Below are 57,671 nucleotides of genomic sequence, written 5' to 3' on the forward strand. Positions count from 1 at the left end.
CTCGCAGTGGGCGAGGAGTTGGTCGAGCGCGTCGCGGTCGCCGGCGATGACGGTGCTGGTGGGGCCGTTGTGGGCGGCGATGGTGAGTCGACCGTTCCAGGGGATGAGGAGTTCGGCCGTGTCGTCGGAGGGCAGCGGGATGGAGGCCATTCCGCCCTGGCCGGCGATGGCGAGGATGGCTTGGCTGCGGAGGGCGGCGATGCGGGCGCCGTCTTGGAGGGTGAGGGCTCCGGCGACGGTGGCGGCGGCGATCTCGCCCTGGGAGTGGCCGATGACGGCGGCGGGCTGGACGCCCAGAGACTGCCACACCTCAGCCAGCGAGACCATGACGGCGAACAGCGTGGGCTGGACGACGTCGACCCGTCCGAGGTCGGCGTTGCCGCGCAGGGCGTCGGTCAGTGACCAGTCGACATAGGGGGCGAGTGCGGCTTGGCAGTTGGCGATGGAGGTGGCGAAGACCTCGGAGGTGTCGAGGAGTTCGGCGCCCATGCCGATCCACTGCGAGCCCTGGCCGGGGAAGACGAAGACGGGGCGGTCGAGAGTTCCGGTGCCGGTGGGGGCGGTGCCGTCGGCGATGGCAGTGAGGGCGTTATGCAGTTCCTCGTGGTTGCTTCCCAGGGCGACGGCCCGGTGGTCCAGTCGGGCTCGTCCGGTGAGCAGGGTGTGGCCGACAGCCCGCAGGTCCGTGTCGGGGTGGTCCTGGACGAAGGCGGCCAACTGTCCCGCCCGCGCGCGCAGCGCCTCGTCGTCCCGGGCGGAGAGCACCCACGGCACCACCGGGAAAGGCGAGTCGGCCGCGGAACCCTCCGGCGCAGCGGCCGGCGCCGCCTCCAGGATGACGTGCGCGTTCGTCCCGCTCGCTCCGAACGCCGACACGCCCGCGCGGCGCGGACGCCCGTCCGCCTCCGGCCACTCCCGCCGCTCGGTGAGCAGCGACACCGCGCCCGAGGCCCAATCGACGTGCGGGGTGGGCTCGTCGACGTGCAGGGTGCGCGGCAGCACGCCGTGCCGCATCGCCATCACCATCTTGATGACCCCCGCCACGCCCGCCGCGGCCTGGGTGTGGCCGATGTTGGACTTCACCGAGCCCAGCCACAGGGGCCGTTCGGCCGGCCGGTCCCGTCCGTAGGTGGCGATCAGGGCCTGGGCCTCGATCGGGTCGCCGAGCGTGGTGCCGGTGCCGTGGGCCTCGACCGCGTCCACGTCGGTCGCGGTGAGCCGGGCGTTGTCGAGGGCCTGCCGGATGACCCGCTGCTGGGAGGGGCCGTTGGGCGCCGTGAGGCCGTTGGAGGCGCCGTCCTGGTTGACGGCCGAGCCGCGCACCACGGCGAGGACGGGGTGCCCGTGGCGCTGGGCGTCGGAGAGCCGCTCCAGCAGCAGGACGCCGACGCCCTCGCCCCAACCGGTGCCGTCGGCGGAGGCGGAGAAGGCCTTGCAACGGCCGTCGGGGGCGAGCCCGCGTTGACGGCTGAACTCGACGAACATGCCGGGTGCGGCCATGACCGCCGCGCCACCGGCGAGCGCGGTCGAGCATTCGCCCCGGCGCAGCGACTGGCAGGCCAGGTGCAGCGCGACCAGCGAGGAGGAGCACGCCGTGTCCACCGTGATCGCCGGACCCTCCAGGCCGAACACGTAGGACAGCCGACCGGACAGGACGCTCGCCGCGCCACCCGTGAGCAGGTACCCCTCCAGACTCTCCGTGGCCCGCTGGGCGAGTCCCGCGTAGTCGACCTGCCCCGCGCCCATGAAGACGCCGGTCCGGCTGCCGCGCAGGGACTCCGGGGCGATGCCGGCCCGCTCGAACGCCTCCCAGGAGGTCTCCAGCAGCAGCCGCTGCTGCGGGTCCATCGCCAGCGCCTCGCGCGGACCGATGCCGAAGAACCCGGCGTCGAACCCGCCCGCACCGTCCACGAAACCGCCCTCGCGGGCGTACGTGTGGCCGGCCCGGTCGGGGTCCGGGTCGTACAGTGACTCCACGTCCCAGCCGCGGTCGGCGGGGAACGGGGAGACGGCGTCCCGGCCGTCCGCGACCAGCTGCCACAGCCCTTCGGCGGAGTCGGCGCCGCCGGGGAAGCGGCAGGCCATGCCGACGACGGCGATCGGCTCGGCCGCGACGGATTCCGTCTCCTGGAGCCGTCGGCGCGTCTCCTGGAGATCGGCGGTCACCCGCTTGAGGAAGTAACGGAGCTTGTCCTCGGTCTCGCTGGCCACAGTGGCGCAACCCCTTCGGATGGAACAGGAACAGGACGGCTGGTCGGCGGTGGCGCCGGCGGGAGGAGTCAGGAGATGCCGAGCTCGTTGGTGATGAAGTCGAAGACCTCGTCGTCGTCGGCGGATTCCAACTCCAGTTCGGCGCCGGTGGATTGGCCGTCCTCCGGCCCGGGCCGCAGGCTCCACCGGTCGGCCACGGCCCGGAGCCGGTCGGCGATCCGCGCCCGCTCGGGGTGGTCGGCGCCGACCCCGGCGAGCACGGCCTCCAGGCGGTCCAGCTCGGCCAGGGCCGGCGCGGCCGACGGCGCGTCCGCACGCGGGAGTTCGGCGTCCAGGTAGCGGGCGAGCTCCGCCGCCGTCGGGTAGTCGAAGACGAGCGTGGCCGGCAGGCGCAGCCCGGAGGCGCTGGTCAGGCGGTTGCGCAGTTCGACCGCTGTCAGGGAGTCGAAGCCGAGGTCGCCGAACGCCCGGTCCGCGCCGATCGCCGTCGGGGCCGAGTGGCCCAGCACCACGGCCACCTGGGCGCGTACCAGGTCCAGCAGGGCGCGTTCGCGCTCCTCGTCGGAGAGCCCGGCGAGCCGCTGCTTCAGACCGTCCGCCGCGGCGGCGTCCGGTCGCTCGGCGGGGCCGGCGGACGGGCCGGCCAGCCCGCGCAGCAGCGGCGGGAGGTCCGGTCCGGCCTGGCGCAGAGCGGCGAGGTTCAACCGGACCGGCAGCGAGGTCGGGTCGGCGCCGGCGAGCGCCGCGTCGAAAAGGGCCAGGCCGTCCTGCGGGCCGAGCGGGAGGAGGCCCGAGCGCCGCATCCGGCCGAGCGTGGCCTCGTCGAGCGCTCCCGCCATGCCCCGGTCCTGCTGCCACAGGCCCCAGGCCAGCGACCGGGAGGGCAGGCCCCGCGCGGCGCGGTGCTGGGCGAGGGCGTCGAGGAAGGCGTTCGCCGCCGTGTAGGCCCCCTGGCCGGCACCGCCGAGGGTGGCCGTCGCGGAGGAGAACAGCACGAACGCGGCGAGGTCGGCGCCCCGGGTGAGCTCGTGCAGGTGCCAGGCGGCGTCCGCCTTCGGGCGGAGCGCGGCCTCGAACCGTTCGTCGGTGAGCGAGGCCAGGGCGCCGTCCGCGACCACGCCGGCCGTGTGGACGACGGCGGTCAGCGGGTGTTCGGCGGGTACGGCGGCGAGGGCGCGGGCGAGGTCCTCGCGGTCGGCGGTGTCGCAGGCGGTGACCGTCACCCGGGCGCCGAGGGCGGTGAGTTCGGCGGTGAGTTCGGCGGCGCCCGGGGCCGCCGGGCCGCGGCGGCCGAGCAGCAGCAGGTGCCGCGCGCCGTACGCGGTGACCAGGTGCCGGGCGAGCAGCGAGCCGAGCGCGCCGGTGCCGCCGGTGATCAGCACGGTGCCGTGGGGGTCGAGCGCGGGGGTCGCGCCGTCCGCGCCGGCCGCGCCGTCCGTCACCGGGCGGCTCGGTACCGGGCTCGGCACCAGGCGCGGTGCCAGGACGGTGCCGGCGCGGAGGGCGAGCTGCGGTTCGCCGCTGGCGGCTGCCTGGTCCAGTGCGGGGGTGATGTCCGTGGTGATGTCCGCGATGGTGTCCGCGTCGCCGGGCAGGTCCAGGTCGAGGAGGACGAAGCGGTCGGGCTGCTCGGCCTGGGCGGCCCGGACGAGGCCCCAGAGCGGGGCGTGGGCCAGGTTCGGGACGTCCGTGGCGGGGGCGGGGCCGCTCACGTCCGCCCGGCCGACCGCCACCGCGCCGCGCGTCACCAGGACCAGCCGGGAGGCCGTGAAACGGTCGTCCGCCGCCCAGGCGGTCAGCACGGACCACGTCCGGCGCAGCGCCGCGCGCACCGCCGCGGGGAGCTCCCCCGTGGTGTCCGGCAGCGGGAGGACGACCGCCTCGGGCACCGGCAGTCCCGCGGTGACGGCCTCGCCGAGCGCCGCGAGGTCGGGGTGGCGGTCGAGACCGGGGAACCCGGGACCGTCCCCGAGCACCGCCCATCGGCCGCGGTCCCGTTCGACCGCCGGGACGGGCGCCCACTCGACGCGGAACAGCGCGTCGCCCAGCCCGGCCCGTGCCGCCGCGCGCAGCTGGTCGACCGAGACCGGACGCGCCCGCAGCGCACCGACCGAGGCGACCGGCAGGCCGGTCTCGTCGGCCACGTCCAGGGACATCGCGTCCGGCCCGGCCGGGGCCAGCCGCAGGCGCAGCGCGACCGCGCCGGGGCGGTGCAGACGGACGTTGTTCCAGGCGAAGGGCAGCAGGACCTGCTCGCCGGTGTTCCCGACCAGGCCCGCGTGCAGCGCGGCGTCGAGCAGGGCGGGGTGGACGCCGTACCCGCCCGCCCGGTCCCGCTCCGGCTCCGGCAGGGCGACCTCGCCGTACACGTCCTCGCCCGCGCGCCACATGGCCCGCAGGCCGCGGAACGACGGGCCGTAATCGAAGCCGTCCCGGGCGACGGAGGCGTAGAAGCCGTCGAGGTCCACCGGCTCGGCGCCCTCGGGCGGCCAGACGCCGGTCGGCTGCCAGCCCGCTCCGCCGTCCCCGCCGTCCCCGGCGTCCCCGGCGGAGAGCGTGCCGCCCGCGTGCCGGGTCCAGTCCGCGGTGTCGTCCGGCCGCGCGTACACGCCGATCGACCGTCGGCCCGACTCGTCGGCCGTACCGACCGCCACCTGCACCTGGGCCGTCCCGCTCTCGGCGAGGATCAGCGGCGCCTCCTGGTCCAACTCCTCGACCGTCGTGCAGCCGGTCAGCCGTGCCGCGTGCAGCGCCAGCTCCAGGTACGCGGTGCCGGGCACCACCGTGCTGCCCAGCACCACGTGGTCGGCGAGCCAGTGGTGCGTGCGGGGCGAGAGCCGCCCGGTGAGGATCAGCCCGCCGCCCTCGGCCGGGGTGACGGCGGCGCCGAGCAGCGGATGCCCGGCGCTCGCCACGCCCAGCTCGGACGCCTCGGCGGGCGCGCCGTCGGAGGGGGCCAGCCAGTACCGCTCGCTCTGGAACGCGTACGTCGGCAGGTCGAGGCGGCGGCCGGCCGGGCCGACCCGTTCGGTGAGGAGGGCCGGCCAGTCCACCCGGGTACCGCGCACGTGCGCCTGGGCGACCGCGGCGAGCACCGTGTCCGGCTCCGGACGGCCCCGCCGCAGCAGCGGCACCGCGGCGACGTCCCCGGCCTCGTCCTCGGCACTCTGCCGGGCCATCGCGGACAGCACACCGTCGGGGCCGAGCTCCAGGAGGGTCGTCACCCCCTGGTCGAGCAGGTGCCGGACGCCGTCGTGGAAGCGCACGGCCTCGCGCACGTGCCGGACCCAGTACTCCGACGTGCGGATCAGGTCGGCGGCGACCGGGCGGCCGGTGAGGTTGGAGACGACCGGGATCGTCGGCTCCTGCAGCACGAGGCCGTCGAGCACCTCGCGGAACGGGGCGAGCATGCCGTCCATGCGTGCGGAGTGGAAGGCGTGGCTGACGGTCAGCCGCTTCGTCCGGCGGCCCTGCGCGCTCAGCCGCTCGGCGACCCACGCGACCGCGTCCTCCTCGCCGGAGACCACGACGGAGCGCGGTCCGTTGACGGCGGCGATGCCGGCCTCGCCGACGATGCCGGCCTCGGCGGCGAGGTCGGTCAGCAGGGCGGCCACCTCCTGCTCCGTCGCCTCCACCGCCACCATCGCGCCGCCGGCGGGGAGTTGCTGCATCAGGCGGCCGCGGGTGGCCACCGCCGTGACCGCGTCCTCCAGGGAGAACACCCCGGCGACGTGGGCCGCCGCGAGTTCCCCGATCGAGTGCCCGAGCACGAAGTCCGGCCGCAGCCCCCAGGATTCGACCAGCCGGAACAGCGCCACCTCCAAGGCGAACAGGGCGGCCTGGGTGAAGGCCGTCTCGTTCAGCCGGTCCGCCCCCGGTGCCCCTTCCTCGGCGAGCAGCACCTCGCGGACCGGCAGGCCGCTCCGCTCCGTCAGCAGCTCGCACACCCGGTCCAGCTCGGCCGCGAACACCGGGAAGCGCCCGTACAGTTCGCGGCCGGCGCCGGCGCGCTGGGCGCCCTGGCCGGTGAACAGGAACGCCAGCCGGCCGGTGCGCGCGGCCGAGCCCCGGAGGAGGTTGGGCGCGTCGTCGCCCCGGCGCAGCGCGTCGAGGCCGGCGAGCAGCTCCTCGCGGTCGGTCCCGAGCACCACCGCGCGCTGGTCGAGGCCGGCGCGGGCGGTGGCCAGCGTCCACGCGACGTCCGCGGCCGCCCACTCCGGGGCGGTGGCCGTGGCGTCGGCCAGCCGGCCGGCCTGGGCGCGCAGGGCCTCCGGGCTCCGGGCCGACACCAGCCACGGGGTCGCGGTGGGCTGCTTCTCGACCGGTTGCTCGTCAGCCGGCTGCTCCCCTGCCGGCTGCTCCTCGACGTGCTGTTCGAGGATCACGTGGGCGTTGGTGCCGCTGATGCCGAAGGAGGAGACGGCGGCCCGCCGGGGGCGGTCGACGGCCGGCCAGTCGCGCCGCTCGGTCAGCAACTCCACCGCGCCGCGGGACCAGTCGACCTGCGGGGTCGGTTCGTCGACGTGCAGGGTGGCCGGCAGGACGCCGTGGTGCATCGCCATCACCGTCTTGATGACGCCGGCGACGCCCGCGGCGAGCTGGGTGTGGCCGATGTTGGACTTCACCGAGCCCAGCCAGAGCGGCTGTTCGGCCGGCCGGTCCTGGCCGTAGGTGGCGAGCAGCGCCTGGGCCTCGATCGGGTCGCCGAGCCGGGTGCCGGTGCCGTGGGCCTCCACCGCGTCCACGTCCGCGGTGGTGAGCCGGGCGTCCTCCAGCGCGGCCCGGATCACCCGCTGCTGGGCCGGTCCGCTCGGCGCGGTCAGGCCGTTGGAGGCGCCGTCCTGGTTGACGGCCGAGCCGCGGACCACGGCGAGGACGGGGTGGCCGTTGCGCCGGGCGTCGGAGAGCCGCTCGACCAGGAGGACGCCGACCCCCTCGCCCCAGGCGGTGCCGTCGGCCGCGCCGGCGAAGGCCTTGCAGCGCCCGTCGGGGGCGAGGCCGCGCTGGCGGCTGAACTCGATGAACATGTGCGGTGCGGCCATCACCGCGGCGCCGCCGACCAGCGCCATCGAGCACTCGCCGTCGCGCAGCGCCCGGGCGGCCAGGTGCAGTGCCACGAGGGAGGAGGAGCACGCGGTGTCCACCGTCACCGCCGGGCCCTCCAGGCCGAAGGTGTAGGAGAGCCGGCCGGAGGCGACGCTGACGGTGGTCCCGGTCAGCAGGTAGCCCTCGGAGCCCTCCGCGCCGCGAGGATCGGCGGCGTAGCCGAGCGGGGAGGCGCCGACGAACACACCGGTCCGGCTGCCGCGCACGGACTCCGGGTCGATGCCGGCGCGTTCGAAGACCTCCCAGGACGTCTCCAGCAGGAGCCGCTGCTGCGGGTCCATGGCGAGCGCCTCGCGCGGGCTGATCCCGAAGAAGGCGGCGTCGAAGCGTTCCGCGCCCTGGACGAAGCAGCCCGTCCGGACGTAGCTGCGGCCCGCCCGGTCCGGGTCCGGGTCGTACAACTCCTCGACGTCCCAGCCGCGTTCCGCCGGGAACCCGGACAGGGCGTCACGGCCTTCGGAGACCAGGCGCCACAGCGCCTCGGGGCTGTCGACGTCACCGGGGTAGCGGCAGGCCATGCCGACGATCGCGATCGGCTCGTGCCGGGCCTCGGTGAGCCGGTGGTTCCGCTGCTGGAGCCGCTTGTTCTCCTTGAGGGAGAGCCGGAGCGCTTCCAGCACCCGTGCTTCCTGTGATCCAGCCTGTGATGCAGCCATCGTTGGGTTCTCCGCAGTCCGAGCGCGATCAGAGGTCAGTGGTGCCGAAGGCCAGGCCGATCAGGTCGTCGGCGTCCATGGCGTCGATGTCTTCGAGGTCGTCGAGGTCCCCGTCCGGGTCTTCGAGGCCACCGTCCGGCTCGGCCGGTGGCTCCTCCGGCCCGGCACCGGCCAGCGCCAGCAGGGCGTCGAGCAGACCGGCGGCGCGCAGCCGGGCCGGCGGGACGGTCGCCAGGAGACGGCTGACCTCGGCGTCCGAGACCCCTCGGCCGGCGGGTTCGACCGGGGCCAGCTCGGCCTGGAGGAAGGCGGCCAGCGCGTCCGGCGTCGGGTGGTCGAAGACCATGGTCGCCGGCAGCCTCAGCCCGGTGGCGATGTTGAGCCGGTTGCGCAGCTCGACGGCGGTGAGCGAGTCGAAACCGAGCTGCTTGAACGCCCGGTCCGGCTGGATCGCCCCGCCCGTGGCGTGGCCGAGGACCACCGCCGCGTTGACGCACACCAGCTCCAGCAGCGCGCGGGCGCGTTCGGCCTCGGGCAGGGCGGCCAGCCGCAGGGCCGGGGCCGGCCCGTCGTCCGTCCCGGTGGCCGCCACCGCGCGCCTGGCGCCCGTACCGACCAGCCGGCGCAGCAGCGGCGGCACCGCGCCGGACTGGAAGGCCGTCCGGGCGGTCGCGACGTCGAGCTTCATCGCCACCAGCTGGTCCCGGTCGGAGGGCAGGGCCGCGCCGAACATCGCCAGACCGTCGGTGTCGGACAGCGGGCTCACCCCCGAGCGCCGCAACCTGGCCAGGTCGGTGGCGTCGAGGTGGCCGGTCATGCCGCTGGCCCGCTCCCACAGGCCCCAGGCGATCGACAGGCCCGGCAGCCCCTCGGCGCGGCGACGCCGGGCGAGCGCGTCGAGGAAGGCGTTGGCCGCGGCGTAGTTGCCCTGGCCGGGGCCGCCCAGGACGGCCGCCGAGGAGGAGAACAGCACGAAGGCGCCGAGGTCCGCGTCGCGGGTCAGCTCGTGCAGGTGCCAGGCGGCGGCGACCTTGGGGCGCATCACGGTCGAGACCTGCGCCGGGGTCAGCGAGGCGATCACCGCGTCGTCCAGCACGCCCGCGGCGTGGACGACGGCGGTCAGCGGGTGTTCGGCGGGTACGGCGGCGAGGGCCCGGGCGAGGTCCTCGCGGTCGGCGGTGTCGCAGGCGGTGACCGTCACCCGGGCGCCGAGGGCGGTGAGTTCGGTGGTGAGTTCGGCGGCGCCCGGGGCCGCCGGGCCGCGGCGGCCGAGCAGCAGCAGGTGCCGTACGCCGTGCTCGGTGACCAGCCGGCGGGCCACCAGGGCGCCCAGCACGCCCGTGCCGCCGGTGACCAGCACGGTGCCGTTCGGGTCGAGCGCCGTCGGCATGGTGAGCACCACCTTGCCGACGTGCCGGGCCTGGCCCATGAAACGGAACGCGTCCAGGCCCCGCCGGACGTCCCAGGTGCGGGCGGGGATCGGACGGAGCACCCCGCGCTCGAACAGTGGCACCAGTTCGGCCATCATCCGGCCGATCCGGTCGTAGCCGGCCTCGATCAGGTCGAACCAGAGGTAGGAGGTGCCGGGGTGGGCGGCGGTGACCTCGGCCGCGTCGCGGATGTCGGTCTTGCCCATCTCCACGAACCGCCCGCCGTCCGCGAGCAGCCGCAGCGAGGCGTCGACGAACTCGTTGGCGAGGGAGTTGAGCACCACGTCCACGCCCCGGCCCCCGACGGCGGCGCGGACGCGCTGCTCGAAGTCGAGGCTGCGCGAGGAGGCGATCCGCTCCTCCGGGATGCCGAGCGCGCGCAGGGTGTCCCACTTGGCCGGGCTGGCCGTGGTGAAGACCTCGGCGCCCAGGTGGCGGGCCAGCTGGATCGCCGCCATGCCGACACCGCCGGTCGCCGAGTGGATCAGCACCGACTCGCCGGCGCCCAGCCCGGCGAGGTCGACCAGTCCGTAGTAGGCGGTCAGGAAGGCGATCGGCACCGAGGCGCCCTCGGTGAACGTCCACCGCGCGGGCAGCGGGACGAGCAGTCGCTGGTCGACCACGGCGACCGGCCCGAACGAGCCGGGCACCATGCCCATCACGCGGTCGCCCGGGGCGAACGCGGTGACCTCGGGGCCGGTCTCCAGCACGACGCCGGCGGCCTCTCCGCCCATGACGTCCTGGTCGACCATGCCCAGGCCGAGCAGCACGTCGCGGAAGTTCATGCCGGCGGCCCGGACGGCCAGTCGGACCTGGCCGGGGGCGAGCGGCGCGGAGGCCGCCGGGTGGGGGATCAGGCCGAGGTTCTCCAGCGTGCCCTTGGCGGTGGTGTCCAGCCGCCAGTCGGGCGTGTCCGCTGGCGGCTCCAGCAGTCGGCCGGTGGTCGCGCGGACCAGCCGCGGGGCGAGCAGGACGCCCTGCCGGAGGGCGAGTTGGGGCTCCCCGGTGGCGAGCGCGGCGGCCAGGGTGGGCCGCAGCCCGTCCGGGTGGCCGCTCGTGTGTCCGCTCGTGTGACCGTCCAGATCGAGCAGTGTGAAGCGGTCCGGATGCTCGGTCTGGGCGGAGCGCAGCAGGCCCCAGACGGCGGCGTGGGCGAGGTCGGAGACGCTCTCGCCGTCTGCGGCGGCCACCGCACCCCTGGTCAGCACGACGAGCCGGGAGGTGGCGAACTGGTCGCTCGTGAGCCATTCCTGAAGAACCGTCAGCGTTTGGGTGACGGCTTCGCGTGCGGCGGCGGGGGCGTCCGGCGACTCCGGGCCGTCCGCCGACTCCGAGCCGGCGCAGGTGACCAGGACGGCGTCCGGCACCGTCGCACCGGCCTCCACGGTCCCGGTGAGGGCGGTGAGGTCGGGATGCGTGCCGAGCCGGAGGCCGTCGGACAGCCCGAGGTGGTCGGTGCCGAGCAGGACCCAGCGTCCGGCGGGTGCCCCGGGGGAGGACGGCAGTTCGGTCCAGTCCACACCCAGCAACGGGTCCGCGTCCTCGGCTGCCGTTCGCAGCTGCTCGCGGTCCACCGGGCGGCTCGCCAGCGACGCCACCCGGGCGACCGGCGCGCCGCTCCCGTCGGCCACCGCGAGGGCGACCGCGTCGGCCCCGGCCGGTGACAGGCACACCCGGAGGGTCGTCGCGCCGGTGGCGTACAGGGAGACACCGCTCCAGGAGAACGGCAGTCGCACCTCGCCCGGGGCCGCGGCCGCGACCGCGTGCAGGGCCGCGTCCAGCAGGGCGGGGTGCAGGCCGTACTGTGCGGCCGCGTCGTGCTGCTCACGCGGCAGCCGCACCTCGGCGAACAACTCCTCGCCCTGGCGCCAGAGCGCGTGCAGGCCCTGGAACGCCGGACCGTAGCCGAGGCCGTCGGCGGCCAGGCGGGGGTAGAGGTCCGTGAGGTCCACCGGCACCGCGCCGGCCGGGGGCCAGGCGGCGAGGTCCCAGGTCGGGCGCTCGGCGTCGGCGGCCAGGACACCGGTCGCGTGCCGGGTCCAGGGGGCGTCGGGGCGGTCCTGGCGGTCGGGGCGGGAGTGGACGGAGACGGTGCGCCGCCCGTTGTCGGCCGCGGGACCGATCCGGAGCTGGAGCTGGACGAGGCCGTCCTCCGGGAGCAACAGCGGTGCCTGGAGGGTGAGTTCTTCGAGGACGTCGCAGCCGGTGTGGTCGCCGGCGTGGAGGGCGAGTTCGACGAGGGCGGTGCCGGGGAGGAGCGTGGTGCCGAGGACGGCGTGGTCGGTGAGCCAGGGGTGGGTGGTGAGGGAGATGTGGCCGGTGAGGATGAGTTCGTCGTTGTCGGCGAGGGGGAGGAGGGCGGTGAGGAGGGGGTGTTCGGTGGCGGTGAGGCCGGCGGCGCGGACGTTTGCGGTGGCTGCGGGTGCGTCGAGCCAGAAGCGTTCGCGCTGGAAGGGGTAGGTGGGGAGTTCGATCCGGTGGGACGGGCCGGTGGGGAGCAGGGCCGTCCAGTCGACGGGGGCGCCGTGGGTGTGGACCTCGGCGAGGGAGGTGAGGAGGCGGGGGAGGCCGCCTTCGTTTCGGCGGAGGGTGCCGGTGGTGACGGCGGGGTGGTCGGTGGTTTCGGCGGTGTCCTGGACGGCTGTGGTGAGGACGGGGTGGGGGCTGGCTTCGATGAAGGCGTGGTGGCCGTCGGTGAGGGCGGTGCGGATGGCGTCGGTGAACCGGACGGGCTGGCGCAGGTTGGTGTACCAGTAGTCCGTGGTGAGGGTGGTGGTGTCGATGGAGGCGCCGGTGACGGTGGAGTAGAGGGGGACGCTGGCTTCCCTTGGTGTGATGCCGGCGAGTTGCTGGGCGAGGTGCTCGCGGATGGCTTCGACGTGGTGGGTGTGGGAGGCGTAGTCGACGTCGATGCGGCGGGCGCGGATCTCCGACTCTTCGCAGTGGGTGAGGAGTTGGTCGAGGACGTCGCGGTCGCCGGCGATGACGGTGCTGGTGGGGCCGTTGTGGGCGGCGATGGCCAGGTGCTCGCGCCAGGGGGCGAGGAGCTGGGTGACGTCCTCGTGGCTGAGCGGGATGGAGGCCATTCCGCCCTTGCCGGCGATGGCGAGGATGGCTTGGCTGCGGAGGGCGGCGATGCGGGCGCCGTCTTGGAGGGTGAGGGCTCCGGCGACGGTGGCGGCGGCGATCTCGCCCTGGGAGTGGCCGATGACGGCGGCGGGCTGAACACCCAGGGACTGCCAGACCTCGGCGAGCGAGACCATGACGGCGAACAGCGTGGGCTGGACGACGTCGACGCGCCCGAGGTCGACGGTGCCGCGCAGGGCGTCGGTCAGCGACCAGTCGACGTACGGGGCAAGTGCGGCCTGGCAGCGGGCAATCGATGCGGCGAAGACCTCGGAGGTGTCGAGGAGTTCGGCGCCCATGCCGATCCACTGCGAGCCCTGGCCGGGGAAGACGAACACCGGACGCTCGGCCGTGCCGCTGCCCGTCACGACCCCGGGCGCGTCGCCGCCCTCGGCGAGGGCGGCGAGACCGTTCAGCAGCTCCGCGCGACTCTCCCCGATCACCACCGCCCGCTGCTCGAACACGGACCGGCCCGACACCAGCGACGCGGCCACCTCGGCCGGTTCCCACTCCGGGTGGGCCTCGACCGCCGCGCGCAGCTGCTCGGCCTGCGCGCGCAACGCGGCCGGAGTCCGTGCGGAGAGGGCCCACGGCACCACGGGGAAAGACGAGTCGGCCGCAGAACCCTCCGGCGAAGCAGCGGGGGCCTCCTCCAGGATGACGTGCGCGTTGGTCCCGCTGACCCCGAACGAGGACACGGCCGACCGCCGGGGCCGCCCCGTCTGCGGCCACTCCCGTGCCTCGGTGAGCAGTTCGACCGCGCCGGAGGACCAGTCGACATGCGGGGTGGGCTCGTCGACGTGCAGGGTGGGCGGCAGCACGCCGTGCCGCATCGCCATCACCATCTTGATCACGCCGCCGACCCCGGCCGCGGCCTGGGTGTGACCGATGTTGGACTTCAACGAGCCCAGCAGCAGCGGCCGTTCGGCCGGACGGTCCTGCCCGTAGGTGGCCAGCAGTGCCTGGGCCTCGATCGGGTCGCCGAGCTTGGTGCCGGTGCCGTGCGCCTCCACCGCGTCGATCAGGTCCGGTGACAGCGCGGCCTCGGCGAGGGCCTGCCGGATCACCCGCTGCTGCGACGGGCCGTTGGGCGCGGAGAGGCTGCTGCTGGCGCCGTCCTGGTTCACCGAGGAGCCGCGGAGCACCGCGAGCACCCGGTGCCCGTTGCGCTGCGCGTCGGAGAGCCGCTCGACCAGCAGCATGCCCGCGCCCTCGCCCCAGGCCGTGCCGTCGGCGGCGGCCGCGAAGGACTTGCAGCGCCCGTCCCGGGCGAGGCCGCCCTGCCGGCTGAACTCCACGAAGGTGTCGGGCGTGGCCATCACCGTGACGCCGCCGGCCAGCGCCATCGTGCAGTCGCCGCGCCGGACGGCCTGGGCGGCGAGGTGGAGGGCCACCAGGGAGGAGGAGCAGGCCGTGTCCACGGTCACCGCCGGCCCCTCCAGGCCGAGCGCGTAGGCGATCCGCCCGGAGGCGACGCTGCCCGCGGTGCCGGCGCCCAGGAAGCCCGCGACCGACTCGTCCACCGAGCCCAGCCTGGTGCCGTAGTCGTGGTACATCAGGCCGGTGAACACCCCGACCCGGGTGCCGCGCACCGTCGCGGGGGGAATGTCCGCGCGTTCGAACGCCTCCCAGGCGGTCTCCAGCAGCAGCCGCTGCTGCGGGTCCATGGCCAGCGCCTCGCGCGGGCTGATGTCGAAGAACCCGGGGTCGAACCGGTCGGCCTGGTCGAGGAAGCCGCCCTCGCAGACGTAGGAGGTGCCGGGCCGCAGGCCGTCGGGGTCGTAGAAGTCCTCGATGCGCCAGCCGCGTTCGGCGGGCGGCGCACCGACGGCGTCGCGCCCGGTGGCCGCCAGCTCCCACAGCTCCTCCGGGGTCCGGACCCCGCCCGGGTAGCGGCAGCTCATTCCGACGATCGCGATCGGCTCGCGGTCGGCGGCCTCCAGTTCGGCCATCCGGCGGCGTGCCTCGCCGAGTTCGGCGGCAGCCCACCGGAGGTGCTCGCGAAGCTTGTCTTCATGTGCCACTTGAGCCTGCTCCTAAAGCCGGTGCGGGGGTTCGACCTGTGCGGGGTTCGGCGGGCCTCAGTGGGCGCGCAACTGGTCGAGTACGTCGAAGAGTTCGTCGTCGGTGGCCGAGGCGAGGTCGGGTCGGTCGGCCTCGCCCCGGCCGTCGTCGTCGCCCCACCGGGAGAGGAGGTCCCGCAACCGGTGGGTGATCGCCGTCCGGGCCCGGTCGTCGTCCGTGAAGGGCGTCAGGAACGCCTCCAGCCGGTCGAGTTCGGCGAGTGCCGGGCCCACCTCCGTGGCCTGCTCGGCACCGAACCGTTCGCAGAGGTGGTCGGCCAGGGCCGTCGCGGTGGGGTGGTCGAAGACCAGGGTGCTGGGCAGTTGGAGGCCGGTGGCCGCCTCGAGCCGGTCCTGGAGTTCGAGGTTGGCGAGCGAGTCGAAGCCCAGGTCGACGAAGCCCTGGCCCGGGTCGATGGACTCGGGGGTGGACTCGGCCAGCACGATCGCCGCGTGGGTGCGGACGAGGTCGAGCAGGGCGCGCCGGCGTTCGGGCTCCGGCATCGCCCGCAGGCGCTGCGCGAAGTCGGTGGCCGGGTCCGCCGCCGGCGCGGCTGCCGGGTCCGCCGCCGGAACGGCTGCCGCCGCCGCGACGGTGGCCGGTTCCCGCAGCAGCGACGGGACCTGTCCCCGTTCGGCACGGCCCCGCACCGTTGCGAGGTCCAGCCGGACCGGGACGATCATCGACTCGTTGATCATCATACGGGCGGCGTCGAAGAGATCAAGTGCCTCCTCCGTGGAGAGTGCGCCGAACCCGCTCCGCTCCAACTTCGCAGCCTGCTGGCTGTTCAGACGCCCGGTCAGGCCACTGCGCTCGGCCCACATCCCCCACGCGAGGGAGAGGCCCGGCAGGCCCCGCGCGGCGCGGTGCTGGGCGAGGGCGTCGAGGAAGGCGTTCGCCGCGGCGTAGTTGGCCTGGCCGGCCGTGCCGAAGACGCCCGAGGCGGAGGAGAACAGGACGAAGGCGTCCAGTCCGAGGTCCCGGGTCAGCTCGTGCAGGTGCCAGGCCGCGTCCACCTTCGGCCGCAGGACGGCGGCGAGCCGCTCGGGGGTGAGCGCGGTCAGCAGGCCGTCGTCGGTCACGCCGGCCGCGTGCACCACGGCCGTCAGCGGGTGCTCTCCGGGTATCGAACGCAGCAGGCCGGCCAGGGCCGCACGGTCGGACGTGTCGCAGGCGGCGACGGTGACCTCGGCGCCCAGCGCGGTCAGCTCGGCGATCAGCTCGGCCGCGCCCGGCGTACCCTCCCCCCGCCGCCCGACCAGCAGCAGGTGCCGGGCACCGCGGGCGACCAGGTGCCGGGCGAGCAGCGAGCCGAGTGTGCCCGTGCCACCGGTGACCAGGACGGTCCCGTTCGGGTCGAGGGCGGGATCGAGGGCGGGGTCGAGGGCTGGGTCGATGGCGGGGCCGTCGCCGACGGGCCGTGCCACCTCCACCAGCCGCGGCGCCAGGACCTCGGACCGGCGCAGCGCCAGCTGCGGTTCCTCCGGGACGAGAAGCAGCGCGCGCGACAGCTCGGCCTCGGCGGGCTCCGCCTCGTCGAGGTCCAGGAGCCCGAAACGCCCGGGGTGCTCGGACAGGGCCGACCGCAGCAGCCCCCAGACCGCCGCCGGGGCCAGGTCGGGTGACGCGGTGTCGGCACCCACGGTCTGGGCGCCCCGGGTGACCACGACCAGCCGCGCGGCGGCGAACCGCGGCTCGGCGAGCCAGGAGCGCACCAGCTCCAGCGCGTCGGCGGTGGCCGCGTGGACGGCGGACGGCACGTCGCCGCCGGCCGGCAGGACGGGTGCGAGCACCACGTCCGGCACCGGCGTCCCGGCGGCGGCCAGGGCCGCGAGGTCCGGGTACTGGAGCGCGGAGGCGGCCGGCAGCCCGGCGCCCACCACCGCCGTCCGCAAGCCGGCGGACTCCGTGGCGGACTCCGTGGCGGACGACGGGGGCGGCGGCACCGGAGCCCACCGGACCCGCCACAGCAGGGGAGCGCCGGCCGCGTCAGCGGGCAGCGTCCGGGAGCGCAGGCTCGCGACCGACGCCACCGGGACACCCGCCGGGTCGGCCGCGTCGAGGGTCATCGCGTCCGGTCCGGCGGGCGCGAGCCGCACCCGCAGCGCGGTCGGGCCCGCTCCCCGGACGGAGACGCCGTGCCAGGCGAACGGGACCGCGACCGACCCGGCGGTCCGCGGCGCGGCGGCGGCGCCGGCCTGCAGCGCGGCGTCCAGCAGCGCCGGGTGGAGACCGTACCGTGCGGCGTCGGCCCGCTCCGCCTCGTCCAGCGCCACCTCGGCGAACACCTCCTCGCCGCGCCGCCAGAGCGCGCGCAGCCCGCGGAAGGCGGGACCGTAGTCGACGCCGAGGCCGGCGAAGCGGGCGTAGCACCCGTCGAGGTCGATCGGCTCGGCGCCGGGCGGCGGCCAGGAGACCAGGTCCGACGAGGACCGGGCCGGCTCCTCGGCGGACACCGTACCGGCGGCGTGGCGGATCCAGGGGGCGTCCTCGGGCGCGGCCGGGCGGGAGGAGAGCTCCACCGGGCGGCGGCCGGATCCGTCCGGCACGCCGACGGCCAGCCTGATCCGGACGCCGCCCTCCGGGGCGGTCTCCCGGCCGGGGAGTTCCAGCGGGGCGTGCAGGGTCAGCTCGTCCACGTGCGCACAGCCCGTCCGGGCGCCCGCCCAGCGGACCAGCTCGACGACCGCGGTGCCGGGCAGCAGCACCCGCCCGTGCACGGCGTGGTCGGCGAGCCAGGGCAGCTCGCCGGGCGACAGCCGTCCGGTGAACAGCAGACCTCCGTCGGCGGGGAGTTCCACCAGGGCCCGGAGCAGCGGATGGTCCGCCGGGACGAGGCCGGCCGCGGCCACGTCGAGGTCGGCCGGTCCGTCCTCCAGCCAGTAGCGGCGGCGCTGGAACGGGTAGGTCGGCAGGTCGACCGGGGGCGACCCGGCGGCCGGGAACGCCGCCGACCAGTCGGCCGGACCGCCGTGGACGTGCAGCTCGGCCAGCGCGGCGAGCAACTCGTCGGGGGCGCCGAGGGGCCCGGACGGGCCACCGAGGGGCGCGGCCGGGCCGCCGACCACCTGGACGTCGTTCCGGTCCGCGTCGGGCGTGACCAGGGCGGCCGGCTCGGGACCGAGGACGACGAACCGGGTGTGGCCGCGCTCCAGCAGCCCGCGCACCGCGTCGTCCGGATCGCCCGTCAGCAGCGGGACCTCGGCACCGGACGGGTCGAACGGCTCGCCGGACACCGCCGCACGCGCTCCCTCCACCAGGGAGAGCGCCCGCGCCACGCAGGCACCCGCGAGCGCGCCGCCGCCCGGCGCGACCACGGCGGCCGGTTCCACCCCGTGCCCCCGCCACCACTCGGCGAGGGCGACCAGCACGGCCCACCCCACCGCGCGGCCGACCTCCGGACGGGCCGGGTCGGGCGCGCCCGCGGCCCCGCGCAGGACCTCCGTGGCGGACCAGCCGGCGACCTCGACGAGCGCCGCGTCGCAGGCGGCCAGCCGCTCCGCGAACAGCGGCGAGGCGTCCAGCAGGCGCAGCACGCGGTCGGCCCGCTCCGCCGGCCGCTCCGGCAGCACGAACACCACCCGGGCGTCCCCCCGGGCGACGCCCCGGACCAGCCCCGGCCGCGGTTCGCCCGCCGCCAGCGCGGCCAGGCCCGCCCGGAACCCGGCCGGGTCCGCCCCCAGCAGGACGGCCCGGTGCTCGAAGGTCCCGCGGGTGCGCGCCAGCGCCGCGCCCACCTCGGTGGCGGACCAGTCGGAGTGCGCGTCCAGGTGCTCCAGCAGCCGCGCGGCCTGCGCGCGCAGCGCGGCCTCGGTCCGGCCGGAGAGCACCCACGGCACGGTCCCGGCCCGCGCGGGCTCCGGTGCCGAACCGGTCTGCTCCGGCTCGGCCTCCTCCTCGGCCTCCTCCAGGACGAGGTGCGCGTTGGTACCGCTCACCCCGAAGGACGACACCCCGGCCCGGCGCGGCTGCCCGGTCGCCGGCCACGGCCGGGCGGCGGTCAGCGGTGACACCGCGCCCGCCTCCCAGTCGACGTGCGGATTGGCCCCGTCGAGGTGCAGGGTGCGCGGCAGCACGCCGTGCCGCATCGCCATCACCATCTTGATCACGCCGGCCACACCCGCCGCCGCCTGGGGGTGACCGATGTTGGACTTCACCGAACCGAGCCAGAGCGGCTCCGCCCCGGACCGCGCCTGGCCGTACGTGGCGAGCAGCGCCTGGGCCTCGATCGGGTCGCCGAGCGTGGTCCCGGTGCCGTGCGCCTCCACCGCGTCCACGTCCCGCGCCGACAGCCCGGCGTTCTCCAGCGCCTGCCGGATCACCCGCTGCTGGGCGGGCCCGCTCGGCGCCGTCAGACCGCTGCTCGCGCCGTCCTGGTTGACCGCACTGCCCCGGATCACCCCGAGGACGCGCCGGCCGTGCCGCCGGGCGTCGGAGAGCCGCTCCAGCAGCAGCATCCCGACGCCCTCGCCCAGGGCGGTCCCGTCGGCCCGGGCCGAGAACGCCTTGCACCGCGCGTCGGGCGCGAGCCCCCGCTGACGGCTGAACTCGACCAGCGCCATCGGCGAGGCCATCACCGTCACACCGCCGGCGAGCGCCAGCGAGCACTCGCCGCCGCGCAGCGCCTGCGCGGCCTGGTGCAGCGCCACCAGGGACGAGGAGCAGGCCGTGTCGAGGGTGACGGCCGGGCCCTCCAGGCCGAAGGTGTACGCGACCCGGCCGGAGGCGACGCTGCCGGTGCTGCCGTTGCCGACGTAGCCCTCGAACTCGCCCGGCACCCGGCGCAGCCGCGAGGCGTAGTCCTGGTAGATCACCCCGGCGAAGACGCCGGTCCGGCTGCCGCGCAGGGACTCCGGGGCGATGCCCGCCCGCTCGAACGCCTCCCAGGAGGTTTCCAGCAGGAGCCGCTGCTGCGGGTCGGTGGCCAGCGCCTCGCGGGAGCTCATGCCGAAGAACGCCGGGTCGAACTCGGCCGCGTCGTGCAGGAACCCGCCCTCGCGGACGTACACCGAGCCGTGCCGGGCCGGGTCGGGGTCGTGCAGGCCGTCGGCCCAGCCGCGGTCGGACGGGAACGGCGAGATCGCGTCCCGCTCCTCGGCCACCACGCGCCACAGGTCCTCCGGGGAGGCGACCCCGCCGGGGTAGCGGCAGGCCATCCCGATGATCGCGATCGGCTCGCGGGCCCCCTCCTCGACCTCCTGAAGCCGTCGACGGGTCCTGCGCAGGTCGACGGTCAGCCGCTTGAGCGCGTCGACGACCTTCTCGCTACTCGTCATTCCGCTGTGCGCCTCTCTGGTTCAACGACGGGGCCGGCGGGGCCGGGCGGGCAGGGCTGGGGTGGGCGTGGTCAGGGGTTCCGCAGTTCGCTGTCGACGATGTCGAGGATCTCGTCGAGCGAGATGTCCGCGAACTCCTCGTCATCGGCGGGGAGTTCGGGTGCGGAGTCCGCCTGCGGCGCGTGCAGCTGCGCCGCCAGCCCGCGCAGCCGCGCGGCGAGCCGCTCCCGCTCGGCCGGGTCGGCGGGGGCCAGCTCGCGCAGGCCCGCCTCCAGGCCGTCGAGGTCGAGCGGGGCCGGTGAACCGGCCGCCCCGTCCCGCTGCCCGAGCAACGCGCCGAGGTGCTCGGCGACGGCGACCGGTGTCGGGTGGTCGAAGACCAGCGTCGCGGGCAGGCGCAGGCCGGTGGCCGTGGCCAGGCGGTTGCGCAGCTCCAGTCCGCGCAGCGAGTCGAACCCGGACACCATGAAGCCCCGCTCGATGCCGACCGCCTCCGGCGAGGCGTGGCCGAGCACCGCGGCCACCTGGGCCCGCACCAACTCCACCAGCGTGTGCGACCGTTCGGCGGCGGACAGGCCGTCGAGCGACAGGCCGGCCTCGGTGCCGGTGGACGCCTCGGGGCGGGCCGCGCGCCGCGGCGGCGCGCCGAGCAGGGTCCGCAGCAGCGGCAGGTCCCGCGTCGAGCCGCCCTCGCGGAGCGCGGGCAGGTCCAGCCGGACCGGGAGCACCAGCGGCTGCTCCTGGGCGAGCGCGGCGTCGAACAGCGCCAGACCGGCGGCCGTGGACATCGGCAGCACACCCGAGCGACGCATCCGTGCCCGGTCCGCCTCACTCAGGCCGCCGGTCATCGCGCTGGCCGCCGACCAGAGCCCCCACGCCATCGACACCCCGGGCAGGCCCAGCTCGCGGCGGTGGGCGGCCAGGCCGTCCAGGTAGGCGTTGGCGGCGGCGTAGTTGGCCTGTCCGGCGTTGCCGAGCAGCCCGCCCGCGGCCGAGAACAGCACGAACATCCTCGGCTTGGCGTTCAGGGTCAGCTCGTGCAGGTTCCAGGCGGCGTCCGCCTTCGGGCGCAGGACGGCCCTGGTCCGCTCCGGAGTGAGCGAGGCGAGCGTGCCGTCGTCCAGCACCCCGGCCGCGTGCACCACCCCGGTCAGCGGGTGGCGCGCCGGGACGGCCGCGAGCACCGCGGCCAGCGCCTCGCGGTCGGCCACGTCGCACGCGGCGATGGTCACCTCGGCGCCCGACTCGGCCAGGGAGTGGGCGAGTTCGGCGGCTCCGGGTGCCTGTCGGCCCTGTCGGCCGACCAGCAGCAGGTGCCGGACGCCGTACGTGTCGACCAGGTGCCGGGCGACGAGCGCGCCCAGCGTGCCGGTCCCGCCGGTGATCAGCACCGTGCCCTCCGGGTCGAGGGCGGTGGCGGCGAAACCGTCGGCCGGGTGCAGCCGCGCCAGCCGGGGCACCAGCACCCGCCCGGCCCGGACGGCGTACTGCGGCTCGGCGCCGTCCAACAGGGCTGAGACCACGGCCGGGAGCGCGTCCCGGTCGTCGCCCGCGGGGCCGTCGAGGTCCACCAGGACGAACCGGCCCGGGTGCTCGGCCTGCGCCGACCGCACCGCGCCCCAGACCGCGGCCGCCGCCAGGTCGGTCGGGGCGGTCCGGCCCGCGGCGTCGACGGCGCCGGCGGTCACCAGCACCAGCCTGGCCGTGCCGAAGCGCTCGTCGGCCACCCAGGCCTGGAGCAGGGACAGCGCCCGCTGCACCGCCCTCCCGGCCGCGTCCGCGGACAGCGTGTCCGCGCCGGGCTCCGCCGTCCAGGGGAGCACGACGGCCTCGGGCACCGGCGTGCCGGCGCCGATCGCGTCGGCGAGGGCGGCGAGGTCCGGATAGACGTCCCCGCCGAACGCGTCGGAGCCGAGCACCGCGTGGCGGACCGCGCCACCCGCCGTACGGGCGGCCGGCTCCTGCCACGCCAGCTGGAACAGCGAGTCGGCGCCGGAGCGGCCGGCGGCGGAGCCGAGCTGCGCCCGGGAGACCGGCCGGACGGCGAGGGAGTCGACCGTGGCGACCGGCAGACCGGTCTGGTCGGCCACCGCCAGCGACAGCTCGTCCGGGCCGGTGGGAGTCAGCCGCACCCGCAGCGCGGTCGCGCCGGCGGCGTGCAGGGTGACACCGGTCCACGCGAACGGCAGCCGCACCTGCTCCGCGCCGTCGATCAGCGTGGTGTGCAGGGCCGCGTCCAGCAGGGCGGGGTGCAGACCGAACTGCGCGGCCGCGTCGTGCTGCTCGCGCGGCAGCCGCACCTCGGCGTACACCTCCCCGCCGAGCCGCCAGGCGGCGCGCAGCCCCTGGAACGCCGGCCCGTACCCGAGCCCGTCCTCGGCGAGCCGCTGGTAGAGGCCGTCGAGTTCGACCGGCTCGGCCCCGACCGGCGGCCAGACCGGGCCGGACGCCCAACCCGCGGTCGGCTCGGCCGGCGAGGCGGTGCCGGTCGCGTGCAGCGTCCAGGCGTCGCCGGCCTCCGGGCTGTCGGCGGCGGAGTGGACGGTGAGGGTGCGACGCCCGGTGGCGTCCGCCGCGCCGATGCGGACCTGGACGCGGACGGCGTGCTGGTCGGGGAGGACGAGCGGCGCCTGGAGGGTGAGCTCCTCGACGTGCTGGCAGCCGAGCCGGCGGCCGGCGTGCAGGGCGAGCTCGACGAGGGCGGTGCCGGGGGCGAGCACGGTGTCCCAGACGGCGTGGTCGGCGAGCCAGGGGTGCGTGGCGGCGGAGAGCCGACCGGTGAGGAGCATGCCCTCGTCGTCCGGCAGCGGGACGGCCGCCGCGAGCAGCGGGTGCTCCGCGGAGTCGAGTCCGGCGGTGCGGGGGTTCGCCGTCGTGGGCGCGGTCAGCCAGAAGCGTTCGCGCTGGAAGGGGTAGGTGGGGAGGTCGGGGTGGGTGCCGGGGGTGAGGAAGGGGGTCCAGTCGACGGGGTGGCCGTGGGCGTGGAGGTGGGCGAGGGAGGTGAGGAGGCGGGTCCAGTTTCCTTCGCCTCGGCGGAGGGTGCCGGTGACGAGGGCTTGGGTGTCGAGGGTTTCCTCGATGGCGGGGGTGAGGACGGGGTGGGGGCTGATCTCGATGTAGGTGGTGTGGCCGCTGTGGTGGGCGGTCTGGAGGGCTTGGGTGAGGAGGACGGGTTGGCGCAGGTTGGTGTACCAGTAGTCCGTGGTGAGGGTGGTGGTGTCGTGTCGGTTGCCGGTGACGGTGGAGTAGAGGGGGATGCTGGCTTCGGTTGGGGTGATGTCGGCGAGTTGTTGGGCGAGGTGGTCGCGGATGGCTTCGACGTGGTGGGTGTGGGAGGCGTAGTCGACGTCGATGCGGCGGGCGCGGATCTCCGACTCTTCGCAGTGGGTGAGTAGCTCTTGGATGGCGGTGGCGTCGCCGGCGATGACGGTGCTGGTGGGGCCGTTGTGGGCGGCGATGGTGAGTCGGCCGTCCCAGCGGCTCAGTAGTTCGGCGGTCTCGTCGGAGGACAGGGGGATGGAGGCCATTCCGCCCTTGCCGGCGATGGCGAGGATGGCCTGGCTGCGGAGGGCGGCGATGCGGGCGCCGTCTTGGAGGGTGAGGGCTCCGGCGACGGTGGCGGCGGCGATCTCGCCCTGGGAGTGGCCGATGACGGCGGCGGGCTGGACGCCCAGGGACTGCCAGACCTCGGCCAGGGAGACCATGACGGCGAACAACGTGGGCTGGACGACGTCGACACGCCCGAGGTCGACGGTGCCGCGCAGGGCGTCGGTCAGCGACCAGTCGACGTACGGGGCGAGTGCGGCCTGGCAGCGGGCGATGGAGGCCGTGAACACGGGTGAGGTGTCGAGGAGTTCGGCGCCCATGCCGATCCACTGCGACCCCTGGCCGGGGAACACGAACACCGGACGCTCGGCCGTGCCGCTGCCGGTGGGGGCGGTGCCGTCGGCGATGGCGGTCAGGGAGTTCAGCAGTTCCTCGCGGCTCTGCCCCAGGGCGACGGCCCGGTGGTCCAGTCGGGCTCGTCCGGTGAGCAGGGTGTGGCCGACAGCCCGCAGGTCCGTGTCGGGGTGGTCCTGGAGGAAGGCGGCCAACTGTCCCGCCCGCGCGCGCAGCGCCTGCTCGTCCCGGGCGGAGAGCACCCAAGGCACCACGGGGAAAGACGAGTCGGCCGCGGAGCCCTCCGGCGAAGCGGCGGGGGCCTCCTCCAGGATGACGTGCGCGTTCGTCCCGCTGATCCCGAAGGCGGAGACACCCGCCCGTCGCGGGTGCCCGTCCTCCCGGGGCCACTCCCGTGCCTCGGTGAGCACTTCGACCGCGCCGGAGGACCAGTCCACGTGGGAGGTGGGTTCGCTGACGTGCAGGGTGCGCGGCAGCACGCCGTGCCGCATCGCCAGCACCATCTTGATGACCCCCGCTACGCCCGCCGCGGCCTGGGTGTGGCCGATGTTGGACTTCAACGAGCCCAGCAGCAGCGGACGTTCGGCGGGCCGCTGCTGTCCGTAGGTGGCGATCAGGGCCTGGGCCTCGATCGGGTCGCCGAGCCGGGTGCCGGTGCCGTGGGCCTCCACCGCGTCCACATCGGCGGCGGTGAGCCGGGCGTCCGCGAGCGCGGCCCGGATCACCCGCTGCTGCGACGGGCCGTTCGGCGCGGCCAGCCCGTTGGAGGCGCCGTCCTGGTTGAGCGCGGAGCCGCGGACCACGGCGAGCACCGGGTGGCCGAGCCGCCGGGCGTCGGAGAGCCGCTCGACCAGCACCACGCCGACCCCCTCGGAGAGGCCGAACCCGTCGGCATCCTCGGAGAACGCCTTGCACCGGCCGGTCTCGGACAGCGCGCCCATGCGGCTGAAACCGATGAACGAGTCGGGGGTCGGCATCACCACCGCACCACCCGCGATCGCCATCGAGCACTCGCCGGCCCGCAGGGCCCGGGTGGCCAGGTGCAGCGCGACCAGGGAGGACGAGCACGCGGTGTCGACGGTGATGGCCGGCCCCTCCAGGCCGAACGCGTAGGCCAGCCGGCCCGAGATGACGCTGGTGACGCTGCCGGTGATGACGTAGTCCTCGATGGCGGCCGACGCATCGGCCGAACGGACGCCGTATCCGTGCTGCATGGCACCGACGAAGGCGCCGGTCCGGCTGCCGCGCAGGGCCGTCAGGTCGATGCCGGCCCGCTCGAACGCCTCCCAGGAGGCCTCCAGCAGCAGCCGCTGCTGCGGGTCCATCGCCAGCGCCTCGCGCGGGCTGATCCCGAAGAACCCGGCGTCGAAGCCGTCCACGTCCCGGACGAAGCCGCCCTGCTGGCCGGCCACCGCGTCGAGGTCCCAACCGCGGTCGGTGGGCAGGTCGGAGACGACGTCGACGTCCGTGCTGAGCAGCTGCCAGAGCTCCTCCGGTGTCGTCACACCACCGGGGAAGCGGCACGCCATGCCGACGATCGCGATCGCCTCGTCGTCGTCCGCCGCGGCGGTCGGTCCGGCCGGGGCGGCGACCTCCGCCGCCCCCAACTCCAGGACATCGCGGCGTAGTTGGGCGGCGAGCGCGGTCGGCGTCGGGTAGTCGAAGGCCAGCGTCGCCGGGAGGCGCAGGCCGGTGGCGGACGCCAGCCGGTTGCGCAGCTCGACCGAGGTCAGTGACTCGAACCCCAGTTCCTTGAAGGCCCGGTCGGGCCGGATGCCGTCCGCGCTGCTGTGTCCCAGCACCGCGACGGCGTGCGTGGTGACGAGCTCGGTGAGCAGGCGGAGCTGCTCCGGCTCGGAGAGCTCCGCCAGCGACTGCCGGAGCTCGGAGCCGGAGCCGGCCGACCCGGCCGCCGTCTCGGCGGAGGACGCCAACAGGGTGCGCACCTCGGGGAGTTCGGCGAGCAGCGGACTCGGCCGTATCGCGGTGAACAGCGGGACGAAGCGCTGCCAGTCGATCTCGGCCACCGCGACGAAGGTGTCGTCGTGGTCCAGCGCCTGCTGCAGGGCGGCGACCGCCAGCTCGGGGGCCATCAGCGGCAGGCCCTGTCCGAGCACGCGTCGACGGGTGCGTTCGACGTCCAGGTCGCCGAGGTTCTTCCAGGTGTTGACGGCGTCCTCCCAGACGCCCCAGGCGACCGAAAGCATCGGCAGGCCGCCCGCGCGGCCCTGCTCGGCCAGCGCGTCGAGTGCCGCGTTGGCGGCCGCGTAGGCGGCGTGGTCACCGCTGCCCCAGAAGCCGGCGATCGAGGAGAACAGCACGAAGGCGTCGAGCTGGTCCGGATCGAGCAGCTCGGCCAGGTGCCGGGCACCGTCCACCTTGGCGGCCAGCACCTGGTCGAAGCTCTCCAGGGTGGTGTCGGCGACGGACGTCAGGTCGATGAACGCGGCCGTGTGCAGGACGGCCCGCACCGTGTGGCCGTCCGCCCGGAGCCGGTCGAGCAGCCCGGCCACCGCCGCGCGGTCGGCCACGTCGCACGCGGCCAGGGTGACGGCCACGCCCCGTGCGTCCAACTCGGCGGCCAGGTCCGCGGCACCCGGGGCGTCCGGGCCCGAACGGCTGGCCAGCACGAGGTGCTCGGCGCCGTGGTCGGCCAGCCAGCGGGCGAGCCGGGGGCCGAGGCTCCCGGTGCCGCCGGTGACCAGCACCGTGCCCCTCGGACGCCAGCCCCGGGCGGGCTTGGCGTCGCCGAGCGGCGCATGGACCATCCGCCGCGCGAACAGTCCGGCCGGACGGACGGCCACCTGGTCCTCGTCGGAGGATCCCGAGAGCACCCGGGCCAGCTGACCGAGCGCCCGCTCGTCGGGCTCCTCGGGCAGGTCGACCAGTCCGCCCCAGAGCTGCGACTGCTCCAGTGCGAAGACCCGGCCGATTCCCCACAGTTGGGCCTGCACCGGATCCGCCGGGGCGTCGGACGGTCCGGCGGACACGCCGCCGCGGGTGGCGCACCACAGCGGCGCCCGGAGGCCGAGGTCGGCCAGCGCCTGGACCAGCGCCAGGGTCAGGGCGAGGCCGCTCGTCACGGTGCTCTTCCCGGGGTGGCGACGGGCGTCAAGGCCGAGGAAGGACAACAGGCCGGCCGGGCCGGACTCGTCGTCGCCGAGCGCCTCGCGCACCTTGGCGGCCAGGACGTCGCGGTCCGCATCGGCCTCACCCGCCTCCAGGAGTACGGGCCGGGCGCCGCGCAGGCCGAGGAGGCGGACGGCCTCGGTGACCCAGGCGTCCTCGGCGTGGCCCGTGGGGACGACGACCAGCCAGGTACCGGAGAGGGCGGACGCGGCGGCCCCGGGCACGGGCTTCCAGGCGATCCGGTACCGCCAGTCGTCCACCGCCGAGCGGTCGCGGCTCTGCCGGTGCCACGAGGAGAGCGCGGGCAACAGGACGCTCAGCGACCGTCGTTGCTCGTCGTCCTCCACCTGCAGCGTCGCGGCCACGGCTGCGACGTCCTGCTCCTCGACGGCCTCCCAGAAGCCCGCGTCCAGCGTGCTGTACCCCGCCGGGGAGGCGGAGGCGGCGGCGGTGTCCTCGATCCAGAGGTGCTGGTGCTGGAAGGGGTAGGTGGGGAGGTCGGGGTGGGTGCCGGGGGTGAGGAACGGGGTCCAGTCGACGGGGTGGCCGTGGGCGTGGAGGTGGGCGAGGGAGGTGAGGAGGCGGGTCCAGTTTCCTTCGCCTCGGCGGAGGGTGCCGGTGGTGAGGGCGGGGTGGTCGGTGGTGTCGGCGGTGTCCTGGACGGCTGTGGTGAGGACGGGGTGGGGGCTTGCTTCGATGAAGGCGTGGTGGCCGTCGGTGAGGGCGGCGTGGATGGCGTCGGTGAACCGGACGGGCTGGCGGAGGTTGGTGTACCAGTAGTCCGTGGTGAGGGTGGTGGTGTCGAGTCGGTTGCCGGTGACGCTGGAGTAGAGGGGGACGGTGGCTTCCGTCGGGGTGATGCCGGCGAGTTGTTGGGCGAGGTGGTCGCGGATGGCTTCGATGTGGTGGGTGTGGGAGGCGTAGTCGACGTCGATGCGGCGGGCGCGGATCTGCGACTCTTCGCAGTGGGTGAGGAGTTGGTCGAGGGCGTCGCGGTCGCCGGCGATGACGGTGGAGGTGGGGCCGTTGTGGGCGGCGATGGCGAGTCGGCCGTCCCAGCGGCTCAGGAGTTCGGCCGTGTCGTCGGAGGGCAGCGGGATCGAGGCCATTCCACCCTGGCCGGCGATGGCGAGGATGGCCTGGCTGCGGAGGGCGGCGATGCGGGCGCCGTCGTCGAGGGTGAGGGCTCCGGCGACGGTGGCGGCGGCGATCTCGCCCTGCGAGTGGCCGATGACGGCGGCGGGCTGGACACCGAGGGACTGCCAGACCTCGGCCAGGGAGACCATGACCGCGAAGAGGGTGGGCTGGACGACGTCGACGCGCCCGAGGTCGACGGCGCCGCGCAGGGCATCGGTCAGCGACCAGTCGACGTACGGGGCGAGCGCGCTCTGGCAGCGGGCAATCGATGCGGCGAAGACCTCAGAGGTGTCAAGGAGTTCGGCGCCCATGCCGATCCACTGCGAGCCCTGCCCGGGGAACACGAACACCGGACGCTCGATCGTGCCGGTGCCGGGTGCGGTGGTCCCGTCGGCGATGGCGGTCAGGGAGTTCAGCAACTCCCCGTGGTTCTGCCCCAGGGCGACGGCCCGGTGCGCCAGCGGGGCTCGTCCGGTGAGCAGGGTGTGGCCGATGGCCCGCAGGTCCGTGTCGGGGTGGTCCTGGAGGAAGGCGGCCAGCTGTCCCGCCTGCGCGCGCAGGGCGTTGTCGTCCCGGGCGGAGAGCACCCAAGGCACCACCGGGAAAGGCGAGTCGGCCGCAGGAGCCTCCTCGGCCGCGGAACCCTCCGGCGAAGCGGCGGGGGCCTCCTCCAGGATGACGTGCGCGTTCGTCCCACTGATCCCGAACGAGGACACGGCGGCCCGCCGGGCCCGCTCGCCGGCCGGCCACGGGCGCTCCTCGGTGAGCAGCTCGACCGCACCGGAGGACCAGTCCACATGCGGGGTGGGCTCGTCGACGTGCAGGGTGCGCGGCAGCACACCGTGCCGCATCGCCATCACCATCTTGATCACGCCGCCGACCCCGGCCGCCGCCTGCGCGTGGCCGATGTTGGACTTCAACGAGCCCAGCAGCAGCGGCCGTTCGGCCGGCCGCTCCTTGCCGTAGGTGGCGAGCAGCGCCTGGGCCTCGATCGGGTCACCGAGCCGGGTGCCGGTGCCGTGCGCCTCCACCGCGTCCACGTCGGCGGCGGTGAGCCGGGCGTTCTTCAACGCGTCCCGGATCGCCCGCTGCTGGGCGGGCCCGTTGGGGGCGGAGAACCCGCTGCTGCTTCCGTCCTGGTTGACGGCCGAGCCGCGCACCACCGCGAGGACCTGGTGACCGTTGCGCCGGGCGTCGGAGAGCCGCTCCAGCAGCAGGACGCCGACGCCCTCCGCCCAGCCGGTGCCGTCCGCGCCGGCCGCGAAGGCCCGGCAGCGCCCGTCGGGGGACAGGGCCCGCTGACGGCTGAACTCGACGAAGCCGCCGGGCCCGGTCATCACGGTGACGCCGCCGACGAGGGCCATCGTGCACTCCCCGTTGCGCAGCGCCTGCCCGGCGAGGTGCAGGGCGACCAGCGAGGAGGAGCACGCCGTGTCCACCGTGATCGCCGGCCCCTCCAGGCCCAGCGTGTAGGCCACCCGCCCGGACACCACGCTGCCCAGGCTGCCCGTCATCAGGTAGCCCTCAAGGTCGTCGGGGGTCTCGCGCAGCCGCGCGGCGTAGTCCTGGTGCATCACGCCGGCGAACACGCCGGTCCGGCTGCCACGGACGGAGACGGGGTCGATGCCGGCCCGCTCGAAGGCCTCCCAGGAGGTCTCCAGCAGCAGCCGCTGCTGCGGGTGCATGGCGAGCGCCTCGCGCGGGCTGATCCCGAAGAAGTCCGGGTCGAAGAGCGCGGCCTCGTGCAGGAAGCCGCCGGCCCGGGCGTACGTCTTGCCGACCGCCTCGGGGTCGGCGTCGTAGAGCGCGTCCAGGTCCCAGCCGCGGTCCTCCGGGAAGGCGGAGACGGCGTCGCCGCCGCTCGCGACCAGCTGCCAGAGGCCCTCGGGTGACGTGACACCCCCCGGGTAGCGGCAGGCCATGCCGACGATGGCGATCGGGTCGGAGACCGCGGCGGTCAGCTTCCGGTTCTGCTGCCGCAGCAGCTCGGCCTCCTTGAGGGAGGCTCGCAGCGCCTTGACGACTTCTTCACTGGATGCGGTCATCGCGAACTCCGAAACTCCGTGGCGTAGAGGGGTGGTGCGTCGTGATCAGTTGTCACCGAGGGCGACCCGGATGAGGCTGTCCAGATCCATCGTGTCGAGCGCGCTGCCGTGGTCCTGCTCGCCGGTGTCCGCCGGTTCGCCCGTCGGGTCCGCTAGTTGGAGGAGGGTGCGGATCAGCCCGGCCTCCTGGAAGCGGCCCAGCGGGATCGTCGCCAGGGCCCGCCGGAACTCGGCCTCGTCGACCTCGTCGGGGTCCGGTTCCTCCGTCGCCCGGTCGGCGGGGAACACCTCGCCCTCCAGGTAGCGGGCGACGGCGGCCGGCGTCGGGTGGTCGAAGATCAGGGTGGCGGGCAGCCGGCTGCCACTCTCCCGGCCGAGCCGGTTGCGCAGTTCGAGCGCGGTGAGGGAGTCGAAGCCGAGGTCGAGGAGTCCGCGATCGGGCTCGACCCGGTCCGGTGAGGCGTACCCCAGGACGGCCGCCACCTGGCCCCGGACCACGTCGAGCATGGCGCGACCGCGCTCGGCCGCCTCCAGCCCGGCGAAACGCTGCTGGAACGTCAGGGTCTGCGGGGCGGAGGCCTCCCGGAGCCTCGGGGCGCGGACCAGGCCACGGAGCACCGGCGGCACCTCGGGCTGCGCCCGCAGGGCCGCCGTGTCCAGCCGGGCGGGTACCAGCACCGCGCGATCCGTCCGCAGCGCCGTGTCGAAGAGCGCGAGTCCCTCGTCGGAGGGCAGGGCGGCGAGGCCCGTACGGCTCAGGCGGCGGAGGTCGGTCTCGGCGAGGTGGCCGGTCATGCCGCTGGACTCCGCCCACAGCCCCCAGGCCAGGGCGTGTGCGGGCAGGCCCTCCGCGCGGCGCCGCTGCGCCAGGGCGTCGAGGAAGGCGTTGGCCGCCGAGTAGCTCGACTGGCCGGCCTGCCCCAGGACACCCGCGGCCGAGGAGAAGAGGACGAACGCGCGCAGGTCGCTCCCGCGGGTCAGTTCGTGGAGGTGCCACGCCGCGTCGACCTTGGGCCGCAGGACGGTCGACACCCGGTCGGGGGTCAGGGCTGTCAGCACGCCGTCGTCCAGGACGCCCGCCGTGTGGACCACGCCGACCAGCGGCTGCTCGGCGGGCACCCGGGCCAGGGCTGCGGCGAGTGCCTCCCGGTCGGCTGTGTCGCACGCCGCGACCGTCACCGTGGCGCCCGCCGCCGTCAGTTCGTCCCGCAGGTCGGTCGCACCGGCGGCGGCGAGCCCCTGCCGGCTCAGGAGCAGCAGGTGCCGCACCCCGTGCCGGGTCACCAGGTGGCGGGCGAAGAGACCGCCGAGCAGGCCGGTGCCCCCGGTCACCAGCACGGTGCCGGTGGGGCCGAACGAGGCCGGCGCCTCCGCCGCACCGGGTGCGGCGGTCGGCACGGTGGCCAGCCTGGCGGCCGACACGCGGCCCGCGCGTACCGCCAGTTGGGGCTCCGCCGAGGAGAGCGCCCGGACCAGGGCCGGGTAGGAGTCGGGGTGGTCGTCGAGGTCGGCCAGCACGAGGCGGCCCGGGTTCTCCGACTGGGCGGATCGGACCAGGCCCCACAGCGGGGCGTGGACGAGGTCCGTGACGTCGTCGGTCGGCTCCACGGCCACGGCGCCGCGGGTGAGCAGGACGAGCCGGCTGTCGGCGAAGCGCTCCTCGGCGAGCCAGGCCTGGACGAGGGCCAGCGCGTGCCCGGTCGCCGCGTGGACGTGCTCGGCGGTCGCTCCGACGCCGGACGGGAAGGCCGCCACGACCGTGGCCGGGAGCGGAGCGCGGAGCGCGAGCAGATCGGCGGGCCGGGCGTATCCGAGGTCCTCGGTGTCGAGGAGCAGCGGCGCCTCGTCGGGGGCGTCGGCACCGGGCGGCAGCGGCACCCAGTCCACCTGGTACAGCGAGGTGGGGTGGCCGTGGGTGGCGGCGCTGAACTGCTCCGGCGTCACCGGCCGCAGCGTCAGCGATCCGACCGAGACGACCGGGGTGCCGGCCTCGTCGGTCGCGGTGAGGGCGACGGTGTCCGGCCCGGTCGGGGTGAGCCGGACGCGCAGCGAGGTGGCCGCGGTGGGGTGGAAGACGACATCGGACCAGGCGAACGGCAGGCGGACGCCGTCGGACCCCTCCAGGAGGCAGGCGTGCAGGGCCGCGTCCAGGAGGGCCGGGTGCAGGCCGAACCGGTCGTCCTGGCGCTCGTGGGGGAGCACGACCTCGGCACGGATCTCGTCGCCGTGCCGACCGACGGCCCGCAGCCCCTGGAACGCCGGCCCGTAGTCGAAACCGACGCCGGCCAGCCGGTCGTAGAGCGCGTCGGCCGGATCGAGCGCCGTCGTCCACGGCTGCGAGCGGTCCGCGGGCGATGCGTGGCTCGGGCTCTCCGCCGTCAGGATCCCGCTCGCGTGCCTGGTCCAGCCGGTGCCGGTGTGGTGGAGGGAGTGGACGGTGACGGTGCGTCGGTCGGCTTCGTCGGGTGCGCCGACGCGGACCTGGAGCCGGACGGGCTGCTGCTCGGGGAGGACGAGCGGGGCTTCCAGCGTCAGCTCTTCGAGGACGTCGCAGCCGGTGTGGTCGCCGGCGTGGAGGGCGAGTTCGACGAGGGCGGTGCCGGGGAGGAGGGGGGTGCCGAAGACGGCGTGGTCGGCGAGCCAGGGGTGGGTGGTGAGGGAGATGTGGCCGGTGAGGATGAGTTCGTCGTTGTCGGCGAGGGGCAGGAGGGCGGTGAGCAGGGGGTGTTCGGTGGCGGTGAGGCCGGTGGCGCGGACGTCTGCGGTGGCTGCGGTGGTGTCGAGCCAGAAGCGTTCGCGTTGGAAGGGGTAGGTGGGGAGTTCGATCCGGTGGGAGCGGCCGGTGGGGAGTATGGCCGTCCAGTCGACGGGGTGGCCGTGGACGTGGACCTCGGCGAGGGAGGTGAGGAGGCGGGGGAGGCCGCCTTCGTTTCGGCGGAGGGTACCGGTGACGAGGGTGGGGGTGTCGAGGGTTTCCTCGATGGCGGGGGTGAGGACGGGGTGGGGGCTGATTTCGATGTAGGTGGTGTGGCCGTGGGTGGCGAGGTTGCGGATGGTGGGTTCGAGGAGGACGGGTTGGCGGAGGTTGGTGTACCAGTAGTCGGCGGTGAGGGTGGTGGTGTCGATGGGGGTGCCGGTGACGGTGGAGTGGAAGGGGACGGTGGCTTCCGTCGGCGTGATACCGGCGAGTTGTTCGGCGAGGTGGTCGCGGATGGCTTCGACGTGGGGGGAGTGGGAGGCGTAGTCGACGTCGATGCGGCGGGCGCGGATCTGCGCGTCCTCGCAGTGGGCGAGGAGTTGGTCGAGCGCGTCGCGGTCGCCGGCGATGACGGTGGAGGTGGGGCCGTTGTGGGCGGCGATGGTGAGTCGGCCGTCCCAGCGGGTGAGGAGTTCGGCTGTCTCGTCGGAGGACAGGGGGATGGAGGCCATTCCGCCCTGGCCGGCGATGGCGAGGATGGCCTGGCTGCGGAGGGCGGCGATGCGGGCGCCGTCTTGGAGGGTGAGGGCTCCGGCGACGGTGGCGGCGGCGATCTCGCCCTGGGAGTGGCCGATGACGGCGGCGGGCTGGACGCCCAGAGACTGCCACACCTCAGCCAGCGAGACCATGACGGCGAACAGCGTGGGCTGGACGACGTCGACCCGTCCGAGGTCGGCGTTGCCGCGCAGGGCGTCGGTCAGTGACCAGTCGACATAGGGGGCGAGTGCGGCTTGGCAGTTGGCGATGGAGGTGGCGAAGACCTCGGAGGTGTCGAGGAGTTCGGCGCCCATGCCGATCCACTGCGAGCCCTGGCCGGGGAAGACGAACACCGGACGTTCGGCCGTGCCGCTGCCCGTCACGACCCCGGGTGCGGCGCCGCCCTCGGCGAGGGCGGCGAGGCCGTTCAGCAGTTCCGCGCGACTCTCCCCGATCACCACCGCCCGCCGGTCGAACACGGACCGGCCCGAGACCAGCGACGCGGCCACCTCGGCCGGTTCCCACTCAGGGTGGGCCTCGACCGCCGCCCGCAGCTGCTCGGCCTGCGCGCGCAACGCGGCCGGAGTCCGGGCGGAGAGGGCCCACGGCACCACGAGGGAAGGCGAGTCGGCCGCGGAATCCTCCAGCGAGGCGGCCGGCGCCTCCTCCAGGATGACGTGCGCGTTCGTCCCGCTGACCCCGAACGAGGACACGGCGGCTCGTCGAGTCCGCTCACCGGCCGGCCACTCCCGTGCCTCGGTGAGCAGTTCGACCGCGCCCGAGGACCAGTCCACATGCGGAGTCGGCTCGTCGACATGCAGGGTGGGCGGCAGCACGCCGTGCCGCATCGCCATCACCATCTTGATCACGCCGCCGACCCCGGCCGCCGCCTGGGTGTGACCGATGTTGGACTTCAACGAGCCCAGCAGCAGCGGCCGTTCGGCCGGACGGTCCTGCCCGTAGGTGGCCAGCAGTGCCTGGGCCTCGATCGGGTCGCCGAGCTTGGTGCCGGTGCCGTGCGCCTCCACCGCGTCGACGTCGGACGCGGTGAGCCGTGCGTCCGCGAGCGAGGCCCGGATGACCCGCTGCTGGGACGGTCCGTTGGGCGCGGAGAGCCCGTTGGAGGCGCCGTCCTGGTTGACGGCCGAGCCGCGCACCACGGCGAGGACGGGGTGGCCGTTGCGCTGGGCGTCGGAGAGCCGTTCCAGCAGGAGGACGCCGACGCCTTCGCCCCAGCCGGTGCCGTCGGCGGTGGCGGAGAAGGCCTTGCAGCGTCCGTCGGGGGCGAGGCCGCGCTGGCGGCTGAACTCGACGAACATGCCGGGTGCGGCCATGACGGCCGCGCCACCGGCGAGCGCGGTCGAGCATTCGCCCCGGCGCAGCGACTGGCAGGCCAGGTGCAGGGCGACCAGCGAGGAGGAGCACGCCGTGTCCACCGTGATCGCCGGACCCTCCAGGCCGAACACGTAGGACAGCCGACCGGACAGGACGCTCACGGTGGTCCCGGTCAGGACGTGCCCTTCGACGAGGTCGCTCGCCTCGTGCATCCGGGCGCCGTAGTCCTGTGTCATCGCGCCGATGTACACGCCGGTCCGGGTGCCGCGCAGGGACGCGGGGTCGATGTCGGCCCGCTCGAACGCCTCCCAGGAGCTCTCCAGCAGCAGCCGCTGCTGCGGGTCCATCGCCAGCGCCTCGCGCGGGCTGATCCCGAAGAACGCGGCGTCGAACCGGTCCGCGTCGTGCAGGAAGCCGCCCTCGCGGGTGTAGCTGCGGCCGCTGCGGGACGGGTCGGGGTCGTACAGCGAGTCCACTTCCCAGCCCCGGTTCTCGGGGAACGGGGAGACGGCGTCGCGGCCGTCCGCCACGAGCCGCCAGAGCTGTTCGGGGCTGCGGACCTCGCCGGGGAACCGGCAGGCCATCGCGACGATCGCGATCGGTTCCTGCTCGTCGGCGGAGATGGCGGTCGCCGCTGCCGCCGGGCCGTCCTCCCCGGCGAGCCGGGCGAGCAGGTGACGCCCCAGGGCCTCCGCCGTCGGATGGTCGAAGAGCAGGGTGAGGGGCAGCGCCAGACCGGTCGCCGCCACGAGCCGGTTGCGCAGCTCGACCGCCATGGCCGAGTCGAACCCGAGGTCTCGCAGCGGCCGGTCCTCGGTGGCCGCCGCCGCGGGGCCGCACAGTGCGGCGATCTCGGTACGCACCAGCTCACGGACCCAGCGCCGCCGTGCGGCGGGGGACCGGACGCCGGCCGCCTCGGGGGTGCCCGCGCGAGCGGCGTCCGAGCGTGCGGCGCCGAACGGGTACGTCGGCAGCGGGACCCGTCGCGCGCCGGACCGGCCGAGGGCGGCCGCCCAGTCCGGCACGGCCCCCTGGACGTGCAGTTCGGCCATCGAGGTGAGGAACCGGTCCGCCCCGCCCTGGTCGCGGCGCAGCGTGCCGACGACGGCGGTGTCGCCCGTCAGGCCCTCGTCGTCCAGGGTCTCCTGAAGGCCTCCGAGGAGACCGGGGTGCGGGCTCACCTCCAGGAAGAGCCGGTGGCCGTCGGCCAGCAGCGCGCGGGTGGCGTCCTCGAAACGGATCTCGCTGGTGATGTTCCGCAGCCAGTAGGCGGCGTCCAGGGTCGCGGTGTCCAGCGGTCCGCCGGTCAGCGAGGAGTAGAACGGTACGGCGGAGCCGCGCGGGCGGATGCCGGTGAGGCCGTCGAGGATGCCGTCGCGGTCGAGGCCCAGCCCGGGGGAGTGCGCGGCGAGTCCGTTGCTCAGCCGCTTCGCTCGCACTCCCTCGGCCGCCAGCTCGGTCAACAGCTCGTCCACGGCCTCCCGGTCGCCGGAGAACAGCACGGATCCCGGGCCGTTGGTCCCGGCGACGACGAGCCGTCCCTGCCAGCGGGCGAGCCGCGGCGCCAGCTGTTCCCGGGGCAGCAGGGCGGAGGCCAGGTCGCCCCGGCCGGCGGCGGCGGCCTGCGCGCGGCTCCACAGCGCCACCACCTTGGCGGCTTCCTCCAGGGTGAGCGCACCGGCCGCGTGGGCGGCCGCGATCTCACCCAGACTGGCGCCCACCACGGCCGCGGGTGCCACGCCGCAGGCGCGCCACAGCGCCGCGAGCGAGACCATCACGGCGAAGAGAACGGGCTGGACGACCTCCACCGCCACCGGCGCGGGTGCGCCGGGGTCCCCGCGGAGCACACCGGTCAGCGACCACGGGACGTACGGTTCGAGCGCGTCCTCACAGGCCTGGATGTGCTCCCGGAACAGCTCGGAGGAGTCCAGCAGGTCGAGGGCCATTCCCCGCCACTGCGTCCCCTGGCCGGGGAAGACGAAGACGACTCCGCGCGCGGTGTCCGCCGTGCCGTGCACGAGTGACGGTGCGAATCCGCCCTCGGCGAGGGCCCGCAGCCCGTCCAGGGCGTCGGCGCGGCTCTCGGCGAGCAGGACGGCGCGCTGCTCGAAGGTCGTCCTGGTCGTGGACAGGGAGAGGCCGACGTCGGCGAGCCGGAGACCGGGGTCGGCCTCCCACTGGTCCCGGAGAGCCCGCGCCTGGGCCCGCAGGGCGGCGTCACTGCGGGCGGAGAGGACCAGCGGGGTGAGGTCCGCGGCGAGGAGCGGCCGGGCGGCGGGCTCTGCCTCGGAGGCTGCCGGGGCGTCGGCCGGTACGGCTCCGAGCAGTCCGAGTCCGTCCGGACCGGACGCGGAGCGGCCGGAGGCGATCGTCCCCCGGATCCGGTCGCCGTCGCGTCGTGCGTCGGGCAGCCGCCGGAGCACGGCGAGGACGGTGCCGCCGTCGCCGGCGAGGGCGAGGTCGCACTCGCCTCGGTGCAGGGCCTCCGCGGCCAGTGCGACGGCCGCTCGCGCGGGGGAGTCGGGGGCGGCGGGGGAGTCGGGGGAGGCAGGGGAGTCCGACGGGTCGGCGGTCGCCCGCGGGCCGTGCAGGTCCAGTACGGCGGCGAGGCGTTCCGGCGATTCGTCCCGCGAGGACGCCGCGAGGAAGACGCCGGTGCGGCTGCCGCGCAGCGAGGCGGGAACGATCCCGGCGTCCTCCAGCGCGCTCCAGGCGAGCTCCGACAGGCTCCAGTCCGCAGGGCCGAAGTCGGCGGCGAGGGAGGCCGTGACCCCGACGGCCGTGACCCCGACGGCCGTACCCCCGAAGAACGTGGGGCCGCCGTCAGGGCCGTCGCAGCCCTGTCGGTCGCCTTCGACTTCGAGCGTCGGGCAGGACAGCCCGACCACGGCGACCGGGTCGTGCTCACAACTCGTCGGCGGCACTGCGTACTCGGCTTTCTGCTGGTCTCGATCCATCTCGGTCCACCCGCTCTCGGTGGCTGAAAGCCTGCCAGGATGATCTTGGCGGCAACTTGGAGCCGACTTGGAGCCGACTTGGAGGCGCCTTGGAGGGGCCTTGGAGCGCGTCCGCGACCCCCGCCGTGAGCGCGATCTCCCCGTATACGTCATGCTCATGACATCTACCCGACACAGAGCGAGCCCGGTGGCGACGGCCGTGCTGCCGTCGCCGCCGGGCTGTTGGCCGGAAGGCCTATCCCCGTGGTGTGCTCATGCGCAGTCCGCGACGGGGTCGCCGCGCAGGATCGAGCCGAACAGCTCCTGCAACTCGGCGCCCGGGTCCACGCCGTACTCCTCCGCCAAGGCCCGTCGGGTCCGGTGGTACGCGTCGATCGCGTCGGCCCGCCGGCCGGACCGGTACAGGGCCTTCATCAGCAGCCAGCTGAACCGCTCCCGGGTGGGGAACCGCAGGGTGAGCGCGGGCAGTTCGGCGGCGACCACCGAGAAGTCACGCGCCTCGGACAGCTTGGCCTCCCACAGGCTCTCCAGCGCCAGGAGCCGCAGCTCCTCGAAACGTGCGGCCGCCTGCGCGCCGAGCGCGTAGTCGCTCACCTCGGGGTAGGCCGTCCCCCGGCACAGCGCCAACGCGCTCCCCAGCGTCCGTTCGGCTCTCTGGTGCAGCCCCGCCTGAAGCAGGTGCCGGCCGTCGTGCAGAAGGCGCTCGAAGAGAGTCGCGTCGATGCAGTCGCTGTTCACCGCCAGGACGTAGCCGTTCGGCTCACGTCTCAGGACGGTGTCGCGGCTGCGGGGCGGCCGGTTCGGCTCCAGGAGCCGCCGGAGATTCGACACGTAGCTGTGCAGGTTCGCCATGACGTCGTTCGGAGGATTCCTCGGCCAGACGGCCTCGGAGAGCTGCTCCGACGTCACCGGCTGGCCCGGGGTCAGAAGAAGGGCGGACAATACCGCCCGCTGACGCGCCGACCCCGGATTCACCGCTATTCCGTCGGCCTGGACCGCTAACGGACCCAGAACACTGAAAATCATTGCGTGACCCTCCGCCATAAGTCACCCCCAGTCAGGTAAAGACTTTTCGACCGCTCGACGGAAACAACCTTGGTCCCAGGTCCGGTCCCGTCCCCCGGGCTCGCGCGGTCGACGTCAGAATACTTGCAAATCTCCTGGAAAGAAGGTCTGGATCGGTGCTGCGCCTCTTGGTATGGCGCGCTGACATACCATCGCCTCGACCGGCCGGAGTGAGCGGCCACCGCCCCTGCCCGGGACGCATGAGCACTGGTCAACCGGCCCGGCGACGCCCCTCCCGGGCCGTCAGGGGCCCCGCGTGATCTCGCTCACGCGGGGCGCGCGACTTGAATGTTGCACGATCTCGTTCATCCCGTCCGCCACCTCCGTGTCCCGACATCCGGACGGTGCGGCAGTCAGGCACAAATGCACCGTGCCGTAACAGGATTGAGCTATTGATCGGGTTCTTTCGGCCATCCACCGGCCCCGGTCGGCGGACTCGGGTAGGGTTCCGCCCGCAGCGCTTGTGGCCGCTCACCCGCCCACATCAACGAGTCGATTCAGAGGGGCAGTTGGAGAAGCCCATGGCTCAAGGGGCCGGTTGGACCGTTCGGCGGCCTGCGGCACTGCCGTGATCTTGACGGCGGGGATCAGCGGTCCCGGAGGTCCGAAGTGGCGGAATTCCTACCGCATTTGTCGGTCGGTCCGGAGTTGCCGTGGGCGGCTGGTGCGATGAGGCCGGTCGCACCGGAATCGGTCAGGGGGTGGAGAGGTCGAAGCTGTTGACGACGACCGTGCCGCCGAGTGCCTGGGTGGCGTAGTTGAAGACCGCGAACCGGTAGCCGGGGAAGAACTGCCAGGCGTTGCCCATCGTGAAGCCGGGGCCGAGTCGGGTGAAGGTCACGCCGTCGGTGCTGTAGGAGAACAGCGCCTGGCGGCCCGTGCCCGGGCGGACGTCGGCGTTGACGCGCAGCCAGATCCGGCTGCCGGTCACCGGTGCGCTCGCCGCCTCACCGCCGGTGTTCGTGGTGTTCCACGAACCGTCCATGGCGAGGCCGTTGGTCATCACCAGGCGGGTGGTGCCGTTGTCCCGTTTGAGTCCGATCCAGGCCGACGAGTCGCGCAGCATCGCCAGGCCGGCCCGGTCGCCGTCGCGCATGCCCGAGACGTCGAGCTGGACGGTGGCGGTGGACGACGGTCCGAGGATGCGGTGGGTCAGCGTGTTGCGGGCGGCGTAGAGGTCACCGGTGACGGTCGCCGTCTGCAGCCGGAGGCCGTTGCCCGTGGACCACCTGGTGTTGTCCGGGTTGTGGTTCCACTCCCACTCCGGGCCCAGCGTGGTCGACGTGAAGGTCTCGGTGCCGGTGGGGCCCTTGACAGGGGGATGCGAGGAGGCCGGGATGTTCGGACGGGGGTAGGACGCGCCCCACGCCCCGTTGACGGTCTGCAGGACCGGCCACCCGTCCGCCGTCCAGGTGATCGGGGCCAGCACCGGCACCCGTCCGCCGGGGTAGGCGTCGACGAAGGCCGTGTAGTACCAGTCGCCGTTCTGCGTCTGCACCAGCCCGCCCTGGTGCGGGACTCCGCCTCCGGCGATCGGGCCGGGAAGGTTCAGCAGGACCTGGTGCATCTCGTACGGCCCGAACGGGCTGCTCGACTTGAGGACGTACTGCCCGTTGGCCGGGTGTGTGACGAAGATGTAGTAGCTGCCGTTGCGCTTGTAGAAGCGCGAGCCCTCGATGGTGCCGACGTTCGACGGCGAGGTGAACACCGGTTGGGCCTTCACCTGGCTCAGGCCGTCCGCGGACAGCTGGGCGACGCTGATCGTCGTGTTGCCGTACGCGACGTACATCGTGTCATCGTCGTCGACGAGCAGACCGGCGTCGTAGTAGCAGTTGTTGATCTGCGACCGCTTCTGCCAACTGCCGTCGACCGCCGTCGCCGTGTACACGTAGGTCCGGTTGTACTCGACGCAGCCGATCCAGTAGAAGTTCCGGTTGCTCGGGCGGTAGTTGAGGGCCGAGGCGAAGACGCCCTTCACGTAGGCCTGCCCGCCGCTCAGGTCGTACTTGGCGGAGCCGAAGTCGAGACTGGGCACCGAGTGGCCGGCGAACTCCCAGTTCACCAGGTCGTAGGAGCGGAGGATCGGCGCTCCGGGCGAGTAGTGCATGTTCGAGGCCGAGTAGTAGTAGGTGTCGCCCACCCGGATGATGTCGGCGTCCGCCAGGTCCTCCCAGAGGACCGGGTTCGAGAACGATCCCTGGGAGGTGTCGGTGACCGGAACGAGCTGCCACTGCTGGTTGGCGCCGCCCCAGTCGGTGTACTGCACCACCTTGCCGCCGTCCGCCGTGGAGGCCCCCTGGACCTCGACCGCCTTCCCGCTGTGCCGGTTGAGCAGTCGGACGTACCCGTCCGCCGAATCCGCGAGCCGGAACTGCTGGTTGACGCCGTTCTGGTCCGTCCACTGGACGATCGGCGTGCCGTCGGCGGTCGACTTCTGGTAGTCGTCCAGCACCTTCCCCGAGTGCCGGTTCTGCAGCCGGTAGTAGCCGCCTCCGGAGTCCAGGAACCGCCACTGCTGGTTCGCGGCGCCCGTCCGCGTCCACTGCACCACCGAAGAGCCGTCGGTGGTACCGAGGTTGTAGTCGTCCAGGACCTTGCCGCTGCCGCGGTTCACCACCACGTACCACGTGCCGGTGTCGACCGTGGCCGCCGCCGCCGGCGACGGCGCCACGGCGGCCAGCAGGCCGGCGAGCAGCACCGTCACCAGTGCGACCACCGAGAGCGCGCCGTGCCGCCGCCTGCCCTGTCCAGCCTTCGTCGCAGCGCTCATCGCAGCCCTCTCCGGTGAGTGTTAACGCTCACAGTCCGTGGAGCGGTCGGGCGGCCTCCCCGGGAGGGGACCTCGACCGGCGGTGCAGTTGGAGTGAACACCCGTGGCTGTGCAGCGTCAAGACATCGGGAGCGGCCCGGGCCGGCCCGCCCGAGGTCGGCCGGACCTCGCTGTTCGGACCTCGCTGTTCGGACTTCGCCGCCCCGGGCCGGGGGCGGTTACCGGATGCCGGTCAGCGGACGCCGGTCAGCGGTGAGGGCGTCCAGTTGGTGAAGGCGGCGCCGTCCAGATTGAGCGCGACGGCGCGGCTCTGGAGCGCGGCGGGAGTGGCCGCGGTGCCCCAAGAGCCGGTGATCAGCCGCTGCTCCAGCGCGTGCAGGCCCGCCACCATCTCCGCGGTGGTGAAGTTGCAGTGCCCCTGCCTGGCCACGTACGCCTGCTTGAGCAGGGCACCCGACCCGGAGGCCTGGACGCGGGCCGCGTAGGCGTTCTCCTGCTCGACCGGGACCAGCTGGTCGGACGTGGTGTGCAACGCCAGCATCGGGACGCCGAGGGAGCCGACGGTGGAGGTCGCGGTCAGGTTCGCCCGGGCGGCGCTCGAGGCGGTGATACCGGCTCCGGCCGTGAGCGCGGCGGTGTCCGCGTTCAGGTCGAGGCCCGCGGCGGCGTACAGGGCCCGGACCTCGGGGGCGTGCCACGACCTGTTCAGCAGGGCGGTGTAGTCCACGCCCTTGGTGGAGGAGGGGTTGCCCCCGGCGGACTGCTCGATCGCGAACCGTCCGGGGACGATGAAGTTGAGCACGCCCTGCCGCAGCCATGCGTACTGCTGTGCCTCCTGGTTGGCGTAGTCGGTCGGCGCGGGCGGGGCCTGGCCGGGTGCCCAGGCGGACTGGTTGAGGTAGGCCGCCGCGAGGGCGATCCGCGCGCGTCCGGCCGGGGTCCGTTGCGCGTTGTCGACGGCGGCGGTGAGCCGGTCGGCCAGGGCGGACGCCGCGGCCTGGTCGGGCAGGTCGACCAGGTGCGGCAGGTCGGCGCGGTCGAAGAACCACGCGAGGGTGTACTCGGCGTCGAGCTGGTAGTCCTCCAGGTCCACGCCGCCCGCGACCAGTCCGCACAGGTTGAGCGCGCCGTCGATCCGGCCCGCGCCGTCGCGGGCGAGCCGGGCGTTGACCAGGCCGCCCATGGAGGACCCGACGCCGATGGTGCGGACGGGCCTTCCGACGGTGTCGGTGAACGCGGTGAGGGTGGCGAGCTGGTCCCGTTCGGCGGACTTGAGGGCCCAGGTCGACCCGTTCGGGTCGTAGGAGGATCCGGCGAGCGCGTAGCCCTCGGCGAGCAGCCGGTCGGCGTAGCCGCTGGACGGCGCGTCGGCGGGGGAGAGGGGGCCGAAGCCGTGGCTGAACAGCAGCAGGGTGCCGTTCCAGCGGGCGGGCCTGTCCGCGATCCAGGTCGCGCCGTCGGGCAGGGTGCCGCTGTAGCGGGTGGCCGCCGTGGCGGTGGCGGCGGCCGGGGCGGCGGCCGTGGCGGTGGCGGCGGCCGGGGCCGAGCCGGCGGCGGCGGTGAAGGCGAAGGCCGTGGCGGCGCACAGGGCGGCCACGAAGGAGCGGGGAAGTCGGGGCATGACGGGGCTCCAACACGGTGGCGGGCGGGGAGCGGTGCAAAGGCGCGTCGTGAACCTAGGGTGAAATTGTGACGGCAGGCAAGAAGTTGCACGGGATTGGCCGGTGTGGGCCCCGCGCGCGGGAGGTGACGGCCGAATCCTTGCCATCGGCCCGGCCGCCGCCCGTCACCCCGGGCGGCGTGAACTCTCGACCCACTGAGGTCACCCGTCGGGGTGGTGGCGCACGTGTGGTGCCCGCCGTCCGTGTGCGACGGGGCCGTTCGGGTAAGGCACAGTGAGGCCCGTTCCCCAGCACGGCTCGATCAGAAAGGGCTGGCTGCCATGACACCGGCATCGATGCACCCCTTCGACCATGCCTTCCTGACCACGATGCACAGCTACTCCGGCGCCAGATGGGACTGCGTGGCCGTCTTTCACCTCAACGGGCCCGCACCGGCCCTGGAGGATCTACGCGCACAGGTCGACGCCGGGACGCGGGCGATGCCCTTTCTCACCCAGCGCCTCCCCCTTCCCGGCACCGGCGGCGCCCGGCGCTCCGAAACCGGCCTGACGGCGCGGGTGGAGCAGATCGTCGTCGGGTCCGCGTCGGAGATGGGCTCGGCGCTGGAGGACGCCCTGGACGCCTCTCCGCTCCCGGACGGTGTGCCCTGGAGGCTCTGGTCGGTCAGTTCCCCCGGAGGCGACCACTGGATCGCGGGCTATCAATGGCACCACGGCTACCAGGACGGGCTGGCCGGAGTGCGTGCGGCCCTGAGCCTGCTGGGACTTCGCGACCCGGGCCGGCCGGGCCGGCCGTCCCGGCGAATTCCCTGGCACACGTACGCCGTTGCGGCGCTCACCTTCGCCGGGAAGTGCGCGGCGGACCAGGTGCGGGCCCGCTGGTACGGACCGGCCGCGCGCGTGCGCCTGGCGGGCGAAGCCGGCCCTGTACGCAGCGTGCGGGTCCCACTGGAACGCCTGAAGGCGATCGCCGTCGCGGCGGGCGGTACCGTCAACGACGTCTATGTGGCGGCCACCGGCTCGGCCCTGGCGGCCTGGGCCGCCCAGGAGGGCGTGCGGCTGGTGCAGCTGCCGCTGCTCGTGCCCGTCGATGTCCGGCGCCACGACGAGGAACAGGCCCACGGCAACCGGCTGTTCTTCCTGCGCATGGCACTCCCCTGCGGAACGGACGTCACTGTCGCGCAGCGGCTCGCGGTCGTCACGGAGACGTCCAACCGGGCCAAGCGGCTGCACTGGCGCCGCATCGCCCAGGACTTCGTCGGCGCGGTACCGCGCCGGCTGGCGTGCAGGTTGGTGCCGATGTTCACGGCACCCGGATTCACCGCCGCGGTGGTCAGCAGCGTGGTCTGCCCCGGCCCGGAAGACACGGTGACCCGTTTCACCGGGCGCGGGGCGCTGGTACCGGGACACCTGATGTTCGCCGTCATGGGCGTGCTGGGCGACCAGGTGGAGGTGGGCTTCCAGCTCGATCGAGCCCTGCCCGGCGCCGGGCGGTTTCCGGAGCTGTGGTCGGCGGCGGTCGAGGAGCTTGAGCGGTCTCTGCTCACCGGGATTCCCGCGCCGCCCCGAGCGGCGGACAGCGGGCCGCAGGTGTCCTCGGCGGCGGGACAGCAGGCGGGACAGCAGGCGGGACAGAGGGCGGGATAGCGTCCGGCGGGCCTCACGGCCGCACAGTGCCGAGGACGTGCCCGGGAAGCTCCGTGAGCGAGTCGATGCCGAAGGTGGGCCGGTCCTCCGGTCGGTCTCCGCGGGGCGGGGACAGGCACCCCCAGGGTCCCCTGCGCAGGTGGGCGGTGAGCAGGCCCGCCTGGTTGGCCGGGCGGATGTCGTTGTCGACGCGGTCTCCGACGTGCAGGATCTCCTGCCGCCGGCAGGGCGCGTACCGGACGATGCGTTCGAAGTACTCCGCGTCGGGTTTGCGGACGCCCCAGCTCGCGGACGTGGCGACGAGGTCGCAGGGGAGGTCCAGCTGCCGGAGGGTGGCCTCGCTGGCCAGGCTCTGGTTGCCGACGACGGCCACCCACACGCCTGCCTGGCGCAGTGCCGTCAGCGCCGGGCGGACGTCGGGATACAGATCCTCTTCGCCGAAGGCCTCGAAGTCCGCCGTGGAGGCTCGTCTGCGCACCTCGACGGCCGGATCGATGTCCGGTCGAACCATGCTCAGGGCGTCGTACTCGTCACCCCCGCGGACGATCGCGGCACCGACGGCGGCCGCGAAGGTGTGGGCGGGCACGCCGAGCCATTCCGCCCAGCGGCGGTATTCGCACCAGGTGTTGACGCAGGTCTCGCCGATGTCGAGGACGACCGCGCGGATCCGTGCGGAGGCTCCCGGTGCCGGCGGACGGGGCCGGTGCGGGGGCATCAGGCGCCGCCGGGTGGGACGAAACCGGACAGGCCGAGGTCGGCCACCCGCATGAGGGCCGCCCGGGAGGCGGCCGAGAAGCCGGCACGGTCGACGGCGGTCAGTGCCTGCTGCCGCTTCCGCGCGATCATGCCTCGCACGGTCGCCGGCGCACCGGTCGCCTCGATGAGCGCGCGTGCCTCGCTCACCCCCGCGTCGTCGAGATCGGCGGACCCGACCAGCTCCCGAAGCCTGCCCGCCTGCGCCGCCGAGGCACGCTCCACCGCCAGGGCGAGCACGACCGTCTGCTTGCCCTCCCGCAGGTCGTCGCCGCCGGTTCCACGATCGCGTGGAGACAGGTCCTCCAGATCGTTGTGGAGCTGGAAGGCCTCACCGAGGGGCTCGGCGTAGGCGGCGAGGGCGTCCAGCACCGGTCCGTCCGCACCGGCCAGGGCGGCACCGATCTGCAACGGCCGCTTCACCGAGTACAGCGTGGTCTTGTAGTACGCCACCCGCAGCGCCGAGTCCGCGCTCCGGAACCCGCCGTCGGGCTGGGCGACATCCAGCAGCTGCCCGACCAGCATCTCCGCGCGCATGCGGTCGATCAAGCCGCGAGGAGACGTGAGCGAGCCCTCCGCGGGCGCGGGTTCCAGCGCGCCGAACAGCTCCGCGGACCACACCTGGCACAGATCACCCAGCAGAATCGCCGCGCTCTGGCCGTACCAGTCGCCGCGCGGCCCGCCGCTGCGGGCGGCCAGCACCCTGTGGACCGTCGGGGCTCCGCGCCGGGTGTCCGACCTGTCGATCACGTCGTCGTGCAGCAGGGCGAAGGCGTGGAACAGTTCCAGTCCCGCCGCCACGCGCAGCATCGCCTCCTCCTCCGGGCCGCCGCCCGCGGCGTGCCATCCCACCCAGCAGTACAGCGGCCGTACCCGCTTCCCGCCGCGCAGGAAGTCACGCAGGACCTCCAGCGGGACGGCGAGGTGCTCGCCGCAGGGGCCGGTCTCCTTCTGGGCCAGGAGCGACCGCAGCACCTCGTCCACTCGGGCGCGTGCGGCCCGCAGATCGAGCTCCGCCGTGCCCGCTTCGGTCACCGTCACCGATGGTCCACGTCTTCCTCCTCGTGTCCGCCGTCCCACCGGGCGACCCCCGGCAGGGCGAGGTCGGCCATGGCCGTCAGGCCCGGCTTCGCCGCCGTGGGGAACGGTCCCCGGTCCACCACCGCCAGCGCCTGCCGCCGCCGTTCCGTGATCATGCGCCGCACGATGTCCGGCGCACCGGTCTCCCTGATGAGCGCGCGTGCCTCGCGAACTCCCGCGTCGTCGAGACCGGCGGCCCCGACCAGCTCCCGAAGCCTGCCCGCCTGCGCCGCCGAAGCACGTTCGACGGCCACGGCCAGCACCACCGTCCGCTTGCCCTCCCGCAGATCCTCGCCGCCGAGCCCGGGACGCCCGCCCCCCTCGCACACGTCTTCGAGGTCCTCGAGGTCGTCGAGCAGTTGGAAGGCCTCACCCAGCGGGTCGGCGTAGGCGGCGAGAGCGTCCAGCACCGGCCCGTCCGCACCGGCCAGGGCGGCACCGATCTGCAACGGCCGCTTCACCGTGTACTGCGTCGTCTTGTACCGGATCACCTGCAACGCCTGCCGTACCGTGCCCGGGCCCGACCCGGAGCCGAGGTCGAGAAGCTGCCCGACCAGCATCTCCTCCCGCATCCGGTCGAGGAGCACACGAGGCGAGACCTCCGAGCCGCCCGCCACACCGCCGAACAGCTCGTCCGCCCACACCTCGCACAGATCTCCCAGCAGCACCGCCGCGCTGCGGCCGTACCAGTCGCCGCGCGGCCCCACGCCGCGAGCGGCCAGGACCCGGTGCACCGTGGGCGCGCCACGCCGGGTCTCCGACCCGTCGATCACATCGTCGTGCAACAGCGCGAAGGCGTGGAACAGTTCGAGTCCCGCCGCTATCCGCAGCAGCTCACGACTCTCGACACCGCCCCCCGCGGCGTGCCAACCCACACAGCAGAACAGCGGCCGTACCCGCTTCCCTCCACCCGCCAGAAACCCACGCAGGGCCCCCAGCGCCTCACCGAGGTGCGCGCCGTAGCGAGTCTTCGCCTTCGCGTCGAGCAGCGACTCCAGGGTCTCGTCCACCCGCCCGCGCAGAGCCGGAAAGTCGAACTCCCCCACCACACCTTCCGCAGCCGTCACCATGACCACCACGTACCCGTACGCGTTCTCACGAACCGTCAAACGGCAGACGTCCAGCTCGGTGGCGAGATCCCGACGCGCGTCACACCTCGTGGTCGTACGCCACGGTGACGGGCGCGTGGTCGCTCCAGCGCTCGGCGTGGGTGTCGGCGCGTTCGACGTAGGCCTCGACGGCCTTGGCGGCGAGGGCGGGGGTGGCGACCTGGAGGTCGATGCGCCAGCCGGAGTCGTTGTCGAAGGCGCGGCCGCGGTAGGACCACCAGGAGTAGGGGCCGGTGCGGTCCGGGTGGAGGCGGCGGACGACGTCGACGTAGCCGGCCTCCTCGTAGACGCGGGAGAGCCAGGCGCGCTCCTCGGGGAGGAAGCCGGCGGACTTCTGGTTGGACTTCCAGTTCTTGAGGTCCTCGGGGCGGTGGGCGATGTTCCAGTCGCCGCAGACCACGACCTCGCGGCCGTCGGCGGCGGCGCGGGTGCGGAGCTTCTGGAGGTGGACGAGGAACTCCGCCATGAAGCGTTCCTTTTCGTCCTGGCGTTCCGTGCCGACCTCGCCGGAGGGGAGGTAGAGGCTGGCCACGGTCAGGCCCGGCAGGTCGATTTCGACATATCTGCCCGAATTGTCGAATTCGGCCGATTCAAAGCCGACGACCGTCCGGCTCGGCTCCTGCCGGGAGAGGATCGCGACGCCGGCCCGGCCCTTGGTGGCGGCCGGGGCCCACAGCGCGTGCCAGCCGTCCAGGTCGCGCAGCTCGACGGGCAGCTGCTCGGGCTCGGACCGCACCTCCTGCAGGCAGATCACGTCCGCCTCGGTGGCGGCCAGCCACTCGATGAAGCCCTTCTTGGCCGCCGCCCGGATTCCGTTCACGTTCACACTCGTCACCACGATCACCCGGGCAGCCTACCCAGTGCCGCGCGCGGACCCCCACCGCGACGCGTCCGCTCGGGGAGCGCACGTGAACGCACCATGAAACTGTGCGGCGGTCGCGCCGGGGGGCCGCCATTGGTCTTGACCATCTCCCGATCCAGCCCCTAGGGTCACTTACTGCAAAGACCTTTAATAAAGAAGGACGGAAAAAGCCCGGTCTCCCACCTGCCGCGACAGCGGGCAGCGGGCCGGATCCGCCCTCTTTCGGCAGGGCGGAAGAATCCAGGGTGGAGGACATGGTGGGCACGACAGGACAGCTCTCGTCGGCTCCGGAACCGAAGTACTGGCACCTGCGCACGGTGCTGCTCCGCGCCATCGACACGGAGTTCTCCACCGGCCAGATCCTCCCGAACGAGCGCGAGCTCTCCGCCCGCTTCGGTGTCGCCCGGGCCACCCTGCGGCAGGCGCTCGACCAACTGGAGCTGGAGGGCCGACTGGTCCGCCGGCGCGGCATCGGCACCCTGATCGCCGCCCCCCGGGTCGGCGTCCCGGTGAACCGGCACGAGGAGGGCTGGCCCGGCGCCGCCCGCAGCCAGGCCTGGCGCACCGTCGACTGCACCACCGCCCCGGCCGCCCGCCGACTGGCGGCCTCCCTCGGCATCGCCGAGGGCGCGCCCGTGCACACCGTCCGCCGGGTCCGCCTCGTCCAGGGCCAGAGCATGGCCTCCGAGTCGCTGCACGTGCCGGCCGCCGCGCTGCCGCACCTGCCCGGCTTCCGCGCCGAGAGCGACCGCGCCCGCTCGGTGCTGCGCCAGCTGGAGCGCCTGGAGGTCGACGGCGAGTCCCGCTCGGTCGAGCTGGGCGTCGCCGAGGCCGAGGAGGCCGCCCTGCTGGAGCGCCCGCCCGGCTCGCCGGTCCTGGTGATGACCACCCAGTACGCCGCGGCCGGCCGGCTCGTCGCGCTCGCCGTCGCCACCTACCGGGCGGACACCTGCAAGCTCACCTTCGGGGAGACCGGCCTCGTCGAGGTCACCCCCGTCCCCGTCGGCGCGACGCCCGTGGGCGCCGCCGCCTCCTGAAACCCTTGGGCCCGGGCTCGGACGCCTCAGCAGGCGTCCGGGCCTTTTCACGTCCGGGCCCCCGGTGGCGCGGCGGCCTCAGGCCCGGGCCGCGCCCGTCTCCAGGGTCGGCGGGTTGACGGCGAAGAGCTGCTCCTCGACCTGGTCGAGGGCGACCCGGAGCGCGCCCATCGCGACGACCTCGGAGCCGAGGGCGGCCAGGGCGACCTCGGGGGCGCGCAGGGTGAAGCGGGCGAGACGTTCGCGGAGCGGGTCGAGGACGCCGTCGAGGCCCGCGGCCCAGCCGCCGATGACGACGAGCTGCGGGTCGATGGCCAGGACGAGCGCGGCGACGCTCTGGACCAGGTGGGTCAGGAAGCGGTCGGTGGCGACCTGCGCCACCTCGTCGCCCTCGCGGGCGAGCTTCAGCACCCGGGCCACCGCCGCCTCGTCCAGCGGGTTGAGGGGCTTGCCGGTGGTGGAGAGCAGCCGTTCCGGCGTCACCTCCTGGCCGAGCAGGTGGAGTGCGCCGATCTCGCCGGCCGCGCCGCCGAAGCCCCGGTGGAGGCGGCCGTTGATGAGGGAGCCGGCGCCCGGGCTCAGCCCGGCCATCACGAACACCATGTCGTCGGCGCCGACCGCCGCGCCCTGCCAGTGCTCGGCTATCGCGGCGAGGTTGGCGTCGTTCTCGATCATCACCGGGCAGCGGAACGAGCGGCGCAGCCGGGCGCCGAGGTCGAGGCCGGTCCAGCCGGGCATCGCGGTGCCGAGCTGGACGGTGCCGTCCCGGTCGACGATGCCGGGCGTGCCGACGCCGACCGCCCACAGGTTGTCCCGGGACACGCCCGCCTTGCGCAGCACCTCGGCGACCACCGACCGCACGGCGGTGAGCCGTTCCTCCGCCTCCAGGGTCTCCTCGACGGGCCTGAAGTGGGTGCCCACCACCTCGCCGGCCAGGTCGGCGAGGATGATCCGGATGTCGTGGACGCCGATCTCGATGCCGAGGATGTGGCCGGCCTCGGCCCGGAAGCGGAACCAGCGGGCCGGCCGCCCGCGCCGGCCCGCGCCGGGCTGACCGCCCTGCTGCGGCTGCTCGACCTCGGCGACCAGGCCGGTCTCCACCAGCCCCTCGATCACGCCCTCGACCGTCGGCCGGGAGAGTCCGGTGTCGCCGACCAGTTGGGTCAGGGTCACCGCGTGGCCCTCGCGCAGCGCCCGGAGGGTCACCGCCGCGTTGATCCGCCGCAGGAGTGAGGAGTCGCCGCCGGTGAGTCGATCCGCCAAGACGCTGCCCTTCGCCGTTCCGCGCGACTGCCCTGGCGCGCGTGCCGTGGACGCGGGCGCCACCGGCCGGCGCGGCCGGGCTGTCGTGCCGGAGGCCGCCCCCGGAGGGCCCGCGGGTGTCCGCCGCCCGGCGGGCCACCGCGACGGCACTGCGGCGCCCGCGCCGGGCCGGGTGGCCTGTGCCGGATGCTACCGGGGGCCCTGTCGACCGGGCGAGCATCTTCCCAGCTCATCCGGGCTTCGGTATCGAAATGGTACGCACCGGGTGGCGGTGCCTGATCCGGCCTTCACCGGTCCGCCCCGAAGCCCCGTCCGGCGGGCCGGTGGCGCGCCGTCACCTCGGGCACTGTCACCACGGTCACCGCAGGCCGCCGGTCGCCCCGAGGTTCTGTCCGGACACCCACCGCCCGTCCGGGCCGACCAGGAACGCGACCACGTCCGCGACGTCCGCCGGCTGCCCGAGCCGCCGCAGCGGCGTCATCCCGGCGACCGTCTCCAGCGCCTGCGGCGGGTTGACGGACCGCAGCAGGTCGGTCTCGATCGGCCCCGGGGAGACGGTGTTGGCGGTGATCCCGCGCGGCCCCAGCTCCAGTGCGGCGGCCTCGGTGAGCTGCTCCAGCGCGCCCTTGCTGGCGAGGTACGCGGCGATGCCGGGGACGGGCCGGCGGGTGTTGAGGGTGGAGATGTTGACGATCCGCCCGCCGTCGCGCATCCGCCGCGCCGCGTACCGGAGCGTCAGGAACACCGCGCGGGTGTTGACGGCGAGCACGGCGTCGAACTCGGCCGGATCGGTCTCGGCGAGCGACGCCCGGGTGAAGCCGCGGGCCGCGTTGTTGACCAGGATGTCCAGCCCGCCGAGTTCCTCCTCGGCCGCCGCCATCAGCCGGTCCGCGCCGTCCGGTTCGCCGAGGTCGACGCGCACCGCGTGGGCCCGCCCGGCCCCGGCGGGGGCGTTCGCGGCCACGGCCCGGAGCACCTCCGCGGCCGCCTCCTCGTCCCGCGCGTACCCGAACACCACGTCCGCGCCGTCCGCGGTGAGCCGCTCCACCACGGCCCGCCCGATCCCGCGCGAGCCGCCCGTGACGACCGCCGTCCGGCCCGCCAGCACCCTGTCCGACACCGTGCCACCCCGTTCCGGCCGGCCGCACACCGGCCCCGGGGAGAACCTACCCGGCCCACCGGGCCGTCCGGGGTAGGGATTCGGCCGACTCGGGACGGCGTCAGGTCGAGCCGGGCCGGACCGGCCCGGTTCGCGGGCGTACGGAGCACCCGCCCGGGGGCCGTATGCTGCTCCGCATGCTGAGCGAGACACGCCCGGGGCGTGCGGGGGCGGCCATGGTGTCGGACGAGGACTTCGTGCGGGCGCAGACCGGGATCGCTCCGGTGCCGTTCGTCCCGGAGGTGCGGCTGCACATGGCGGAGGACGCCATCGCGCTGTGGGAGTCCACCGAGTCGGCGCGCGGCGAGCGCGGCCTGCCGCCGCCGTTCTGGGCGTTCGCCTGGGCGGGCGGTGTCGGGGTGGCCCGATATGTGCTGGACCACCCGGAGCTGGTGGCCGGGCGGACGGTGCTGGACCTCGCGGCCGGTTCCGGTCTGGTGGGCATCGCGGCGGCGCTGCGCGGGGCCGGTTCGGTGCGGGCCGCCGAGATCGACGCGTACGCGGTCGCCGCGATCGGCGTCAACGCGGCGGCGAACGGCGTCCGGGTGGACGCGGCCGTCGAGGACCTGCTGGACGGCGACGGCGGACCGGCCGAGGTGGTGCTGGCCGGGGACGTCTTCTACGAGCGGGCGATGGCGGCGCGGTTCCTGCCGTTCCTGCAGCGCGCGCGGGCCCGCGGCGCGGTGGTGATCGTCGGCGACCCGGGCCGGGCCTACCTGCCGCGCGAACGGTTCACCGCCCTGGCGGCGTACGACGTGCCGGTGGTGGCGGACCTGGAGGACGCGGCGCAGAAGCGGACGACGGTGTGGGAGCTGGCGGGCGCCTGAGCGTCCGGCCAGTCCGGCCAGTCCGGCCCGTCCGGCCCGTCCGGCCCGTCCGGCCCGTCCGGCCTGTGGAATTCCCGGCCGGGGCGGGGCCGTCCTGGTAGACAGTCCGTCGTGATCGACTTCATCCTGCGCGCCGCCGTCCCCGACGACATCCCCGCCGTGCTCGCGCTGTGGGCCCGCGCGGCCAAGGGGACCAGCATCACCGACGACGCGGACGGCGTGACGGCGCTGCTCGCCCGCGACCCGGAGTGCCTGCTGCTGGCCGTCCGGGCGGACGACCCGGCCGCGCTGCTCGGCACCGTCATCGCCGGCTGGGACGGCTGGCGCTGCCACCTGTACCGGCTCGCCGTCGACCCGGAGCACCGCCGGCGCGGCATCGGCGCGGCGCTGCTGGCCGCCGCCGAGGAGCGGTTCGCGGCCCTCGGCGGGCGGCGGGCGGACGCGATGGTGCTGGACGAGAACGAGTTGGGCCACCGGACGTGGCAGGCGGCCGGGTACGGGCCGCAGCCGCAGTGGTCGCGCTGGGTCAAGCCGCTGGAGGAGGACTGACCGGAAGACGACTGACCTGAGGAGGACTGACCGGAGGACGACTGACCCGTCCGGGTGGGAGCCGGTCCCGCCGGTGTGGTGTCGGCCGCCGGGGGAGGGCGCGGACGGGAGGCTGGTCGCTCCGGAGCGGGCAGGCGGTCGGGAGGGCGCGTGGGCGGTGTTCGTGGCGGTTCGGGGCAGGCCGGGGGCGCGGACTCGGGGGTCCTCGGCACCGCGCTCGGCGTGGTCCTGGCCTTCTCGCTCGCGGAGGGCTCCTGGCAGTGGTTCTCCACCTACCTGGGCCTGACGCTGCTCGCGGTGGTGCTGGCCTTCGGCCGCGTCCCGGTGCGGGAGCCGGGCGGCCCGGCCGCCGGGTACGGGTGGAACCTGGCGGCGTACGCGCTGGTGGTGGGCCTCTGCGTGGCGCTCGCGCTGGCCCCGGCGCTGCAGCGGTGGGACTGGCTCTTCCCGATGCCGGGCACCCGGGACGGCTGCGTGCAGGCGGGTCGGTACGAGAGCCTGAACGCGCGGGCCGCGCTGGGGGACCTCGCGGGCGCGGACCCGGAGGCGCTCGGGTACGCGCAGGAGCAGCGGAGCCGGGCGGCGGTCGACGACTGCCTCGCGGCGACGACGACGCGGTGGCTGCCGGTGTACGCGCTGGGCACGGCGGTGCTGGTGGCCGGGGCGGCGTGGGTGTGGGGGCGGTCCCGGCGGGCTGGCTGAGGACCTCGCCGCCGGATGGGCGCGGACGGCTGGCGAGGGGTTCGGGGGCGTGGTGCGCTGGCACTATCCGCATGCGAACCGTCCAGGTTCTGTGGCACCCCCGCACCCTTCGGAAGTGAGCCCCTCGCCATGACCGTTTCGACCGGCCCGATCGATCCCGCCGAACTGCTCGCCCAGATCCCCGACTTCGAGCAGGCCCTCGCCTTCTACCACCGCCACCTCGCCCCGGACACGGCCATCGACCTGTCCGTCGCGGAGAACGTCCTCGTCTACGAGGACTCGATGCAGAAGATGGTGTTCGACCACACCGCGTTACTGCCGGAGAAGTACATCCACTACACGTCCGCGTACGGCAGCCCGGAGCTGCGCGCGCAGGTGGCGGCGCTGCTGACCAAGGCCTTCGACGCCCCGGTCGAGGCGGGCGACGTGTTCGGCACGGGCGGCGTCGGCTCGGCGCTGGAGTGTCTCGCCTTCGCTCTCCAGGACCCGCCGAAGCCGGGGGAGATCGGCCCGCCGCCGCTGGAGGAGGGGGACGCGGTGCTGCTGCCGGCGCCGTACTGGCAGGGGTTCAACTGGTCGTTCGAGCAGCGGCCGAAGCTCAAGTGCGTTCCGGTGCGGCTGCCCACCGAGGGGCCGGATCGGTTCCGGCTGACGTTGGCGGAGATCCGGGAGGAGTTCTTCAAGTACAACCGGCTGTTCGGCGAGTTCCCCCGGTTGTTGGTGCTGACCAACCCGCACAACCCGCTGGGGGTGAACTACGGGAAGGAGTTGTTGGAGGAGATCTACGACTGGGTGATCGACGAGACGGAGATGCACATTATCTCCGACGAGATCTACTGCCACTCGCAGGTTGATGGGGTGCGGGTGCCGTTCACCAATGCGTTCGCGCTGGACGCGTACCGGCGGGCGCCGGAGCGGGTCCATGTGGTGTGGGGGTTCGCCAAGGACTTCGGGTTGTCGGGCTTCCGGACCGGGTTCGTGGTGTCGAAGTACGGGCCGGTGCAGCGGGCGATGCTCGGGACGAAGGGCATCGAGGAGAAGAAGCACCCGATGTCGTGGTTCACTCCGGTCGACTCGCTGAAGCACTACGTGCTTGAGGCGCTCCTGGAGACCACGGTGAACGGGGTGGGGTCGGAGCTGTATACGGATTATGCGATGCGGCGCTACCGGGAGCTGCTGAGCGCGAGCTTCGAGCGGGTGAAGGACCGGCTGGTCGGCAGGGGCATCGAGTTTGTTTATACCGAGGGTGACAACCCGGCCCAGTTCTTCTGGCTGGACCTCACTTCTTACTTGGGCAAGCGCCCGCCCGAGGGTACGTACAGCGCCACGCCGCTGCCGTTCACGAAGGGGAGCGAGATTGATTCGGATGAGCTGTGGCTCTTCAACTACCTTGCGGGGAGCCCCACGGAGGTCAGCCTCCTCCCGGGTGAGACCATGCACTGCCCCGCCCCCGGCTTCTTCCGCCTGTGCTTCACGGCGTATCAGCCGGACGTCGTCTGCGAGGCGATCGACCGGGTCGCTGATGCGCTGGACCGGCTGGTGATCGTCGGGTAGGTGACGTTGGATGGTCGGCCCCGGAGGAATCGTTCCTCCGGGGCCGCCCGCCGTACGGGCATGGTGACGCGCAGGAAGTCGGCCGATCCGACTTCCTGCGCGAAGGAGCAGTTAGAGCAGCGCTTGGGCGGTGCGGATCATCGTCATCGAATCTTCGTGCGACAGCGAGTGGTCGCGAAGATGGCGCCAATCCCTTTCCCAGGCGGCAGCTTCGTGAGCGTCTCGCGACATGGCGCTGCCGAGTCGGGACTCCGAGTAGAGCAGGACCGATTGATCGGGAAGGGTCAGCAGGGTGGCCGGCCAGACGAACGAACGGTGTTCCCCGATCGCGAACGGTGCGATCTGCACGGTGGTGTTCGGGAGGGCCGCCTGCTGTTCCAGGTGGGTCAGCTGTGCCTTCATGGCCTCCGGTCCGCCGACCGGCCGGCGGATGCAGCTCTCATCGAGAATGAAGTGACAGACCGGAGGCGAACGGCGTTGGAGGATGCGCTGGCGTGACATCACGACGGCCGCGCGTTCTTCGGCTTGATCGAGCGTAATGGATCCGCGCTGAGCGGCCCCATGGGCAAGTGCCCTGGTATAGGCCGGGACTTGCAGCAGGCCGGGGATCACGCCCTGTTCGAATCGGCGGATCTCCACGGCTTTGGACTCGAACGAGATGTACCTGAAGAACCCCTTGAGCATTGACGTCTGGTCCAGGTCCCACCACAAGGACTCCAGCGTGTCGCCCGATTCGAGAGCGGCGTCTGCTCTGAGGGCGAACATGAACGGCGGTCGGCGCTCGGCGAGTTCGACGTACGAGATGAAAGCCCCGGTGTAGTTGATCAGCTCGCCCAGTTGCGCCTGAGTCAGCCCTCGCTCTTTGCGCAGGCTTCGAAGCCTCGTTCCGAAGGCCTTGAGGCGGTTGTCCGCGAGGCCCGGGTCCTGGTTGACCATGACGACAGCTCCGTTCAACGCATCAGGTGTTGAGTTGAATTCACTTCCGATCCTAGGCGGACGTCGTGATCCTTGGGGTGTGGTCGCAGCAATTCGAGGCGACCCGACGAGTGGATGCACAAGAGACGCAGAGTTGAGGCGAGTGAATATATGACTAGTAATCAGCCGACTGAAAGCCTGCTTCTGCGGCGGAACTTCCCGCCGTGCCACTGCCCCACCTGCGGCACGGAGGACGTCCCGGAATCCCGGATCCCCACCTCCCAGCTCCTCCCCGTCACACCTCCCCCCGCCCGCTCCTCCACCCCGCCCCCCACCGCCTACCGGCCCTCCACCCGTGGCGAAACCGTCTTCGACGTCCGCTCCATGCGCTGGGGTGCCTTCATGGGCTGGCAGAAGGGCCGGGCCTTCCTCCGGCCCCTCGGCGGCGGCGTCGAGTGGGACACCGAACCCCGCTGGCTGTCCACCACCGAACCGGAAAGCTGAGCCACCGCCCCCCATGAGCATGATCGACAAAGTCACCGCCGAGGACCGCCGCGACGCCGCCGACATCCTCGACGACCTCCAAGCCGTCCTCCACGCCGCCGACGTCAAGCTCCCCTCCCTCGGCATCGACTGGCACTCCGCGAAGGCCACCGGCGTCATCCTCATCGACCTCGGCGCCGCCCGCCCCGATGTCATCGAGCGCCTCGTTCTCGTCCTCCGCCGAGGAATGGCCCGGTGAACCCCGTGAACCCCCGCCAGCCGCGCGACGTCCTCGCCGCCTCCCTCCTTATCGCGGCCACCGGCCTCGCCCTCGCGACGCTGGCCACCGTCCCCCTCCCGCCGCGCACCCCGAAGGAGACCGCCCTTCTCCTCTTCCTCCTCGTCTTCCTCAACTCCGTCACCGCCGGCGTCACCGTCGCCGAGCCCTA

Annotated in this window: 25 protein-coding genes (1 of these 25 running past the window's edge); 9 read left to right on the plus strand and 16 right to left on the minus strand. The window is 74.2% G+C overall.

The window, feature by feature from the left end; all coding sequences use genetic code 11:
* The 9 genes from ACFP3U_RS00005 to ACFP3U_RS00045 form a co-directional block, all read right to left on the minus strand.
* The coding region (locus ACFP3U_RS00005) for a type I polyketide synthase (RefSeq protein WP_380222912.1) at positions 1–2,211 on the minus strand (2,211 nt) is incomplete at its 3' end.
* Between the two features lie 68 nt (positions 2,212–2,279).
* Positions 2,280–7,973 carry a type I polyketide synthase gene (locus tag ACFP3U_RS00010; protein ID WP_417466408.1) on the minus strand — a complete coding sequence of 1,898 codons (5,694 nt, stop codon included), beginning with the start codon at positions 7,971–7,973 and terminating at the stop codon, positions 2,280–2,282.
* 28 nt (positions 7,974–8,001) lie between these two features.
* Positions 8,002–14,553, minus strand: coding sequence for an SDR family NAD(P)-dependent oxidoreductase (locus ACFP3U_RS00015; RefSeq protein WP_417466409.1), 6,552 nt, complete (start codon positions 14,551–14,553; stop codon positions 8,002–8,004).
* Positions 14,554–14,610: 57 nt separating this feature from the next.
* On the minus strand, positions 14,611–19,869 hold the full coding sequence (locus ACFP3U_RS00020) for a type I polyketide synthase (RefSeq protein WP_380222914.1): 5,259 nt from the start codon (positions 19,867–19,869) through the stop codon (positions 14,611–14,613).
* A gap of 71 nt (positions 19,870–19,940) precedes the next feature.
* Positions 19,941–30,047, minus strand: a complete 10,107-nt coding sequence (locus ACFP3U_RS00025; RefSeq protein WP_465261951.1) for a type I polyketide synthase — start codon at positions 30,045–30,047, stop codon at positions 19,941–19,943.
* Positions 30,048–30,125: 78 nt separating this feature from the next.
* A complete protein-coding gene (locus ACFP3U_RS00030; RefSeq protein ID WP_380222916.1) occupies positions 30,126–37,826 on the minus strand; it encodes an SDR family NAD(P)-dependent oxidoreductase in 7,701 nt (2,566 codons plus the stop codon).
* A gap of 252 nt (positions 37,827–38,078) precedes the next feature.
* Positions 38,079–38,870, minus strand: coding sequence for an AfsR/SARP family transcriptional regulator (locus ACFP3U_RS00035; protein ID WP_380222917.1), 792 nt, complete (start codon positions 38,868–38,870; stop codon positions 38,079–38,081).
* A 715-nt stretch (positions 38,871–39,585) separates the two neighbouring features.
* On the minus strand, positions 39,586–41,661 hold the full coding sequence (locus tag ACFP3U_RS00040; protein WP_380222918.1) for a family 43 glycosylhydrolase: 2,076 nt from the start codon (positions 41,659–41,661) through the stop codon (positions 39,586–39,588).
* Positions 41,662–41,893: 232 nt separating this feature from the next.
* Positions 41,894–43,282 (minus strand): alpha/beta fold hydrolase, encoded by a 1,389-nt coding sequence (locus ACFP3U_RS00045; RefSeq protein ID WP_380222919.1) that lies wholly within the window; start codon positions 43,280–43,282, stop codon positions 41,894–41,896.
* 213 nt (positions 43,283–43,495) lie between these two features.
* Here ACFP3U_RS00045 and ACFP3U_RS00050 point away from each other — a divergent pair, with 213 nt between their 5' ends.
* The gene (locus tag ACFP3U_RS00050) at positions 43,496–44,929 is read left to right on the plus strand and encodes a hypothetical protein (protein ID WP_380222920.1); all 1,434 of its coding nucleotides are present in this window, start codon (positions 43,496–43,498) and stop codon (positions 44,927–44,929) included.
* Positions 44,930–44,942: 13 nt separating this feature from the next.
* Here ACFP3U_RS00050 and ACFP3U_RS00055 read toward each other — a convergent pair whose 3' ends face one another.
* Genes ACFP3U_RS00055 through ACFP3U_RS00070 form a run of 4 tightly spaced genes read right to left on the minus strand, consistent with a single transcriptional unit; the run spans position 44,943 to position 48,715 of the window.
* Complete coding sequence (locus tag ACFP3U_RS00055) at positions 44,943–45,644, minus strand: HAD family hydrolase (protein ID WP_380222921.1); 702 nt, start codon at positions 45,642–45,644, stop codon at positions 44,943–44,945.
* Positions 45,644–46,723 carry a polyprenyl synthetase family protein gene (locus ACFP3U_RS00060; RefSeq protein WP_380222922.1) on the minus strand — a complete coding sequence of 360 codons (1,080 nt, stop codon included), beginning with the start codon at positions 46,721–46,723 and terminating at the stop codon, positions 45,644–45,646. Before ACFP3U_RS00060 ends, ACFP3U_RS00055 begins: the two co-directional genes overlap by 1 nt.
* Positions 46,720–47,871 carry a polyprenyl synthetase family protein gene (locus ACFP3U_RS00065; protein ID WP_380222923.1) on the minus strand — a complete coding sequence of 384 codons (1,152 nt, stop codon included), beginning with the start codon at positions 47,869–47,871 and terminating at the stop codon, positions 46,720–46,722. The genes ACFP3U_RS00060 and ACFP3U_RS00065 overlap by 4 nt, the downstream gene beginning before the upstream one ends.
* Positions 47,872–47,911: 40 nt before the next feature.
* The gene (locus ACFP3U_RS00070) at positions 47,912–48,715 is read right to left on the minus strand and encodes an exodeoxyribonuclease III (protein WP_380222924.1); all 804 of its coding nucleotides are present in this window, start codon (positions 48,713–48,715) and stop codon (positions 47,912–47,914) included.
* A gap of 275 nt (positions 48,716–48,990) precedes the next feature.
* Between ACFP3U_RS00070 and ACFP3U_RS00075 the strand changes: the two genes are divergently transcribed.
* Positions 48,991–49,770 carry a GntR family transcriptional regulator gene (locus ACFP3U_RS00075; RefSeq protein ID WP_380223288.1) on the plus strand — a complete coding sequence of 260 codons (780 nt, stop codon included), beginning with the start codon at positions 48,991–48,993 and terminating at the stop codon, positions 49,768–49,770.
* Between the two features lie 78 nt (positions 49,771–49,848).
* Here ACFP3U_RS00075 and ACFP3U_RS00080 read toward each other — a convergent pair whose 3' ends face one another.
* Together ACFP3U_RS00080 and ACFP3U_RS00085 are read right to left on the minus strand one after the other, a co-directional pair.
* Complete coding sequence (locus tag ACFP3U_RS00080) at positions 49,849–51,033, minus strand: ROK family protein (protein ID WP_380222926.1); 1,185 nt, start codon at positions 51,031–51,033, stop codon at positions 49,849–49,851.
* A 358-nt stretch (positions 51,034–51,391) separates the two neighbouring features.
* Positions 51,392–52,153, minus strand: a complete 762-nt coding sequence (locus ACFP3U_RS00085; RefSeq protein ID WP_380222927.1) for an SDR family oxidoreductase — start codon at positions 52,151–52,153, stop codon at positions 51,392–51,394.
* A 176-nt stretch (positions 52,154–52,329) separates the two neighbouring features.
* On the opposite strand from ACFP3U_RS00085, the gene ACFP3U_RS00090 reads away from it, so the two are divergent.
* From ACFP3U_RS00090 to ACFP3U_RS00105, 4 genes are all read left to right on the plus strand, one after another.
* Positions 52,330–53,019, plus strand: a complete 690-nt coding sequence (locus ACFP3U_RS00090; protein WP_380222928.1) for a class I SAM-dependent methyltransferase — start codon at positions 52,330–52,332, stop codon at positions 53,017–53,019.
* 111 nt (positions 53,020–53,130) lie between these two features.
* The gene (locus tag ACFP3U_RS00095; RefSeq protein WP_380222930.1) at positions 53,131–53,568 is read left to right on the plus strand and encodes a GNAT family N-acetyltransferase; all 438 of its coding nucleotides are present in this window, start codon (positions 53,131–53,133) and stop codon (positions 53,566–53,568) included.
* Positions 53,569–53,718: 150 nt separating this feature from the next.
* Positions 53,719–54,270 carry a hypothetical protein gene (locus ACFP3U_RS00100; protein ID WP_380222931.1) on the plus strand — a complete coding sequence of 184 codons (552 nt, stop codon included), beginning with the start codon at positions 53,719–53,721 and terminating at the stop codon, positions 54,268–54,270.
* Between the two features lie 129 nt (positions 54,271–54,399).
* A complete protein-coding gene (locus ACFP3U_RS00105; RefSeq protein ID WP_380222932.1) occupies positions 54,400–55,824 on the plus strand; it encodes a pyridoxal phosphate-dependent aminotransferase in 1,425 nt (474 codons plus the stop codon).
* Positions 55,825–55,935: 111 nt separating this feature from the next.
* Here the strand turns inward: ACFP3U_RS00105 and ACFP3U_RS00110 are convergent, their stop codons facing one another.
* Positions 55,936–56,760, minus strand: coding sequence for a helix-turn-helix domain-containing protein (locus ACFP3U_RS00110; RefSeq protein ID WP_380222933.1), 825 nt, complete (start codon positions 56,758–56,760; stop codon positions 55,936–55,938).
* Between the two features lie 150 nt (positions 56,761–56,910).
* Between ACFP3U_RS00110 and ACFP3U_RS00115 the strand changes: the two genes are divergently transcribed.
* The 3 genes in view from ACFP3U_RS00115 to ACFP3U_RS00125 are tightly spaced (at most 13 nt apart) and all read left to right on the plus strand, a layout consistent with a single transcriptional unit that may run on beyond the window.
* Positions 56,911–57,243, plus strand: coding sequence for a hypothetical protein (locus ACFP3U_RS00115; protein WP_380222935.1), 333 nt, complete (start codon positions 56,911–56,913; stop codon positions 57,241–57,243).
* A 13-nt stretch (positions 57,244–57,256) separates the two neighbouring features.
* On the plus strand, positions 57,257–57,481 hold the full coding sequence (locus ACFP3U_RS00120) for a hypothetical protein (protein WP_380222936.1): 225 nt from the start codon (positions 57,257–57,259) through the stop codon (positions 57,479–57,481).
* Positions 57,478–57,671, plus strand: the 5' portion of a protein-coding gene (locus tag ACFP3U_RS00125; protein ID WP_380222937.1) for a hypothetical protein. It continues 37 nt past the right edge of the window; 194 of the gene's 231 nt are visible here — the first part of the coding sequence; it begins with the start codon at positions 57,478–57,480; the stop codon falls past the right edge of the window. Before ACFP3U_RS00120 ends, ACFP3U_RS00125 begins: the two co-directional genes overlap by 4 nt.

Source organism: Kitasatospora misakiensis (assembly GCF_042656005.1).
Classification (GTDB): domain Bacteria; phylum Actinomycetota; class Actinomycetes; order Streptomycetales; family Streptomycetaceae; genus Kitasatospora; species Kitasatospora misakiensis.

Bases quoted from the DNA above. Each gene is read 5' to 3' on its own strand.
- ACFP3U_RS00105 (WP_380222932.1), top strand. From the start codon at position 54,400: ATGACCGTTTCGACCGGCCCGATCGATCCCGCCGAACTGCTCGCCCAG.
- ACFP3U_RS00030 (WP_380222916.1), bottom strand. From the start codon at position 37,826: ATGGATCGAGACCAGCAGAAAGCCGAGTACGCAGTGCCGCCGACGAGT.
- ACFP3U_RS00040 (WP_380222918.1), bottom strand. From the start codon at position 41,661: ATGAGCGCTGCGACGAAGGCTGGACAGGGCAGGCGGCGGCACGGCGCG.
- ACFP3U_RS00055 (WP_380222921.1), bottom strand. From the start codon at position 45,644: ATGCCCCCGCACCGGCCCCGTCCGCCGGCACCGGGAGCCTCCGCACGG.
- ACFP3U_RS00090 (WP_380222928.1), top strand. From the start codon at position 52,330: ATGCTGAGCGAGACACGCCCGGGGCGTGCGGGGGCGGCCATGGTGTCG.
- ACFP3U_RS00120 (WP_380222936.1), top strand. From the start codon at position 57,257: ATGAGCATGATCGACAAAGTCACCGCCGAGGACCGCCGCGACGCCGCC.
- ACFP3U_RS00010 (WP_417466408.1), bottom strand. From the start codon at position 7,973: ATGGCTGCATCACAGGCTGGATCACAGGAAGCACGGGTGCTGGAAGCG.
- ACFP3U_RS00020 (WP_380222914.1), bottom strand. From the start codon at position 19,869: ATGACGAGTAGCGAGAAGGTCGTCGACGCGCTCAAGCGGCTGACCGTC.
- ACFP3U_RS00115 (WP_380222935.1), top strand. From the start codon at position 56,911: ATGACTAGTAATCAGCCGACTGAAAGCCTGCTTCTGCGGCGGAACTTC.
- ACFP3U_RS00045 (WP_380222919.1), bottom strand. From the start codon at position 43,282: ATGCCCCGACTTCCCCGCTCCTTCGTGGCCGCCCTGTGCGCCGCCACG.
- ACFP3U_RS00110 (WP_380222933.1), bottom strand. From the start codon at position 56,760: ATGGTCAACCAGGACCCGGGCCTCGCGGACAACCGCCTCAAGGCCTTC.
- ACFP3U_RS00035 (WP_380222917.1), bottom strand. From the start codon at position 38,870: ATGGCGGAGGGTCACGCAATGATTTTCAGTGTTCTGGGTCCGTTAGCG.